General features: G+C 33.1%; 41 protein-coding genes and 6 pseudogenes (1 of these 47 running past the window's edge). 29 read left to right on the top strand and 18 right to left on the bottom strand.

Annotated features, from left to right (window positions below):
* The 3 genes and pseudogenes from CTER_RS25420 to CTER_RS25410 all read left to right on the top strand — a co-directional run.
* Window positions 1-1,697, top strand: the 3' portion of a protein-coding gene (locus CTER_RS25420; protein WP_004630736.1) for an RHS repeat-associated core domain-containing protein. The gene continues 5,740 nt to the left of window position 1, outside the view; only the last 1,697 of its 7,437 coding nucleotides appear in the window; its start codon lies beyond the left edge, outside the window; it ends in the stop codon at window positions 1,695-1,697.
* 41 nt (window positions 1,698-1,738) lie between these two features.
* Window positions 1,739-2,164 carry a hypothetical protein gene (locus CTER_RS25415; RefSeq protein ID WP_004630718.1) on the top strand — a complete coding sequence of 142 codons (426 nt, stop codon included), beginning with the start codon at window positions 1,739-1,741 and terminating at the stop codon, window positions 2,162-2,164.
* A gap of 202 nt (window positions 2,165-2,366) precedes the next feature.
* Window positions 2,367-2,645 (top strand): annotated as a pseudogene (locus CTER_RS25410) (transposase domain-containing protein); the annotation flags it as partial.
* 406 nt (window positions 2,646-3,051) lie between these two features.
* Here CTER_RS25410 and CTER_RS25405 read toward each other — a convergent pair.
* The 9 genes and pseudogenes from CTER_RS25405 to CTER_RS28490 form a co-directional block, all read right to left on the bottom strand.
* Entirely contained in the window at window positions 3,052-3,351 is a 300-nt protein-coding gene (locus CTER_RS25405; protein WP_004630727.1) for a hypothetical protein, read from the bottom strand.
* A pseudogene (gene istB / locus CTER_RS25400) lies at window positions 3,348-4,142 on the bottom strand (IS21-like element helper ATPase IstB); the annotation flags it as partial. The gene CTER_RS25405 and the pseudogene istB, both read right to left, overlap by 4 nt.
* Window positions 4,143-4,170: 28 nt before the next feature.
* The gene (locus CTER_RS27290; RefSeq protein ID WP_051066703.1) at window positions 4,171-4,401 is read right to left on the bottom strand and encodes a hypothetical protein; all 231 of its coding nucleotides are present in this window, start codon (window positions 4,399-4,401) and stop codon (window positions 4,171-4,173) included.
* Window positions 4,402-4,442: 41 nt separating this feature from the next.
* Complete coding sequence (locus tag CTER_RS27285) at window positions 4,443-4,817, bottom strand: Mu transposase domain-containing protein (protein WP_051066701.1); 375 nt, start codon at window positions 4,815-4,817, stop codon at window positions 4,443-4,445.
* Window positions 4,793-5,230, bottom strand: a complete 438-nt coding sequence (locus CTER_RS27280; RefSeq protein WP_423219210.1) for a hypothetical protein — start codon at window positions 5,228-5,230, stop codon at window positions 4,793-4,795. The genes CTER_RS27285 and CTER_RS27280 overlap by 25 nt, the downstream gene beginning before the upstream one ends.
* Window positions 5,230-5,668 (bottom strand): annotated as a pseudogene (locus CTER_RS27855) (transposase); the annotation flags it as partial. The pseudogene CTER_RS27855 and the gene CTER_RS27280, both read right to left, overlap by 1 nt.
* Window positions 5,593-5,928 (bottom strand): IS66 family insertion sequence element accessory protein TnpB, encoded by a 336-nt coding sequence (tnpB, locus tag CTER_RS29335; protein ID WP_040762149.1) that lies wholly within the window; start codon window positions 5,926-5,928, stop codon window positions 5,593-5,595. The pseudogene CTER_RS27855 and the gene tnpB, both read right to left, overlap by 76 nt.
* A complete protein-coding gene (gene tnpA / locus CTER_RS25385) occupies window positions 5,921-6,277 on the bottom strand; it encodes an IS66 family insertion sequence element accessory protein TnpA (RefSeq protein ID WP_004630700.1) in 357 nt (118 codons plus the stop codon). The genes tnpB and tnpA overlap by 8 nt, the downstream gene beginning before the upstream one ends.
* A gap of 251 nt (window positions 6,278-6,528) precedes the next feature.
* A pseudogene (locus tag CTER_RS28490) lies at window positions 6,529-6,644 on the bottom strand (IS66 family transposase); the annotation flags it as partial.
* 260 nt (window positions 6,645-6,904) lie between these two features.
* Between CTER_RS28490 and CTER_RS25380 the strand changes: the two are divergent.
* The 7 genes from CTER_RS25380 to CTER_RS25350 all read left to right on the top strand — a co-directional run bounded on the left by CTER_RS25380 (window position 6,905) and on the right by CTER_RS25350 (window position 20,635).
* On the top strand, window positions 6,905-8,515 hold the full coding sequence (locus CTER_RS25380) for a response regulator transcription factor (protein WP_004630728.1): 1,611 nt from the start codon (window positions 6,905-6,907) through the stop codon (window positions 8,513-8,515).
* A gap of 25 nt (window positions 8,516-8,540) precedes the next feature.
* Entirely contained in the window at window positions 8,541-11,264 is a 2,724-nt protein-coding gene (locus CTER_RS25375; RefSeq protein WP_004630743.1) for a sensor histidine kinase, read from the top strand.
* 436 nt (window positions 11,265-11,700) lie between these two features.
* Entirely contained in the window at window positions 11,701-12,474 is a 774-nt protein-coding gene (locus CTER_RS25370) for an ABC transporter permease (RefSeq protein ID WP_200859498.1), read from the top strand.
* A gap of 20 nt (window positions 12,475-12,494) precedes the next feature.
* Window positions 12,495-13,361 (top strand): carbohydrate ABC transporter permease, encoded by an 867-nt coding sequence (locus CTER_RS25365; protein ID WP_004630701.1) that lies wholly within the window; start codon window positions 12,495-12,497, stop codon window positions 13,359-13,361.
* 62 nt (window positions 13,362-13,423) lie between these two features.
* Complete coding sequence (locus tag CTER_RS25360) at window positions 13,424-15,091, top strand: type 2 periplasmic-binding domain-containing protein (RefSeq protein ID WP_004630738.1); 1,668 nt, start codon at window positions 13,424-13,426, stop codon at window positions 15,089-15,091.
* 141 nt (window positions 15,092-15,232) lie between these two features.
* A complete protein-coding gene (locus CTER_RS25355; RefSeq protein ID WP_004630707.1) occupies window positions 15,233-18,400 on the top strand; it encodes a galactose-binding domain-containing protein in 3,168 nt (1,055 codons plus the stop codon).
* A 660-nt stretch (window positions 18,401-19,060) separates the two neighbouring features.
* The gene (locus tag CTER_RS25350; RefSeq protein WP_004630726.1) at window positions 19,061-20,635 is read left to right on the top strand and encodes a CotH kinase family protein; all 1,575 of its coding nucleotides are present in this window, start codon (window positions 19,061-19,063) and stop codon (window positions 20,633-20,635) included.
* Between the two features lie 218 nt (window positions 20,636-20,853).
* Here CTER_RS25350 and CTER_RS25345 read toward each other — a convergent pair whose 3' ends face one another.
* The 4 genes from CTER_RS25345 to CTER_RS25330 form a co-directional block, all read right to left on the bottom strand.
* On the bottom strand, window positions 20,854-21,540 hold the full coding sequence (locus CTER_RS25345; RefSeq protein ID WP_004630710.1) for a 4'-phosphopantetheinyl transferase family protein: 687 nt from the start codon (window positions 21,538-21,540) through the stop codon (window positions 20,854-20,856).
* 168 nt (window positions 21,541-21,708) lie between these two features.
* Window positions 21,709-22,197: a restriction endonuclease gene (locus CTER_RS25340; protein ID WP_004630702.1), complete on the bottom strand. Its 489-nt coding sequence runs from the start codon at window positions 22,195-22,197 to the stop codon at window positions 21,709-21,711.
* A gap of 164 nt (window positions 22,198-22,361) precedes the next feature.
* A complete protein-coding gene (locus tag CTER_RS25335; RefSeq protein ID WP_004630733.1) occupies window positions 22,362-23,531 on the bottom strand; it encodes a class I SAM-dependent rRNA methyltransferase in 1,170 nt (389 codons plus the stop codon).
* A gap of 2 nt (window positions 23,532-23,533) precedes the next feature.
* The gene (locus CTER_RS25330) at window positions 23,534-23,737 is read right to left on the bottom strand and encodes a DUF896 domain-containing protein (RefSeq protein ID WP_004630703.1); all 204 of its coding nucleotides are present in this window, start codon (window positions 23,735-23,737) and stop codon (window positions 23,534-23,536) included.
* 203 nt (window positions 23,738-23,940) lie between these two features.
* On the opposite strand from CTER_RS25330, the gene CTER_RS25325 reads away from it, so the two are divergent.
* Window positions 23,941-24,405 carry a chemotaxis protein CheW gene (locus CTER_RS25325; RefSeq protein WP_004630740.1) on the top strand — a complete coding sequence of 155 codons (465 nt, stop codon included), beginning with the start codon at window positions 23,941-23,943 and terminating at the stop codon, window positions 24,403-24,405.
* A 295-nt stretch (window positions 24,406-24,700) separates the two neighbouring features.
* Here the strand turns inward: CTER_RS25325 and ychF are convergent, their stop codons facing one another.
* Together ychF and CTER_RS27850 are read right to left on the bottom strand one after the other, a co-directional pair.
* The gene (gene ychF, locus CTER_RS25320) at window positions 24,701-25,795 is read right to left on the bottom strand and encodes a redox-regulated ATPase YchF (RefSeq protein WP_004630737.1); all 1,095 of its coding nucleotides are present in this window, start codon (window positions 25,793-25,795) and stop codon (window positions 24,701-24,703) included.
* 115 nt (window positions 25,796-25,910) lie between these two features.
* Complete coding sequence (locus tag CTER_RS27850) at window positions 25,911-26,057, bottom strand: aspartyl-phosphate phosphatase Spo0E family protein (RefSeq protein WP_004630722.1); 147 nt, start codon at window positions 26,055-26,057, stop codon at window positions 25,911-25,913.
* Between the two features lie 298 nt (window positions 26,058-26,355).
* Here CTER_RS27850 and CTER_RS27845 point away from each other — a divergent pair, with 298 nt between their 5' ends.
* Window positions 26,356-26,709, top strand: a complete 354-nt coding sequence (locus CTER_RS27845; protein ID WP_004630699.1) for a helix-turn-helix domain-containing protein — start codon at window positions 26,356-26,358, stop codon at window positions 26,707-26,709.
* 447 nt (window positions 26,710-27,156) lie between these two features.
* Here CTER_RS27845 and CTER_RS25310 read toward each other — a convergent pair whose 3' ends face one another.
* Window positions 27,157-27,780 carry an accessory gene regulator ArgB-like protein gene (locus tag CTER_RS25310; protein WP_004630715.1) on the bottom strand — a complete coding sequence of 208 codons (624 nt, stop codon included), beginning with the start codon at window positions 27,778-27,780 and terminating at the stop codon, window positions 27,157-27,159.
* 326 nt (window positions 27,781-28,106) lie between these two features.
* On the opposite strand from CTER_RS25310, the gene CTER_RS25305 reads away from it, so the two are divergent.
* The 3 genes from CTER_RS25305 to CTER_RS25295 all read left to right on the top strand — a co-directional run bounded on the left by CTER_RS25305 (window position 28,107) and on the right by CTER_RS25295 (window position 29,850).
* Window positions 28,107-28,505, top strand: a complete 399-nt coding sequence (locus CTER_RS25305; protein WP_004630730.1) for a TM2 domain-containing protein — start codon at window positions 28,107-28,109, stop codon at window positions 28,503-28,505.
* 377 nt (window positions 28,506-28,882) lie between these two features.
* The gene (locus tag CTER_RS25300) at window positions 28,883-29,089 is read left to right on the top strand and encodes a hypothetical protein (RefSeq protein WP_040762145.1); all 207 of its coding nucleotides are present in this window, start codon (window positions 28,883-28,885) and stop codon (window positions 29,087-29,089) included.
* A 317-nt stretch (window positions 29,090-29,406) separates the two neighbouring features.
* Window positions 29,407-29,850: a hypothetical protein gene (locus CTER_RS25295; RefSeq protein ID WP_004630705.1), complete on the top strand. Its 444-nt coding sequence runs from the start codon at window positions 29,407-29,409 to the stop codon at window positions 29,848-29,850.
* A 95-nt stretch (window positions 29,851-29,945) separates the two neighbouring features.
* On the opposite strand, the pseudogene CTER_RS25290 reads toward CTER_RS25295, so the two are convergent.
* Both CTER_RS25290 and CTER_RS29005 read right to left on the bottom strand, forming a co-directional pair.
* Window positions 29,946-30,794 (bottom strand): annotated as a pseudogene (locus CTER_RS25290) (IS3 family transposase); the annotation flags it as partial.
* A gap of 343 nt (window positions 30,795-31,137) precedes the next feature.
* Window positions 31,138-31,519: pseudogene (locus CTER_RS29005) on the bottom strand (transposase); the annotation flags it as partial.
* 489 nt (window positions 31,520-32,008) lie between these two features.
* On the opposite strand from CTER_RS29005, the gene loaP reads away from it, so the two are divergent.
* The 14 genes from loaP to CTER_RS27270 form a co-directional block, all read left to right on the top strand.
* Complete coding sequence (gene loaP / locus CTER_RS25285) at window positions 32,009-32,539, top strand: antiterminator LoaP (RefSeq protein WP_004630711.1); 531 nt, start codon at window positions 32,009-32,011, stop codon at window positions 32,537-32,539.
* A 518-nt stretch (window positions 32,540-33,057) separates the two neighbouring features.
* Window positions 33,058-37,569: a non-ribosomal peptide synthetase gene (locus CTER_RS25280; RefSeq protein WP_004630720.1), complete on the top strand. Its 4,512-nt coding sequence runs from the start codon at window positions 33,058-33,060 to the stop codon at window positions 37,567-37,569.
* A 22-nt stretch (window positions 37,570-37,591) separates the two neighbouring features.
* Window positions 37,592-40,684 (top strand): cyclic peptide export ABC transporter, encoded by a 3,093-nt coding sequence (locus CTER_RS25275; RefSeq protein WP_004630717.1) that lies wholly within the window; start codon window positions 37,592-37,594, stop codon window positions 40,682-40,684.
* Window positions 40,685-40,783: 99 nt separating this feature from the next.
* Window positions 40,784-41,467 carry a thioesterase gene (locus CTER_RS25270; RefSeq protein WP_165585983.1) on the top strand — a complete coding sequence of 228 codons (684 nt, stop codon included), beginning with the start codon at window positions 40,784-40,786 and terminating at the stop codon, window positions 41,465-41,467.
* Between the two features lie 39 nt (window positions 41,468-41,506).
* A complete protein-coding gene (locus tag CTER_RS25265; RefSeq protein ID WP_004630719.1) occupies window positions 41,507-42,490 on the top strand; it encodes an ABC transporter ATP-binding protein in 984 nt (327 codons plus the stop codon).
* 3 nt (window positions 42,491-42,493) lie between these two features.
* On the top strand, window positions 42,494-43,318 hold the full coding sequence (locus CTER_RS25260; protein WP_004630708.1) for an ABC transporter permease: 825 nt from the start codon (window positions 42,494-42,496) through the stop codon (window positions 43,316-43,318).
* A gap of 3 nt (window positions 43,319-43,321) precedes the next feature.
* Entirely contained in the window at window positions 43,322-44,134 is an 813-nt protein-coding gene (locus CTER_RS25255) for an ABC transporter permease (protein ID WP_004630741.1), read from the top strand.
* Window positions 44,135-44,181: 47 nt separating this feature from the next.
* On the top strand, window positions 44,182-45,138 hold the full coding sequence (locus CTER_RS25250) for a hypothetical protein (protein ID WP_004630735.1): 957 nt from the start codon (window positions 44,182-44,184) through the stop codon (window positions 45,136-45,138).
* Between the two features lie 36 nt (window positions 45,139-45,174).
* The gene (locus CTER_RS25245) at window positions 45,175-46,914 is read left to right on the top strand and encodes a B12-binding domain-containing radical SAM protein (protein WP_040762142.1); all 1,740 of its coding nucleotides are present in this window, start codon (window positions 45,175-45,177) and stop codon (window positions 46,912-46,914) included.
* Between the two features lie 168 nt (window positions 46,915-47,082).
* Window positions 47,083-47,328, top strand: a complete 246-nt coding sequence (locus tag CTER_RS25240; RefSeq protein WP_004630704.1) for an acyl-CoA dehydrogenase family protein — start codon at window positions 47,083-47,085, stop codon at window positions 47,326-47,328.
* Window positions 47,329-47,413: 85 nt separating this feature from the next.
* Window positions 47,414-48,745, top strand: a complete 1,332-nt coding sequence (gene fabD, locus CTER_RS25235; RefSeq protein ID WP_004630725.1) for an ACP S-malonyltransferase — start codon at window positions 47,414-47,416, stop codon at window positions 48,743-48,745.
* Between the two features lie 34 nt (window positions 48,746-48,779).
* A complete protein-coding gene (locus tag CTER_RS25230; RefSeq protein WP_004630723.1) occupies window positions 48,780-51,914 on the top strand; it encodes a non-ribosomal peptide synthetase in 3,135 nt (1,044 codons plus the stop codon).
* Window positions 51,911-52,561, top strand: a complete 651-nt coding sequence (locus CTER_RS25225; protein WP_004630729.1) for a hypothetical protein — start codon at window positions 51,911-51,913, stop codon at window positions 52,559-52,561. The genes CTER_RS25230 and CTER_RS25225 overlap by 4 nt, the downstream gene beginning before the upstream one ends.
* Window positions 52,562-52,581: 20 nt before the next feature.
* A partial coding sequence (locus CTER_RS27270; RefSeq protein WP_004630721.1) for a condensation domain-containing protein occupies window positions 52,582-57,671 on the top strand: 5,090 nt, incomplete at its 3' end.

Here is a 57,671-nt window from a genome sequence, read left to right as displayed (position 1 = left end):
ATTATAATGGAAATCAGATATACCAGTCGTCTGAATTTGAAAGTGCTGCCAATACAAGCTTGGCAGAAGACTTTGATGTGACAGTGTCTGGTGCTGCAACTGCTGAGTCAGCTGCAGATAACATTGAAACAGGAGCTTACAGCTACGATGGTTTTAATAGGCTTGTCAAAGTAGACACAATTAAAGGTAGTGCAAGAACAATTACCGAGTTTATATATGATGGAACCGACCTGAGAGTTAAAAAGACGGTGAAAAAATCCACTTCAGGATATAGGCCAGAGGTAACGAATTATCAGTACGATAGGCAGTATGTTATACTCGAAACTGATGATTCAAATAATGTAAAGGCTAGATATATAAGAGGCATTAATTACATAGCCCGAATTGATCCAGCTAACAAGCAGTCGTACTTCTTGTTTAATGGGCATGGGGATGTTGTTCATACTGTAAGTGAAGCAGGAGTGGTAGAGAACAATTACGAGTATGATATATTTGGTACCCCTACACTAACAATAGAGCAGTACCCATGTGCAATTAGATATGCAGGAGAATTCTACGACTCAGAGACAGGACTCTACTATCTGCGAGCACGTTACTATGACTGTTATATTGCCAGATTTATAAGTGAAGATACCTATAGAGGAAAAGCTAATGATCCACTATCACTTAACCTGTACACGTATTGTCATAATGAACCTGTGATGTATATAGACCCGACCGGTCATACAGATGCATATTTAACAGATTTGGCTAAAGCTTCTAAAGGAACTGTTGTATGGGATTCAAAAAACAAAGTAGCTGTTGTAACTGTTAATGGTGTAAAAAAGGAGTTAAAAGTAAGTGATTACAAAAATTTAAATGGTAAAATAGTCATTGATAATAATCAATTTGATGCAATGTTTACTAAAACTTACAAAGATACAAGTTATAAGTCAACGATTGATACCACTGTAAAAAATGGACAAATAACTGCTACTCAATATGTAAAAGATAGTAAAGTTACAGTACAGACGAAGACTCTTTCAAGTATTACCAGTACTTATATACCAACATATAATTTGAGCGGAAATGCAAATCAGGGGGCTGGGAATGCTAAAATAAGCAAACCGGATAATATAAAGCAATCCGGCGGTGCTATAGCACCCACTATGGCACCGCCAAAAGCAATACCTATCCCCAATCCCTTTTTACTAGCTGCCGAAATTATAGTAATTAATTTATTTACACCTACGGTTGTTAGCGGAGGAGATCTGACGCCTGAGCAAGTTCTTCAGGATAAGTTAATAGAAAAGGCTAGAGTAGATGCGCTTACTATAACTGAAGAAACAAATCCGGATAGAGGGACGACTATTTACAGATATACCAATAAATATGACAGACAGAGTTTAACGCCTGCACCTGCAGATGCTATAGTCGTAAGAAAAGGTATTCCGCAAGCTAAAGGTGTTGACGATTTTACGTTATCTTTTTCTACAAATCCTGGTGCAGGGTGGGTTACTACAGTAGAAGCTGTTAATTCTACTGGATACTTAATTGCAATCCAAGATACCACTAATCATGTTAGTATTATACCTAACCCAGAAGTAGAAAGTATATATGGTACTATGAAAGATTGGAGAGATTCATATAACAATGCAAATACAGAACCCCATTTTTATACAAAAATTTTAAATGCTATTTCGACTAGGATAAAATAGTATTATATAATAAAACATTGGATTGAAAGGAGAATTTGAAAATGCAGACACATAATTGGGATATAGTTCCTGGCAATGCGGTAGGTAAATTTAATTTAGGAGTAGATATACAAGAACTTAAAAGGTCCATTGATTTTAATTATACAGAACATGTAGACAAAGATGTTATAATTTTAAAGAATGAAATAATTGAGTTTACTACAAATCTAATACGTAATGAATATAAATTAGTTCAAATAGCGCTAATGAATAATTTCCCAAGCAAATTTCTTGGGAAAATAGGAATAGGTTCAAAATTGTCAGATTTTAAAGATATTCTGGAATATTACTTTGATGAGGAAATGCTAAATAATTATCACATGTACTATTTTGTTTCATCAAAATATCCAGGAATAAGTTTTATTACAGAAAAGCCTTGGGATGAAAATACACAGGTAGTCAGAATAACAATAGAGAATCCTAATTAATTAAGGAGGTGAAAGAAAAACTGTAGATCCTTCAGGATACTGGGCGCAAAAAAATATACTTGTGCCTGGCATTTACTCCTGACAAGGAAAAGCGCATCTATTGGATATTTTCGGATAAAAAAATGTCAGTGTATATTTCACCGGCTATACGCCTGACATGTTCAAAAGTAATGTAAATAGTGAAATGATAAGGAAGATTTTTTTGGATAACAATGCTTGCGAATCCGCAATTCGCGGATTTTGTATTGGAAAGAACAATTGGCACCTGATCGATACAATTGAAGGAGCAAAAGCCAGCGCCATAATTTACAGTCTGGCTGAAACAGCTAAGGCTAATAATCTGAAACCATACAAGTACTTTGACCTTCTTTTGACAGAGATTCCAAGGCACATGGATGATACCAACCTTGAGTTCTTAGATAATCTTCTTCCTTGGTCTGAAGTACTTCCAGAGGACTGTCGGAAGTTAAAAACACAATAATTTAGCCGCCTAAATTGGCGGCTTTGTTTATACATGTACGCATGGTTTACCATTTACGCAATACTTATGAAGTAACCGTCAAATAAAAAGGTGTATAGAAAAAGCCGGAAAGTTGATATATAATAATCACTTTTCGGCTTTAGTACAAAACGCTTGTACATCCGGACTCCATGGTAGAAGCTCTTCAAGAAATTCAGGCTCTTCATTGAATTGTAATCCAGGCATAAAATTTAAAATATATCTTAAATACTCTGTTGTTGTCAATAAAAATGTGCAAAAAAGGCGGAGAAAATTAAGCAGCTTAAAAATTCACGTAAATATTCAAATAATTTTTCGGCGGAAAAAAGTGAGCAGTTTTGGACGGTATCTGCTCACTTTTAATCAACCCGAATCTATGTGTCACTTTTTACTGGCAATCCAGAAATTTTTCATATTTTTGATATGCTTTAAAATCTGAAAAATCTAGCTGAAAGTCGCTGTAAAGATCAATAAACGGAAGATTCTCATCATCCCCAGTAACTCCACTTAATACTTTGATTGTTAATGGCTTTCCAAAGCTTGATAATATTGTCAGCCAAATCAGATACCCATTCAACAGCACCTGAAGGAGTTCAATAATTTCATTTTCTTCAATTTCTCTATCTTGTTCAGCTTCAAGAAAGTTGTAATAGAAATCTAGCAACTCATCATATGTAGGGAGGTTCATTCTCCAACACCTCCTTCGGGTTCGATATACTGATCCCCTTGTTCCTCTGTTAGGGATAGTTTTCTTGGCCGTCCTCTCTTTTCTGAGTTTAAGAGAATTCCTTCACGTTCACGCATTCTGTAACTATCACCGTTGATAACAATAAAATTACAGTGGTGGACGAACCTATCCAAAATTGCAGTAGCTAAAACCGGATCAAAAAGAATTTTACCCCATTCTTCAAAAGTTTTGTTGGAAGTAATAACTGTTGATCGCTGTTCATAACGTTTTGCAATGACTTCATAAAAGTCATCAACACTGTTCTGGTTTAACTTTTTAAGTCCAAGTTCATCAATAATCAATAAATTGCACTGTGTATACTTTTTTAGTTTTTGAGAAAAGGAATTGTCTGCTCTGGACATATATAGATCTTCCAGCATATCAGTTAGAGTGAGAAAAAGTACAGAATACCCTTGAATAACAGCTTTTATGCCAATGGATATTGCAAGGTGGGTTTTTCCAGTGCCTGGTGGCCCAATAAATGCGATGTTTTCCTTTTTTCGGACGAAATCACAAGACCCCAGCTGATAAATAGTCTGTCGGTTTATGCTTGGTTGATAGTTGAAATTGAACTCTTCAATAGTCTTTTGCTGTGGAAATTTCGCTTGCTGAAGACGTTTATGGTTCCCGTTGTTTGTTCGGTTCATAAGTTCATCATTTATGAGTATTTCAAGGAACTCTTGATAAGACAGTTTTTCCTTGATTGACTGCTCTATTCTCATGTCAGCAGTTTTAGTAATCCCTGATAAGTGAAGTTTTTTAAGCTATCCTTGCAATGAATCATTCATTTTCAATCACTCCCAAAGCTGTCATCTGATCATAGGAGGATAAATTTCTTGTGATTTCAGTTTCTTCAATGACTTCATTACTGCTTGAACTGTCATCATCGACAGGAAGCAGGATTAGTCCGCGTTCATAGATTTTTTTAACAGTTCCATAGTTAATCGAATTGTAGTACAGTGCTCTGCGACATGCTTGGTCAATCGTTGTATTATCGTAATTCTTTCTCAATGCAAGAACCCTGGATATATTATGATATAGATATTTGCCGACTAAACCTTTACGGCAAAAGCATAAAAGAAATTCAAAGCATATGATCCGATTTCTTTCATATCGACCTTCTGCCTTGACAATATCTCTTGGACTGTAATATTCTTGGAATCAGGGTAATGTTCAGTATTTGTGATGTGGTCGCCTTTGGAATCTTTGCACAAATTATGGAGGGCGATCTCTTCATTTTTGTAGAAAAATTTTAACAAATTGTTGATTTCAATGATGTCGACTTCACAACCGATATACGCATACGGTGCTGAATAGAAATTACCACCATATGCAACATGGCAGTTTGGAAGCACAGTTCCATGTGCTGTTTTTGAAAAGATAAAGTCTTCTTGCGGGAGTTTCAGAAGTTTAGGCTTTTCCACCATTTCAAACAGCTCTTCCGGAACTTTTTAATAGTTCCATGCATACGTTTGTTTGCAGTTTCAGAGAGCCAGAAAAAGAGAAATTTACGTGCTTCTTCAATATCTGAAAACTCTCTGCCTTTAAAACAATTGTCTTTCACATATTTCACATTTGATTCAACCTTACCTTTGTCTGTTGGGGTATAAACCCTGCAGGGCTGAGCAAAAAAAACATAATGTGCTGCAAATGCTGCATATGTCCTTTGTAAAACTGGCTCATAGGAATCAGCCTTAACTACAGCGGCCTTAAGATTATCAATTTTTACCGTTTCCGGAACTCCGCCAAAGAACTGAAATGCATCAACATGCGATTGGATAAACGATTTTACAGATTGGTCAAATACAATGCTTACATATATGTACCTTGAATAGCTCAATGCCATAATGAAAACCCATGCTTTTCTAGGCTTTCCTTTGGATGGCTGCTGTTTCTGGTTCGCTGGTAGTCATAAAGAATAATTGGAGGAGCATCATACATCTTTCCTGTGCGGTATACCCACATGTAACTTTTTGATCCTGTTGGTCTGCCATCTTTGGTTACCAATCACAGGGGTTTCATCCGTTTGTGATACCTTGCATTTATATAGTTCCTGGTGCAGACGGTCATATAAAAGTGATAAATACCTCTCTCCACAAAGGATAGTCCAGTTTGCCATTACCTGTCTTGAAATCATTACATCGTTTCTGGCAAATTCCTGTTCAATTCTGTTTAATGGAAGTGCATTAATGTACTTCGAGTTTAGGATGGCGGCCTCCAAAGAAGGGGTGACGATACTGTTACGAAGCAGATCATTTGGCCGATTTGCCTTAACAATCGCGCTTCCTTTTCACTACGCGGCCATTGAAACCGACCTCTTTCCAGACGTTTATACAAAAGAACAAAACCGTCTCCTTCCCACAAAATGGCTTTGATGCGATTCGTTTTTCTTCCGCAGATAAGAAAAATCGTGTTTTGAAACGGATTAAGCTTAAATTCATTTTGTACAATAGCTGCAAGACCATCAATTCCGCAACGCAGGTCGGTATATCCGCAGGAGATATATATTTGATCAAAGACACCAGCCCCATTAAACATGTCCTAGTACCTTTAATATACTGGCAAGCAACTCAGGTGATGTCTGATTTGAAAGCTCAAGGCGGGAGTTACCAATACTGAGAACCATAACAGGACTAAAATATTTATCAGTTCTGTTGTCTGACACTTTAAGTGGAACGAAAGCTGTATTCTGCATTGCTACTGGTAATTCAGAAGACAATGAACTTATTTCTTCACGAACCCTACGTTGCCAGTAAAAGAATTGTTTTTCATTAATGCTGTTTTCCTGACACCATGCTTTTACAGTCATACCACTATTGCGACATGCATGGATAATGGGAGCCCACTGAGAAAGGCGGTACTCATGCGTTAATTTTTGTGCATCCATAATGAATTCTCCTTGAAATTAACAAGTTTACTCAAAAACTCATAAGAGTTTTTAAAGTTGAAGCTAAAACTATTCAGGAGTAATTATCACATGGCTGATGCCGTCAGTCGAGGTACTCATGGTTTACCACTTACCTTAATCCCGACATTATTTTGCTCGCACCATAAGGAGAAATTTAATTATGTTGGAGGTAGCTATGTAAACAAAACGGCCGGAGTCGGACTTTGACCGGAAGTGTAGACCCACATTCATGATTCTGTAGTTGCTTTCCGACCAGGTTCTTTTAATACCTGAAGGACGGTTTCGTCTGCATAAATCAACGGTTCGGTCACCAGATTCTCTTTATGGCATCATACATTGGTTCGAGTCATTCATGATCTAACAGAAAGTTTATTGCTTTTATCTTAAATTTGTCGTAATAACTTGATATAATAATTATAACAAAATTAAAAATTTTTTTTATTAAGACTCAGTTGGATGGACTTCTAACATCTTTAAGAAACAGGACTAGGGAAAACTAACACTGTTTATTTTATTTGCTCAGATCCATAAAATTACCAGTTATTTGTACAACTATCAGAGGTAATGGTATTCAAGAAAACAAGAGTATATTAAGGGAGGCCTGGTATGTATAAACTTCTTATAGCAGAGGATGAAGAAATATTCAGAAAAGTACTACCATCAATTATTGATTGGAATTCAATAGGATTTGAGATAATTGGGGTAGTAGAAGATGGATTTGAAGCTCTAAAACTTTTGGAACAAGTAGAAGTTGACGTTATCTTGACGGATATACGTATGCCGCATATAAATGGGTTGGAACTGGCAATGGAAGTGAAAAGCAGATTTCCAAGGATAAAAACCATTCTCCTCAGTGCATTCAATGAGTTCGAGTATGCCAGAAAAGGGATTGACTGCGGTGTATATGGATATCTTTTAAAATCTGATGATGAGGAAAGCATTGAAAAGTACTTTGTTAAACTTTCAAAAGTGTTATCACAAGAAAACCTGATAGGAAAAAACGATGAAAGCCTGTGGGGTTATAGAGAAGCGTTTTTGAAAGATATAATCAGTAATAAAGATTTTGATATAAATACTATTTTGGAGCGGGGAAAATTGGTTTATATAGACATACCTGCTGATAAAATTCTCATATCAGTTATAAGGCTGGATGAATACAATAGTATAGTTCAAACATATAGTGCTGGAAAGGTAAAAAGTATTATTAAAACAATAAGGACATTTTTGGTTAAAAATGTTGAATTGAAAAAAATGGGTTATATCATTGAACTTGATGATATGATATGTATAATATGGAATCAACCTGAGGCGGTTTTCAAACAAAATGTAGAAGCATTATTTGAAGAACTTACAATTGAGATGTCCATTTCGGAAGTTATTCACGGTAAAGAACTAACAGTGACTTTTGTATGCAGTGGATCTATAAATGAATTTCTTAGCATTGGACAAGTTTATAATAATATACTTAAGGCGTTTAAACATAGAACATATCTTGGCGGAAATAAAATCTTATTCATTACCGATTTTAAAGACAGAAATGAACCTGTAATGACTTTCGGTGAAGAGAATAATATTATAAGGAAAACTCAAGGATTAATACAAGATGAAAACTCAAACAGTGTTATACAATATTTCGACGAGCTGGAGGAAGAATTGGTAAAAAAATGTTTTACAGATATTAACCAAATTATTACCTTGAGTATTAAGATTATATTAACAGTTTCCAGTGATGTGGGGAGAATGAGAGGAAACAGCAGCCATGAGTTTTTTACAAAGTTTAGTTACCAGATAAGAGAAATTGGCTATTGTGAAACTATAGCATCTGTTTTTGGGCAGATTAAGGCATTCCTTGCCGAAGTAATTGTTCTGCTGAACAGGGAAAACTCTCCGATTAATAAAAAAATTATAGAAGAGGCTGTTAGATTTATTCAAGAGAACTATGCCAAATCCATTAACCTGGAAAGTGTTGCAAAACATGTAAATGTCCATCCTGTCCATCTTTCCAGACTGTTCAGCCAGGATATGGGAAAGACCTTTAAAAGTGTGCTTACAGATATTAGGATTGATGAAGCGAAAAAAATGTTGATGGATATTAATAATAAGGTTTATGAAGTTGCGTTTGCGGTAGGTTATGAAAACCCGAGGTATTTTAGTGAACTATTTAAAAATACTACTAATCTGACACCTGTTGAATACAGAGAAAAATTCAAATGCTGATTTCCAAGGAAGGTTGCGTCCAATTATGAAAATAAGCTTTAAGCATACTCTTCGGGGCAAAACTGTAATTTATGGAACTATTCTGTCAATGCTGGCTGTACTTCTTACAATTGCATCAGGTTATTTTGTAAGCCATAAGCTTACTAAAAATCAATTTGATTATGTTAATAAAATTACAACAAGCGCTGCAGTAGAAAGAACAAATATGTATATGGGTGAAATTGCCATGACTTTCAATTCGGCAATGAATAGCGACGCATTCGATATTCTTGTAAGCAGCAAATATACCAGCGATTATAATTTATTTAAGGCACAGAATGACTATGAAACATATTTAAAAAGGTTAATTTCGTTAAATGATAAAATTGATGCGTTAGTGCTGGTAAACAATAATAACGATATATTTATAAACATTGGAAATGTGGTAGGTAAAGATTTCAGCGAATACAAAGCTCCTGAATTTATCAAAAAAGTTCAGGACTATGTAAAAGTAAGCGGCAATACAAATCAAGTTTATCTTAATAGGTATTCCAGAAACATTTATGATAGAATTTCTGTTATTAACCCTGTTATTAATCCCGAAAATATGCAAGTTGAAGCAATAGTTATAGCTGTATTAAGTAAGAAACTTACAGAAGACCTGCAGTTTGCCGGAGGAACAATCAATCTTGCCGATGGAGCAGGAAATTATGCCACGGTTATAAATCAGGATAACTCGGAAATATTAGAGGACAATCAGTATACCTTTAAGAATAAGTTGAATTTTAATGGTTGGACCATTTATAATTCTTATAAATTTGACAAGATACAAAATTTATTAAATCTTTATTTTTTATCTATTATAAAATATGGATTATTGTATATTTTTCTATCCTTAATATTATTATTGTGGATAAGCAAACTTTTGGTTAAGCCAATCAGCAAGATGGAAAGAGAAATAGGGAACTTAAATGAGCATGTTATTGAAAATAAACCGATTAATTTAAAAAAGAGAAAATTTGGTTTCAAATCGACTATTTTAATATTATACACGGTTATTGTTACTATTCCTGTTGTATGGTTTACAACAGGGGCTTATATAAATTCCAATAACATTATTGAGAACAGATTAGGTTCAGTCTTTGAATATGGAGCCAAAATTTTATATCAGCATATTGATTTTATCTTCAGTAATTATTATAAAAAGGGAGCGGAAATTGCAGTGTATAATAATAAGGTACAGACATACATGGATGAAATGAACAACTCTGAAACAAAGAGCAGCCTTCAGTATGTACTGAATGATTTCCTATTGTCTAACAATTTTGCAGGAAATAAAATATCAAATGTTTCTATATTAGACAAATCTTTTAATATTATGTGTTCGTCAATATATAACAAGTCTCTTACATTAAATACTATTGAGAAAAAGGATTTTGAATATCTGAATAACAATTATGGAAGATCTTTATGGAAGTACTATACAGATACAAGTTTGAATAATAGTTTTGTAAGGATTGGAATGAGTATTAGAGGAAATGGCCAGGATGTGGAAGCGGGAAAACTTTTGGGCTATATGTTTATGGATTTTGAATCCTCCGAAATAAAGCAAATGCTGGATAACTTCTCTCAATACAGTAATGTATGGGTATACCTGACTGATGAAAATGGGCAGAATACAATTGGAAAGGATGACATTATTCCCCGAACAGAGGATATTATACAGTTAGGTATTGGATTATCTCAGGACAAAGGTAAAGAAAGGGTATCCTTTAAATCTGATGGAAACAGCTACATCATGATTGTAAAAGATTTTAATTTGAACAGTTTTAAGCTTATATATATACTTAAAAATTTTGATGAAGGAAGATCAATACTGTATACCAGCATTACAATACTTGCAATACTGATTTTCTTAAGCCTTATATTCTCTTATGGCTTTTCAGTTATGTTATCAAGAAATTTTACAAAATTGCTGAAAACTATATTAAAAATCAAGGCAGGGGATTTAAATGCCCGATTTAAAAGCAGTACTGTAGATGAGATTGGAGTTCTGGGGGATAGCTTTAATGAGATGTTGGATCAATTAAATAGAATGATAGATGAAAAGTATATTTCAGAGGTTAGGCTTAAGGACGCAGAGATAAAGGCCAGGGAGTATGAGTTAAATCTTCTTCAAGCGCAGATTAACCCGCACTTCTTGTATAATACGCTAAAAACCGCACAGTACATGGTATATGATGGTGATCCAAGAGCTGAAAAAATGATCAAGTTACTTATTGCACTTTTTAAGACAGGTATTACCAGAGAAGAAAAACTTGTTTGCGTAAAAGATGAAATTGATCATGTAAAGACTTATATTGATATCCAGCAAATGAGATTTTCTAATAAGTTTGATGTTATATATAATATAAGCGATGATCTGATGAAATTTAAAATACTTAAGCTTATCCTGCAGCCGTTAGTTGAAAATGCCATATACCACGGTTTGGAATTAAAAGCTGGTAAAGGTGAAATTAGAGTTGATGCGATTAAATATGATAATATGATTGTGTTCAAAATCAAGGATAATGGATTGGGTATTAATACCAATAAGCTCAATGATATAAAAGAACAGCTAAATGGAAAGAGCCAAAGTAAAAGCATAGGGTTAATTAATGTAAACGAAAGAATAAAGCTCCATTTTGGAAATGAATATGGCCTGGATATTGAAAGTCAAGAAGGTGAGGGTACAGAAGTAACTGCCACCATTCCTGTTTTGACCGATTGATAAATAAATCATTCCAATCAGTTAAATTTACAATATGTTTTTTGAGGCAAAAATAGAAATTAATTGCCCTCGACCCTAATAAAAGGTTTGGGGGTTTTGTTTTGCCCTTTTTTGAATAATTCGGATATTAATCCTGTTAAGAAATCTGAATAAATGCTAAATTTCATTCGTGTTTTTATTATGTATACTTAGCTATAATATACACATACAATCGTAAGATACAATATAAACATAAGGGGAGAACAAGATGAGCTCGCAGCAGACCGGCACCGAATGCTATAAATCAATTGGCCGACGTTTCACGTTAGAGAAGAAACTAAAATTGATTTTATATCATAAATATTTATATCTAATGCTAATTCCAGTATTAATCTGGTATATAATTTTTTGTTATGTCCCGATGTATGGAATAGTCATTTCATTCCAGGATTATAGCATGAGTAAGGGCGTATTTGGAAGTACGTTTGTCGGGTTAACACATTTTAAGGAATTATGGCAGGATGAAGATTTTTGGAGGGCATTTTGGAACACCGCAATAATTGCTGTTTACAGAATAGTAATTGAATTTCCTATTTCTATTGTAGTGGCTTTATTATTAAATGAAATACGGCATATAAAGGTTAGAAAAACAATTCAAACCATAGTATACTTACCTCATTTTCTATCATGGGTAATAGTAGCATCCATATTCATGACCTTATTAAGTCCCGAGAGCGGCATTATTAATGCTATATGTACAGGTATGGGTATAAATACACCGGATATCATCTCAAATCCAAATATGTTCCGTGGAGTTCTTATATGGTCTGATGTCTGGAAAGAGGCAGGATTTTCTTCAATAATTTACGTTGCAGCTATGGCGAGTATAGACGCTGAGCTTTACGAGGCAACAGATATAGACGGAGCAAGCCGGTGGCAGCAGATATGGTATGTCACATTACCCGGAATAAGGAATATCATTGTCATTATGTTTATTCTTATGCTGGGTCAGGTTCTGACATGGGGTTTTGATCAGGTTTACAATTTTTATAATCCAATGGTATATGACAAGGGCGATATTATAGATACTTATATTTTCAGGACAGCCTTGAGCGATAATAAGTTCAGTTTTGCAGCTGCCGCAAGTATGTTTAAGTCATTAATTTGTATGACATTGCTGGTTGTATCGAACTCTGTTGTTAAAAAATTAGGCGAAGAAAGTATCTATTAAGGATTATAAGGAGGACACTTATGAAATCAAGATTTAAATTTGGAATAGCTGATATATTAATCTATCTGGTATTAATTATTTTTTCGTTGGCCATTCTGTTACCTATGTGGCACATATTTGTCATTTCAACGTCTTCACCAGAGGTATATTTGAGGGATACATACCATTTGGTGCCTAAAAGTTTTAGCTTAGACGAGTATAAGAGGGCATTCTCCAGTCTGGGTGGTATCATAAATTCATTATTTGTCTCAATAAAGGTAACTGGCTTAGGCACGGCTTTAAGTATGCTGCTTACTTCTATGGGAGCATATGTTTTAAGTAAAAAGGGACTTCCCGGCCGTAATTTTTTGTTTAAGATATTGGTTTTTACAATGTTTTTCAGCGGAGGTTTAGTACCATTCTATGTACTTGTCAAAAATCTGCATCTGGACGATACAATTTTTGCCTTAACAATACCTCTGGCGATTTCAACCTATAACCTGATAATCATGAAAAACTACTTTGCAAGTCTCCCTGAAAGTCTGGAGGAAGCCGCCAAAATTGATGGTTATAATGATGTCCAGATTCTTTTTAAAATAATAATACCTGTTTCAAAGCCGGTATTTGCCGCTGTAAGCCTTTTCTATGGAGTAGCATACTGGAATGACTATTTCATGGCAACACTGTTTATTAGTTCAAATAATATGTATCCTCTACAAGTTGTTCTAAGACAGATGATTATACAAAATCTTGTTATGGCACAGGTAGGTGTAGCAACAGTGGCTTCCAATCCCGAACAGTTCAAAATGGCCTGTATAATTATCGGAATAATACCAGTTTTAATTATATATCCATTTGTTCAAAATTCTTTCAGTAAAGGTATTATGATGGGTGCCGTTAAAGGTTAATACAGCTACTTACATAGAAAAATCCACCGTAAAACGGTTGATTAATATAAAAGGAGGATAAAATGATGTACAAGAACATTTCAAAGTCATTGGCAATATTTTTATCAGTTGTAATCCTAACTGCTGTATTAAGCGGTTGCGGGAGCAATAAAGCAGCTGATGAAACAGCTGCAGTAAGCAGTAGTTCTGCAAGTACTAGTTCGAAAGAGGTAGAAAAGGCGGCTACTGAGCCTGTTACTATCCGATGGGTCAGAGCCGCAAATGAACAGGATCCTACCAAGGACAGAATTTTGATTGAATTACAGAAGAAAACAAATACTAAGCTGGATATCGTTACTTTTCCCTGGGATCAGTTTCCAAATAAACAGAATATAATGATGGCATCAGGAGAGCAGATAGATATATTGAACTGTGATGCGGGTAAAACCCTGAATGAGTGGGTAAAGAATGGTCTGGTTTTGGCATACGATGATTACTTGAAAGATGGTAAATATCCTTACGTGAGCTCAGTTATTAATGCGGATGTATATAAGCTGCTGAAAGTTAACGGAAAAGCATATTATAAACCGATAGGCTTATGTCCGCAGCAATGGGCATACATAATCCGTCAGGATTGGCTGGATAATCTTGGGATGAAGATCCCAACAAATATTGATGAGTTGTATCAGGTAATCAAAGCCTTTAAGGAAAACGATCCGGACAAGAACGGTAAAAATGACACTTACGGTTGGTTTGCAATGGAAAATGGGAAGGTTGATCCTGCAGATGTATTCCAATTTATAAACAGGGCATATGCTGTTAATGCCGGTTCGGGAAAGTGGGTTGAAAAGGCTGATGGAACTGTAACCAGATGGGAAGTATCTGATGGAGCTAAGGAAGCAACCAGATTTGTTAATAAAATTGTAAATGAAGGACTTATAAATAAAGATTGGTTAAGTTTGAAATTTGATTCTGCACAGGGACCGGAATCAGATGCATTTGCTCAAGGTAAATATGGTATAGCATTGACATCTATCCCAAATGTATTTGTTGATAAACTCAAAAAAATTAATCCTAATGCAAAAGTTTCAGCCTTTGCACCAATAAACGGAGTTAATGGAGTCCCGGCAAATGGAGGACATACAGGCGGATACTGGTGGGGTAATGTTATTCCAAGTACAAGCAAAAATCCTGAAAAGGCAATAGAACTTATGGATTATACTCTGTCACAAGAAGGCAGAGAGCTCACTGAGTTTGGTATAAAAGGTGTGCACTTTACAGAATTCAAAGAAGAGAACGGCGGAAGAGTATATTATATAAATAAGGCAGAGTGCGATAAGGATTGGGATACAAAAAAGAATGGTTACCTTTATCCTTTGACTTGGGGGGCTATGAATTATCATGAATATGCGTATATTCCGATAAAAGAACACAATTTCAACTATGATGAAGCTTTTAAGGACGTTAGGTCATGGTTGCCTGAAGATATGGCAACGGGACAGTTTGCAGACTGGCAGGCAAATAATGCAAAATATGCTATTGCAAGTCCTTTGACAAATGTAGTTGACGATTCAGTACTCGGTGATGCCAATAAACTGTTATCAATATTCGCGGAAGGGTATCTCAAGGCAGTAGTTGGAAATAGTAATGATTTTGATAAAGCATGGGGTGAAATGGTAGATAAATGGTTGAAAGCAGGCGGAGATCAGGTTATAAAGAATGGCAACGATTTTTATAAGGCCAACAAATAATGCAACAGATGCAGAGACTGCTGTAATATGTATTAATAAAGAGTAGCCTAAGAATAACTGAATGGGGTGTTATTGCTCCATTCAGTTATTCTTAGGAGATACTTTTGAGTATATCGTTATTTTAGTGAGGAGGTATTAATTGTGAGTAATAATTATGAAAAAAATACATATTTAATTGACCTGGCAGGACAATGGGATTTTCAACTTGATCCGGAGGATACAGGTTTCAAAAGCAAATGGTATATGGGTGAACTGGCCAATAAAGGTTTTTGCCTGCCTGGGACAACAAATGAAAATAAGCAGGGTGAACCGCTGAAAATGGATCCTGTCCTGGCAAAAGAAACAGTTAAATGTCTAAGACAGAAATACAGATATGTTGGGGCTGTGTGGTATCAAAGATCAATCAAAATCCCACTTGAGTGGAATGAAAAAAGGATAGTAATGTTTCTTGAAAGAGTGATGTATCAATCTATATTATGGATTGATGGAAATGAAGTTGGCCAGCAGGATAGCCTGTCGACCCCACATGTTTATGATATTTCTGATTATGTAATTCCGGGGCGAGAGCATAATCTGACTATAATGATTGATAATAGAGATATCCATAAAATAGGACCGCATCCAAGCGGATATACAGATGAAACACAGACTATATGGAATGGTATCGTTGGAAGAATGAGCATATATGCTACTGATAAGGTTTTTTTAAGTGATGTTCAGATTTACCCTGATATTATCAATAGAAAGGTTTTTTTAAAAACTAAAATAGAAAATTATACAAACTTAGATTTAGAATATACTCTTACAGTCAGCGTAAAAAGTATTTGTGATAATAATACTCATAGGATTGAACCAGCAATATTTAAAATAAATAATAAAGATGATGGTATTTTGCAATTTGAATACCAAATGGGAGAACATTTGCTTTTATGGGATGAATTTTCACCCAATCTTTATGAAATGGAATTATTGCTTTCAGGTGCAGGAGGACAACAGATTATTTCCGACAGAAAAAATGTAGTTTTCGGAATGAAGGAGTTCAAAGCTTCAGGTACACAGTTTACTGTAAATGGCAGAAAAACATTTCTCAGAGGAACATTGGATTGCTGTATTTACCCGTTAACAGGCTATCCGCCTATGGAGGCAGAGGATTGGCACAAAATATTTAAGACAGTTAAGGAATATGGACTTAACCATATAAGATTTCACTCGTGGTGTCCGCCTGAAGCTGCATTCAAAGCAGCAGATGAAATTGGAATATACTTGCAGATAGAAGGACCGGTATGGATGGATACATGGACCAATTATACCATAGGATGCTACCCGGAGCATTATTCATATCTGCCAGCTGAAGCGAGAAGGATTATCAGCACTTACGGTAATCATCCTTCCTTTTGTATGTTCAGCAATGGTAATGAACTAAATGGAGATTTTAATCTTCTGCATGACATTATTTCCATGCTTAAAAAAGAAGATGGCAGATTTGTTTATACCCTCACATCAAATTGGGACAGAGCAGCGGATGAAGCAGATGATTTTTTTGTAGCACAATCTGTAGATACGGTTGGAATAAGGGGACAGTATTATCTTGATAAAATGGCGGAAACTACTGAACTGGACTATGAAAATGGGGCTGCATTAAGAAATATACCAATTGTATCCCATGAAGTGGGACAATATTGTGTTTACCCTAACATGAATGAGATATCCAAATATAAGGGAGTGCTTAGACCGATTAACCTGGAGGCAATTTACAATGATCTGAAAAATATGAATATGCTTAAATATTCTGAAAACTTCATGAGAGGTTCAGGAAAGCTGGCACTACAGCTTTACAAGGATGAAATTGAAGCTGCCCTTCGGACTAATGGATTCGCGGGATTTCAACTTTTAGATATTCATGATTTTCCAGGACAAAGTACTGCCACTGTGGGTATACTGGACAGTTTCTGGGAGTCAAAGGGATTAGTTGAGCCTGAGAAATTTAGGCAGTTTTGCAGCCCAACAGTTCCACTCCTTCGAATGCATAAACGTATATACCTGAACGATGAAACCTTCGAGGCAGATTTGGAGTTTGCGCATTTTGGCAGTAGTGATATTAAGTCTTCGACAATATATTGGTGTATCAAAGATGAACAGGGTAAAGAACTGTTTTCGGAGAAAATAGACGGAATTTCAATACCCGTTGGAAATGGGAGCAAAGTATATTCTATCCGCGGCATAAGTCTTAACAGTGTGAAAAAAGCTTCCAAGCTTACAATATTTGCAGGTATGCAAGATGCCAACGTAACAAATTCATGGGATATATGGGTATACCCTATACAGGAATATATAGATGCAGATAAAATAAAAGAGAGTGATATATTATTTGCCAATAGCATTACTGCGGATGTTAAAGACCATCTGAAACATGGCGGAAATGTATTTTTGTCTCCTGAAACATCACTTCTTAGTACAGTTTATCCAGGTAAATTTTTTCCTGTATTTTGGAGCCCGGTACATTTTACAAGCAAAGATCCATGTGGTATATATTGTGACAATTCTCATGCTGTTTTTAAAGATTTTCCTACCGATTTCTATTCCAGTTATCAATGGAAGGATTTATTAGAAAACTCTGTATCTGTTTGCCTCGATAGCATGCCTGAAGGATATGAACCAATAGTACAGGTTATACCGAATTTCTTTAATAACCACAAGCTATCAAACCTCTTTGAAGCAAAGGCAGGCAATGGGAAACTGCTGGTTTGTTCGATGGATATTGAAAGTGAACTTGAAAAGCGTCCTGCTGCCAGGCAGCTAAGGCAAAGTATACTGAAATATATGGAGAGTTCATGTTTTGAACCTTCACAGGAACTTACTATTGAGCAAATAAGCTCTCTGTTTAATACAGACGAAAAAGTTAGTACAGATCTGCGAGATAATCTGGCGCTGAAGAAACCTGCTGTTTCAGACAGTGAAAAATCAACAAGTTATTCTGCTTTAAAAGGAAACGACGGTAATATATACAGTAGATGGTGTGCCAATGATGCACATGTAGGTCACTGGTGGCAGGTTGATCTTGGTGAAGTATATGCAATAACTGGCAGCAGGGTGGTGTTTGAAGAGGAAGGCAATTACCTATATGTTATTCAGGTCTCAGATGACGGACAAAACTGGAGACTGGCAGTGAATCAAACAGGCCAAACCAGCAGTGCACGTATAAGGGAGGATAGCTTCAGTGAAAAGGCCAGATATGTGAAGATAGTTTACAATGGATTGCCTGACGGAGGTTGGGCCGGCCATTGTGAGTTTGATGTTTATGGAGAATAGTAATATAGTTTATGGTAGAAAATTATAATAACATTGTCATAGCGGATAGGGCTTATCTAAAAAAATTAGTAGAAAGTTTATATGAGATAGACTAAGGATAAGGACATGTAAATATTATATCTGCTGACAAAGTTGTGAATAGGTGTAACGAAGGAAATTTCTTTTATAACCGGATGTCAGAATTTTATGACATCCGGTTATTTTGTCTCCAGCAATAACATTGTCAATAGAGGGTATTATTTTCAAATAAAGCACTAAATAATTACAAATATTGAATTATATGTAAAATAATGGTATGATATAATCAAACTAACGGTATAAATATACAATTTAGTGCAATACATATCTTTTATTTACAAAGTAGTGCAGAAAATATATACGGATACGGAAAAATATATTTGGAGGTGGTCTGAAAAGTAACAGTTAGTATTTTTTATATCGAAGTCAAAAAATGATAGGTGGAGGTGGTAAAAATCAGAATTGTGCCTGGTCAGTTAATCAAGTAATAGATTTTATATGTAATAAAATTATTGTCATCGTATTTGCAATACATTTTATGATGAGTTTTTGTTAGTCAATCCTGAGAATGATATTTAAGTATATATCTTAAAGATGATTTTTTATTGCGTATATATCCTAAAAACGAAAGGAATGAAAATTATGTGTAAATTATCTAAAATGATAAGAGTATCTATTATTATTCTAGCAGTGGCTTTAGTTGTTTCATCGGGACAGGTCAGTCTGTTTGCAGCTGAAGTTCAACATCCGGACGGGTGGACTAAAGAGACTCATGGTGATGTAGACGGAAACTATACTGTGGTATTCCCTGATAATAAGGTTCAGCGTATGGATATAACTATCAGTCCGGAAAATTACAGGACAATGGAAACAGATCTGAACAATTTAAACATGACAAGTACTCAAAACCCCGTTTATGTACCTGCTACTATAAAATTTAACAATATTACATGGTGGAATGTTGGTATAAGGTACAAAGGGCAAAGTACACTGTTCACACCTAAAATGAGCGGAAAGCATAAGTTCCCGTTCCGTTTGAATTTCGATAAATTTGAAGATCAATATCCTGAAATAAAAAATCAAAAATTTTACGGATTTAAAGAACTGGCATTTAGCAATAACTGGTTTGATCCTTCATTTGTCAGGGATAAAGTATTTAGTGACATGCTGCGGGACGGAGGTATACCAGCGGCTAGATCCACTTTTTGTAGAGTATATATAGATACGGGCAGTGGTCCGGTATATTGGGGATTATATACAATGACAGAGGACCCGGCGGATGAAATGCTAAAGACACAATTCCCTAATTCCAAAGGTAATTTATATAAGGGGGAGACGGGAGCAGGTGCAGATTTGGCCACATTTAACCAACAGGGCTTTGAAAAGAAAACCAATGAAAAAGCAAATGATTGGAGCGATCTTCAAGCACTGGTTAATAAGCTCAATGCGCCAAGAACAAATGCAGCAAGCTGGAGAGCCGGACTTGAATCAGTCTTTGATGTAAACAAGTTCCTTCGGTGGCTGGCCATAAATACAGCTGCAGTAAACGTTGATACATATGGATGGGTAACTAAAAACTATTATTTATATCAGGACTTATCCAATGGCGGGAAGATGATTTACCTGCCCTGTGACTTTAACATGTCTCTCAATAATAATCCGTTTGGCATGCCCATGCCAGGAATACCTGCAAGTCTCTCACTCAAGGAAATTGGCAGTAATTGGCCTCTTATCCGCTTTTTAATGGATGATCCGGTTTATAATAATATATACCATAACGAAATGCAGAACGCAATGAGCGGCTGTTTCAATCAAACGGCAATAACATCCAGAATAAGGCAGCTGCATGAACTTGTAAGACCCTATGTGGTGGGATCTGAAAGGGAAAGCAGCAATTACAGCTTCCTGTCATATGGCGAGACCCAGTTCAACCAGGCTGTGAATGATCTGGTTAATCATGTAAGTTCCCGACATACTACAGTAAGGGATTATCTTGCAACTGTACCTATCACACCGATATTTAAAAAGGGAGATATTAATAATGACGGGCAGGCTGATGCCTTGGACTATGCGCTCCTTAAAAAACATCTGCTAAATGAAGCCATTTTGTCGGGTGATGCATTAAAAGCGGCGGATGTGGATTCAAGCGGGTCTGTTGATACTCTTGATATGGTCATGTTTAAAAAGTATTTAATGGGACAGATACCTGGTTTTTAAATTCAATTGATGATTTATGGTCATATGATATTATAAATTGATTAAATTTATTGCTGAGAGCGTGAAATAATATACAGTTAACAAATAAAAGTAAATATTTAAAATTTAAAAGTAGATGAAAAATATTGGTTAATATTTTTCATCTACTGCTGTTAGTAAAGATTTATTTTTTGTATTTGTACAAATTATAGATGTAGTCCATTTTTATCTGAATATTATTAAGCTAAGGCTTGTAATAAATCAAAATAAGTCACTTCCTTTAGAGTGGTATTGAAACTGCTGTCTAAAGAGCAAACTGAAGAAATGTGGAAATCATCAATTTCACACATTTCAAATAAACATGATTTTAACTCATTATCAGTAATGACTGAGATTGAATCATTATTTATCTCAATAGAAAAAGAGTCAAGAGGTAAGGATAGACCTCTTCCATCTGCTTTTATATAGCTTTCTTTTAATGTCCATAGTTTATAAAAATATCTTATTCGATCTTTTGGATCCTGTTTCAACAGACTGTCATATTCATAATTTGTAAAGAATCTTTCGGCGATTTTGAGGTCTATATTTTTAACATATTCAACGTCTATGCCCACAAGCTTGTCTGCCACAGCACAAACGGCCCAATTGCCGGAATGGGATACATTGAAATGTAAATGCACAGGGGTTGCTAATAATGGCTTATTATATTCATTTACCCTGTATTTAAGTTCACTGTTTTTTAACCCTGTTCTTCTGCAAAGGGCATAACGGGAAAGCAGATCTCCCAACAGGCACCTGAGAGCATCTTCTCTATGTACAAACCTTTTTATTCTTTCTTTTTTTTCGTTGGTAACCAATTGCATTAACGAATCTGTAGATTTGCTGTCTAAAAAAGAATTGGTCCGAATTCTATAAGTATCTACCATAATTAATACCAGTCTTTAATTATTATAAAGTTCCAGTGCCATGTTTATGCAAAGCAAAATATAAACTTTATTGGATATTTTAATTATATACAGGAATATTTGTAAAATCAACATCGATCATGAGTAAATAAAAATTTTTTTGAGGAAGAGACTTCCTGGGGAGAGCTCCTATTTTGCAGGTTCCAAAACAATTTTGGCATTTTGAACTGATTTGCACATGTCCAAAAGCTGATCACCGTTAATGCATTCAATTACATTTTTGTGGCAGTATACTTTTGTACATGATTTAAAATCACCCAAAGTTATAAGCATACCTCTGTAGATAGAGTTATCACTCATGCATTTGAACAGATTCATGGCTAATTCAACGTCTATAACCTGCTGAAGACCATGTTTCCACACCTCGGTAAATTGAATATTGTTCAACAGAAGGCCGCTTCCGTCTATTCCGCAAGCGGCAGTGGGTTTAACCCTATATCCCAGACGTTTTAGAACTTCCATGATGACAGACATATAATCCTTGAAGTTTAGATATAGCAAATCCTCTTTAGTATTTATAACTTTTAAGATTTGATTTATTTTTCTTTTATAAAATACCCTATAAGTTAATTCAGCTAATTTGATTAACACAAGTAATGTTATAAATAATAGCAGCATAATAATCACCCGCTATTATTCTTTTCATTAAATCATTTTATATACCGGATATGCCGATTTTAGCAAAAAATAAAATGCCTGGGCTCTGGCCCCTCGGATTCAGTGCACAGTGTGCAGGCCCAAAGAGATCAAGTTTAAAAAACTTAATTTACCGCAAGACTACTTTAAACTACTTGTAAAATCGCACACTTCAGATATTCGGTCTCAGGTGATGCCAGTAAAACAGGATGATCCTTGGCCTGTGACCTGTACTCTGCAACCCTGACCTTGCGCCTGGAGTCGGCGGCGGCGTCATACAAAATGTCCATAAACAGCTCAGAGTCAACATGCTGTGAACAGGAGCACGTAATGAGATAGCCTCCTCGTTTAATTATCTTCATTGCGCGAAGATTTATTTCCTTGTAACCTCTGATAGCACCCTGAACCGCATTTTTGGTTTTGGTGAAGGCAGGAGGGTCAAGCACAATAGTATCAAAGGTTTCACCCTTATCGTAAAATTCGCGCAATATATCAAAGGTGTTTGCTGCCTGAAATTTCACGACGGTGTCCAGACCGTTTATTTCGGCGTTTTTGGCGGCACACTTCACCGCATGTTCCGAAATATCAATACCCAAAACACTGTCTGCACCAAAAAGGCCGGCATGTAACGCGAAGGAACCTGTATGTGTGAAACAGTCCAGAACTTTGACACCTTTAACGAATGGAGCAATGGCAGCACGGTTTTCCTTCTGATCCAGAAAGAAGCCTGTCTTTTGACCGTTCTCAACATCTACAAGAAACTTAACGCCGTTTTCGGTCATTTCCACAAGTGTATCAAAAGGGCCTTTAAGAAAACCTTTCTGCATTTCGAGACCTTCCAGCTGTCTGACCGGAACGTCGTTTCTCTCATATATGCCGCGGGGTTTTATTATATCGTCCAGTATATCGACGATTTCCTTTTTAAATCTGTCCATACCAAGTGCAAGAGTCTGAACAACCAGAATATCCGAGAATTTGTCAACGACCAGTGCCGGCAGAAAGTCCGATTCGGCAAAAACCGCGCGGCAGCTGTTGACATCGGCCACCTGCTTTCTATAATTCCAGGCATCATTTATTCTCTGGTACAGGAAATCATAGTTGATTTCTTCATGCTCATAAGTAAGCATTCTGATTGTTATCTGGGATTGAGGATTATAAAAGCCTCTGCCCAGAAATTTATTTTTACTGCTGTATACGTCAATAATATCACCCGGAGTAATATCGCCTTCGGTGCGTGAAATATCACTTCTGAAGATCCAGGGATGTCCGTACTCGACCCTGCTTTCCTTGCCCTTTACAATGTAGGCTTTTGCCATGTCTAGTTATCCTTTCTCAGACTCCTTCTGTTACCGTCTTTGTCAACGATTACCGTATTGTCAAGCGTTGCCTTCAGATTTGCCTTGAAGGCGGCAATATATTCTTTTCTAAGTTCATCTCTTTCAGCAAGTTCAGCTTCTGAGAGGGATGAAATTTTGGCTTTTTTAGCAAGCTCATTCAATCTTTCAATCCTGCTTTTTTCCATAAAAACCGTCCTATCTATATTATTTAAAACATTTTTATTTACAGCATTTTTTACATATAATATGGAGGATATAAATTATTACTATTATATTTATTATTCAAAATGGCACAGAATTTATTATATCAAAAATAATGTCCTTTAAAAAGCGTGTATTGTGTGATATTATTAAAAATATGATACACAAAATTTGGGAGGTGTCGGGAATGGCTGACATACAAGTTGTTATATTTACATTGAACAATGAATTATGCAGTATAGAGGCATCAATGGTATTCAAAATAGAAAAATACAGCGAAGTATCACTTATTCCACAAATGCCCGATTACATAAAAGGACTTTATGATCTCAGAGGCAGAGTAGTTCCCGTAGTTGATTTAAATAAAAAGTTTAATTTGGGCGATTCGGAAATTACTAAAAAGACAAAGATTATAATTACCGAAAAAGACGGACAGTTGTTTGGCTTTATGGTAAACAATGTTCTTGAGATAATTAATCTGAATGAAAACTCAATTGACAAGTCAGAGGCAATAATCAAAGTCAACAATAAGAAATATATTAAGGGCGTTGGTAAAAAGGATGAAAAGTTGTTCTCAATCATTGATCTTAACGAAGTTCTCCTTGACAATGAAGTTGAGCAGGTTACAGAAGTAATTGCAAGCAAAGTGTAGTAGTAACGGTTAATACTGCAGCCTATATGATAAATTCATATAGGCTGTTTTTTTGGTATAATGCTATGACAAGCAAGGTGGCAAGTTTATAATGACAGATGGAAGAGGCAAGCTGACACGTATAGATATATGGTTTTCGACAGCCTGAAAACAGTGATGGATCCTGATAATTAAGAAGATTGCAGGTCTTAGTTTAAACCCATTTTAAACAAAACCCCCGCCATATCTCCATTTAAAGATATGACGGGGGTTAAAACGTTATATTATCATCATCAAATGTATCACTTTTAAGTTCTTACACATTAAACCTAAACAGCGTCACATCGCCGTCCTGCATAACATATTCCTTGCCTTCTGATCTGACCAGGCCCTTTTCCTTTGCGGTGTTATAGGTGCCGCAGGCCATAAGATCGTTATATGCCACAATCTCAGCTCTGATAAAGCCTCTTTCAAAATCGCTGTGTATTTTGCCTGCTGCCTGGGGAGCCTTTGTGCCTTTAATTATGGTCCAGGCTCTGACTTCCTGCGGGCCTGCAGTAAGGTAGCTGATAAGGCCGAGAATTTTGTAGCTGGCTTTTATCAGTTTGTCCAGTCCGGATTCGTCAAGTCCCATTGCTTCGAGGAAATCGGCCTTTTCTTCATCAGCCAGCTGAGCGATTTCTTCCTCAACCTTGGCACAGATGACCATTACCTCTGAGCCTTCATCGGCGGCAATTTCCTTCAGCTCAGCTAAAAACTTGTTGGCTTCCAGGGAAGAGAGGTCGTTTTCCGACACATTCCCCGCGTACAAAACAGGTTTCAGCGTGATAAGGAACAGCTGGTCGACTATTTGCTGCTGCTCACTGTCAAAGGTCATTGACCTGGCAGGTTTTCCGCTTTCCAGGTGAGCTTTGACTGACTCGTACAGTTCCATTTCTATCTGGAACTTTTTATCACCGGATTTGAGATTCTTCCTGGTTCTGTCGATTCTTCTCTCCAGCATTTCCAGATCTGCAAAAATCAGCTCAAGATTAATGGTTTCCACGTCTCTCTTAGGTCCGATGGAACCGTCTACATGGACAATATTTCCGTCTTCAAAACATCTTACAACGTGAACAATTGCATCTACTTCTCTAATATGGGAAAGAAACTTATTTCCAAGACCTTCACCTTTGCTGGCACCTTTAACCAGACCGGCAATATCAACAAATTCAATAACCGTAGGGGTTATCTTTTCAGGATTATACATTTCGGCCAGCTTGTCAAGTCTTTCATCAGGAACTGCTACAATGCCTACATTGGGTTCAATAGTACAAAAAGGGTAGTTTGCGCTTTCTGCACCGGCTTTTGTTATGGCATTAAACAGTGTGCTTTTACCTACATTCGGAAGTCCTACAATACCTAGTTTCATTAATATATCTATCCTCTCATTATTACTGTCATCGAAAATACCATAAAAATTATATACTATATAGTACTTCAATGCAATAATAGTTGAAATTCAAGGGATATATCAATTGGATATTTCATACCATAAGTACATCTTTATAGTACTCAACAATCAATTTATCCAGATCCTGACTTAAAGCCAAAAGTGACTCGTTGTCCAGACTGCAGTTTTCAACCTGTTCATTAAGAACCTCTCTTAAGTTATTTATTTCATCAACCAGCATATTAAAACCCCCTATCCAACATTTTTTCTCATAAAACGTCAAAAAGCTCATTTTTTGTCTAATGTGTTCGTGCGATGGTTCGTAATGCAAACTTCCAATATAGTTGAATTATGTAATAAATTGGTATTAAATTTATTATAAAATGCAAAACGCAATTTGTCAAATAAAAATTTTAAAAAAATAGTTGAAAAAAGTCATTATGAAGTTTGAGAAAAAAGTAATTAATTGACATATAAACAAATTTATAGTTATAATATTATAAGAAATATGTCAGAATAAATGTGAGGGAAATAAACCTATGGAGATAACGATTGGTGAAAGGTTAAAACAATTGGTCAGAGAAAGAGGTTTGGAGCAGCAGGAAGTTGCCATCCAGCTTAATTTAAAAATACCCACCTTCAACGGTTATGTAAGCAATAAAAGGGAACCGTCAATATCAAAGCTGAAGCAGCTTGCGGAATATTTCAACGTATCTGTGGATTACCTGATAGGTTACAGTGACATAAGAGAACCGTATCTTAAGCATTTGCCCGAAGAGATAAGGGACTTCATACATGACCCCTCAAATGAACCGTATCTGGGGTTGGCAATGGATATCAAGGAACGGACTGCGGCAGTGGGCAGTACTAATTATAAAGAAATGAAACGATAAATAATACAATAAATAAAACGGAAACAAATATCATAATTCCCAAAGTATATAAAGTTTTTTCTACAGGTTCGTATTTATTGCAAGGAAATTTTACCGTCCAGAAAATGAACCATATTAAAGTTGGCAATGGACATCAAGGACCGGTTGCTACAGTGGGCAGCAATAATTATAAAGAAATGAAACGGTAAATAAAACAGGGGATTCAACTCATCTTTCACCTAACTTCAAGTACCATACTTTCAAATACTTATTTAAGCTAATAGAAGATAAAAGCTTTTAATATCCACTTTATTGCACTTGCATCTCCGAAAATATCATTTCTAAATATTATAAGAACCATTAAGTAACGTATCAATCACGAATAAAACCTCTTATCAGTTAAATATTTAGCCAATAAATATAAATCTATCAAATGATGGGCTTAAATTTATAATTAGAAAGATAAAGTTATACGTTATTTAATCCGGATTTAATGAAATTAAAAAAACCATGCCCAGCAGGGGTTATTGAAAATATCTCAAGCAGCACTCCGAAACATATTGCGATAACATACATTTTCAGGCTAAAAAATAACAGAATGCAGCAAAGTACCAGTAATATGCCAAGGTATACGATGGAAAGCCTCTTAAATTTCATAATAGAGGCAGGATCGGTTATAGGTTTGGTTGGTGTATCTTTTGGAGCATATTTTATCAGCATATGAAGGCTAAATGCAAATGCAATAAACAAAAATATGGCAACTGCTGCCATACTCCAGTAGATATGAGTATATTGAGATATCAAAGCAGTCATTATGGTGAGTGCCATTGAAACTAAAAGACATTTGCCGTATGTATCGAAGTGATACCCTCCTGCAAATAGTCTTAAGGAGGCCAAGACTATTACAGTCACCAAGGCTGGAATAAAAATTCCGAGAAGTAGAGATACAGAAATCAATATAATACCTTTTACCAGTGTACCAAATAAAACATAAAAGCCATAATAGTAAACTGATCTCTTATTATGATTTTCATTCAAAACATACGCTAAATGTTTTGCACAAGCATATGACCACTTTTGGACAAACCTCATTTAATCTACTCCTTACATAAATATTCAATATATTCCAATCTTATCATAGCGCCACACAAAAATCACCATATTTTTGAAATTTTGGCGATGAACACCTGTAAACTACCTAATACATCATTTTTAGTAGACTTTTTTAAAAAATTAATATATATTAATCAGGTATAAATAAAAGGAATCATCTGTAAAATTCTACTAATTTTAATATGAGATAATTTATTTCAGACATACTTTGTACTTAAGCGTATACTTAGGTGTAATACATTTTCGAAAGTTGTATGAAAAGACGAATGACTTAACGATAAATATCAAAACAGGAGGTAAATATTATGTATTGTAGAAATTGTGGTAACGTTATGAACGATCAGGCAGCGATATGTGTTGCATGCGGAGTACCTGTTGGAAAGGGAAATAATTATTGTCCGTTGTGCGGTGATATAACAGATTCAATGGCTCAGGTCTGTATGAAATGCGGGGTTAATTTTAACGCATATGGCCAGCAGAAATCCAAACTTGCAGCAGGTTTGTTCGGAATTTTCCTCGGAATGTTCGGAGTTCACAGATTCTATTTGGGATATATCGGACTTGGCTTGGCACAGCTGCTCCTAACGTTACTATCATGCTTCATATTCTCACCGTTTATATATATATGGGGTTTGATCGAAGGTATACTGATACTGGCAGGTACCATAAACAAGGATGCAAAGGGTTTCCCTTTAAAAGACTGATAAACGAATAAAGTTGAATATAAATAAATTGAGAAGGGGTTGTCGCATTAGCTAAGAATAGTTGCGCAGCCCTGTTTTTGTGCCTTATTTAACTTCAATAATTTTTTGTGAGATAAAAAATCACATCAATTAAAAGTACAGATATGTTTTAATAAAGCAAATTAAAAAAAACTTATCTAAGAAATCTGATTTTCTCTGAAAAATAATTAATAAACTCAGGTGTTTAACAACTTCGAAATTTACTATTCAATATAGAGAATAAAATTAGGAGTTGAAAGTATGTACACCAGAGCCCCGGATAAATCGGCAGCTGCATATAACAAAAAACTCCAGAACTCATCATCAAGGCAAAAATCCCTGGTCAGGCAGCCAACTACATGGAAAAAATCTTGCGTCTCAGAAGGCTGTCCAATTCATTATCCCAGGAGGATATAAATATCCTTCAGAAAACTATTGGAAACCAGGCAGTTATTAAGCTGCTTACCGATATAACAAAGATACCTCCAAAAACAACCAACTCGGTCAAGATAAAGAAACTATTCCCGGCACGCAGGTCCGGTAATGGCAGAAAAGTCCAACACTGAAACTGCTTTTATTAATTCAGATACGGTTAGTAGCACCGGCACTTGTTTCAAGTAAATCCGATGCAGGCAGCAACACTGGTAAGCAAGTAAGATTAAAAGGAGAGTGAACCAACAAAGGAAACCCTTTTCTGTCAAGGTAAAATTTTATGTGTTAGCCACAGTACTGATATATATATGGGAATATTTATAAAATAATGATATTATTTTATGCACGTGTGTGTCTTTATTGTATAATAATTATAAATAGTTGTAGTTAATAAAAATGAGATTTAATTGCTTGTAGGGCATTAAAATATATGGAATATGAGGAATAAACAATGGACGGAATTAAATTAGATATTGACAAGTCAGTTTGCAATAAAATAGATTTTAAAAAGTTAGGTTACAAGTTCAAATCAAAGCCATTACTAATTGGGGGAATGGCCATGGAATACTATGGGTTGAGAAAATCCGGAGATGATATTGATTTTGTTGTTACAAATGAAGATTATAGAGAATTATCAACTATATACCCAAATAACTTAAAAGATTTGTGGGGGGATTTAGGAGTTTGTATTTATCAATTTGAAATTTGGAAAACTATTTGTTTATTTAACTATGATTATCTTTCGCATGGCTCGGTTGAAGAAAATGATTTTCTTGTAATATCAATGGAAAAACTCCTTTTTATGAAGGCTTTGGCAATGGATGTTGAGAAGTGCCATAAAGATTTACAGTTAATAGTTAATAGAATAAGATTTCTTCAACACGAGAATATTTAAGAATATTTAAAAGGAAGGAATTATTATCAATTTTTTACAGATATTAATCTATATTTTGCAATCAATGAGGGGGGGCGGACGTTTTCTTGGACTATTTAGATAGCTAATCCAAGACTTCGTCTGTACTCCAATGGACTTATATTTCGTAGTGATATTTTTATGCGTTTTTCATTATACCATTTCAAATATGTATTAAGAATCTTTATAAATTCATTAACCGATATTCCAGTCCAATCTTGATTATAAAACATTTCATTTTTAATTCGACCGAAAAATCCTTCACAGGCTGAGTTATCTAGAGAGCAGCCTTTCTTGGACATAGACCGTGGCAGACCTGCATCAGCCATTCGAGATATCCATCCTGGCCAACGATAATGACATCCCCGATCAGTATGAATTAAAGGATGTTCATTTTCCTTTAGATGTTCAATTGCATCATCTAACATATCATTTACAAGCTTAGAGTCTGGAGTTGTACTTATTTTCCAAGTCGGAAGCATCCCATCAAAACAATCTACGATTGGAGAAAGATAAATCTTTCGAGCAGGAATCACGAATTCAGTAATATCTGTCAGCCACTTTTTATTTGGTGCATCTGCATGAAAATCTCGTTCAATTATATTTGGAACAGCAGGAGTAATTTCTCCTTTATAGGAATTATATATTCTCCGTTTTCTTGTCATCACTTTCAAATCTGATTCTTTCATGATACGTCGCACGATTTTTTCTGATACAATGTAGCTTTCTTTAGCCAATAATGCATGGATGCGACGATATCCATATCGTTTATTGCTTTCAACAAATAGCTCTTTAATCCGAACTCGTAAATCTGCATATTTATCAGGTAAGGTTGCTGACTTCTGCTGATAATAATAACAGCTTTTAGGTAACTCTAACTTTTGAAGTAATAATGGCAGTGAATATTTACCCTTTAAGGCAACGATGCAATGCTTTCAACTTAACCTCAAGTGGAGGATGACGCGGATGTTCAGGAGTATTTACTCCTCGCGTAGAAATTTTAATTTTAGGTTTTTTAGCCCTCTCGTCTATTCATGTATATAGAGTCCTCCTGGTGGGATAACCTATCCTTTGCACAACTTTCGTTATAGATTTTACTTGATCATATATTTCAAGCGCCTGGGAGATTTGCTCTTTAGAATACACTTTTATTTACTCCTTTCAGAGTACCATTAGTGTTCGACTTTTTGTCCGCACCCCCAGGTGTGAAGTTTTTTCTGTAAATAGTCTTTCTTTTAAAAATAAATGTTATATTTAAAATTATTGCCAGGCCTCTGGGATTTTTTCAATTATTTTGCTATCCATTTCAGATGAAACAACAATGCCATAAAGTTCATTTGGAGCATGGTATATGGTTTTAAATATGTAGCAAATTCTTTCTTGTCCTTATCTGTAACATATTTTAGAGTATTTCTAACTTGTTAGACGATACAAGGGCTGAGATTCTGTGTCTGGGAATGCAACTGAAATAGATTCTTTTATCCCAGAGAATCCATCAGCACAAATAATAAGTATATCCTTAACACCCGTTTTTAAGCTCATTTAAGATGCTCAGCCAATACTTACTGCTTTCATTTTGCTCGATATTTATACTTATAATATCTTTTTGACCATCCTCATTTATCCCAAGAATTATATATGCGGCTAGTTTTTTATTAACATTATTTTCTGCTCAATACTGGAGATGTCCTTTTGACGCTTCTTTACGGTTTGGGACTCGAAGCTACTTTCTTGGTCTTTGAGGGACTTTGATTTGAGTTTCACCGTAAGAACTTCGGATTTTCTTTGGCTTCATACCATTTCTTGAGTTCTCGTTGTCAGTCCTCTCATAACAGCCTCCAATCAAACTTCTTTTTAGATATAGATATTTGTTGAAAAAAATACAATTATTTATAAAAATGGTGTTGCATTTCCTTTTTGCTAGTGCTAATATATACAATAGTTGCTATAATTACAATAAATTACATTATATAAAAATATTTTAAAAATTTAAGGAAATATTGTAAAGCACTTATTGTTAATAATCGTAGCCATGTCTCGTTAACTAACGATAAGGAATATATCTTAGCTATTTAGGGGTTTATAGATTTTTATAAATGAATGGGCGGAGCTACGTCACTAAAAGGATAAAATAGTGGATATGGGTAACTGGTTTATATTTTACGTTAAAACAGGAAGAGAACAAGAAGCTTGTGATTTTCTAAATAAAGTATTTGATAAAAAAGAGTCTGTAGCATTTATTCCACAAATTGAAACTATTTTAAGAAATTCAAAAGGTATTATAAAGTGTCTTAAGCCTATGTTTCCAGGATATGTATTCCTTGATTCTACTCTAGATGAAGCAATGATTGTAAATATTACATATAAATATACAAGGTTATCAAAGTGCATATACAGAATTTTAGGAAAAGAAAATTTTACTTATATGAAGATAGATAACTCTGAAAAGAAGTTTCTTTTACAATTTTTAAATGATGAATATGTTACAGAAGAATCTAAAGGACTAATTATAGGAGATAAGATTTATGTTACTTTAGGACCATTAAAGGGTAGGGAGAGCATTATTAAAAAGATTGATAGGCATAAAAGACGTGCTGAAATTGAAATTGCATGCTTTGGTGAGTTAAGGCGGATAAATGTATCCTTAGAGGTTGTTTCCAAGATAAAGTAAAATGTGTATTAGGTTATTAAGTATTTACATATTTAACATACACGGAGAAATCGTTATATATTCAATTTTTTAATTCCGGTACTTTATTGTAATGACTGTAAAATCATATTTCTCAACCTTAAAATATTATTAAGAAAAAAACTTATAGTATTCTTCCGTATAGTCCAAAGTCATATTGTCTTCAAAAAAACAGTATTTATAATCGTTAAGATATATAACTTTTTTCAAAACCCATGATATCAATCAATAAAAGCGCCATTTTTATAACACTATTGCCCAATATTCGTTATATGGATTAATACTTTTATGTATTTCACAAACATCACCCCTAAATTCCGGTTTAATGACTTAATTAATTATGAATATGAATGGCAGTAATGTACTGTTTTATGTATTTGATGATGATAGAAATTCATACTTTGGAATCAAGAAAGTTTCTGGACAAAAGCTTGTTGAAGCGGCACAATCGCCATACAACATTTTGTTGGCTTTATTAATAGTTTAAGAGGTTGATATCTATGAATACTGATAACGGAAATTATATGGTTTTTTATCCATTAACTCATCCTCAAAAAAGGATCTGGTTCTTAGAGAAGATATACCCAGGAACATCTTTATACAATATTGGTGGAACAGTAAGAATAAAGAGTAATATTGATTTTGGTTTACTTGAAAAGTCTATAAATATTTTCATAAAAAGAAATGAAGGAGTAAGGTTAAGCTTTGTCGAGAACTCAGGAGAAGTAAGTCAATATATAGTAAATTATGGAAAAGTAAAGCTGGATTTTTTTGATTTCTCTAAATATGATAACGCAGAAGAAGAATTTATAAAATGGGTTGAAATAGAAGCTAAAAGGCCATTTGTTTTAGAAAATGAAAGGCTTTTTTATTTTGCTTTATTTAAATTGTCAGATAATGATAACGGATATTTGGTTAAGTTGCATCATATAATTTCTGATGGATGGTCAACTAACATAATGACAGATCAGATATGTGATACATATATAAGGTTATTAAATGAAGAACAGATTAATGATAGTTTAGAGTGTTCTTATATTGAATATATATTAAACGAAAAAAGATATCTTTTATCAGATAGGTTTATAAAAAATAAATTCTTCTGGAATGAGAAATTTAAAGTTTTGCCGGATATGTCTTTAAATAAAAGCTCAGATGAGATCGAAGGAAAGAGAAAAACCTATGAACTTGATATAGATAACTCTAATAAATTAAAAAACTTTGCAGAGAATTACAAATTTTCAGTCAATACATTTTTTGTTGCATTGTTTATTATTTATTTATATAAAACTACCCATCAGGAAGATATTGTAATAGGTACTCCTGTGTTCAATAGATCCGGGAAAAAGGAGAAGAGTACTATTGGGATGTTTACAAGTACAATGCCATTTAGATTTGTTATAGATGATGATTTAAGCATAGAGTATACTATGGCAAAAATAAATGAACAGTTGAAAGATTGCTATTATAATCAAAAATATCCGTACGACCTACTTGTAAATGATCTGGAACTTAAGAAAAAGGGGTATGACAATCTTTTTAATACCTGTGTTAACTATTATAATACTAGACATAATTTAGAACTAAATAGCTATCAAATAGAGAACATAGAATTTTACAATGGAAATCAAATATATTCTTTGCAACTGGTTATAAAAGACTGGTCCGCAGCAGGAAACTTAACATTAGAATTTGACTATAAGACTAATGATTACTCTGAAGAGCAAATTGATGTTATGTATACTCGTTTGTTAAATTTAACGAATCAAATAATAGTTAACCCATATGAAAAAGTAAAAAAATTAAGTATTCTGACATATGATGAAAGAAATAAAATATTATATGGGTTTAATGACACTAAAAAAGAATACCCAAAAAATAAAATGATATATCAATTGTTTGAAGAACAAGCAAAAAAGTCACCAAATAAGGAGGCTATTAGATTTAATGATAATAAGTTAACTTATCAGGAATTAAATCAAAAAATAAATCAGCTTGCCAGGTACCTTAGAAATAAAGGTATAAAAAATGAAACAATTGTTGGACTTATGACTACCCACTCAATTGAAACCGTTATTGGAGTTTTTGGTATTTTAAAAGCTGGAGGGGCTTATTTGCCTATTGACCCTGATTATCCAAATGACAGGATATGCTATATGTTGGATGATTCGGGCGCTAGTATGATTCTTACTAATGTAGATTTAGATAATACTATGAATTTTAATGGCAAAATAATTAAACTTAATAATCAAAATATATTTTTTGGTGATGCATCAAATCTTGATGTTATTAATAAGCCTGATGATTTGGCATATATTATTTATACGTCTGGTTCAACGGGGAAACCAAAGGGTAGTATGATTGAGCATCAAAGTTTAGTTAATTATGTCTGGTGGGCAAAAAAAATGTATATGAGAAATGAGGATGAAGTGATTCCACTTTATTCTTCTCTGGCATTTGACTTAACTGTTACAACCATTTTTACTCCATTAATCAGTGGAAGTAAAATTATTGTATATAGTAATAATTTTGATGATGAAGAATATGTTCTTTATAAAATAATTAAAGAGAACAATATAACGCTTATTAAGCTTACTCCTTCACATCTAACTTTATTAAGAGACTTAGATAATAGCAATTCTTCGGTTAGACGATTTATTGTTGGTGGAGAAGATTTAAAAGTAAATATTGCTAGAGATATTTATAAAAGCTTTGATGGAAAAATAGAAATATTTAATGAATATGGACCTACTGAAACGGTAGTAGGTTGTATGATACATAAGTATAATTGTGAAAATGATACAAGAATTTCAGTTCCGATAGGGGTTCCTGCCGAAAATGTACAAATTTATATTTTAGATAAGAACCTTGATCCAGTGCCAAGTAATACAATTGGAGAGATATATATATCTGGTGATGGAGTCGCAAGAGGATATTTAAATAGGTCTGAGTTGACGCAGGAAAAGTTTATTGATAATCCTTTTATATGTGGACGAAGGATGTATAAAACTGGTGATTTAGCTAGATTCTTAAATGATGGCAAAATAGAGTACGTCGGAAGGTTGGACCAGCAGGTTAAGATTCGAGGATATCGTATTGAATTGTGTGAAATTGAGAAGCACTTATTGAGCCATAAATCAATAAAAGACGTTGTTGTGGTAGATTATCAGGATAAGAACAATAATAAATACCTATGTGCATATATTGTAATAAAGTCTAATGTTTTAATATCTGAGTTAAAAGATTTTCTGCGTTGTTATTTACCAGATTATATGATTCCATCTTATTTTATTGAATTGGATGAAATACCATTAACTATAAATGGTAAGATCAATAGAGCTTTATTACCAGAACCTCGGATTGAGGAAGTTGAAGATACAGAGTTTATTGCATATAGAAATGAAAATGAAGAAAACCTTATACGCGTAATTTGTGAAGTTTTGAACATTGATAGGGTGAGTATGAGGCATAATTTTTATCATATCGGTGGAGATTCAATAAAAGCAATTCAAATTGCTTCAAAACTAAATGATAGAGGTTTAAAAATAAAGGTTAGAGATATTTTATCCAATCCTATTATTGAAGAAATGGCGCAATACGTAGGGCAAAGCAAAGGGTTGGTTATACCGCAGGGATTTTCTGATGGAACCTTTAATTATACTCCAATGGTATGTTGGTTTTTTTCACATCAATTCAATAATTTTAATCACTATAACCAGAGTATACTGTTGGAGCTAAATCAGAAAATTGGATACGAAATGTTGGACATAGTTTTTAATGAATTAATAAAACACCATGATACATTAAGAATAAATTGCAATTTGCAAACCAGAGAGCTGTTTTATAATAATGAGCATTTGAACAAATACCATCATATTCAAGAATATGATCTAAGAAATCAAATTTATTCGGTGCAAGCTGAAAGCATGAAACGTATAGCAGATGACCTTAAATCAAATTTTAACATAGAGAATGGTATTTTAATTAAGGGATGTATATTTGATTTAGGACAAAGTACGAAAAGATTACTAATTACTGCCCATCATTTAGTAGTCGATGGAGTTTCATGGAGAATTATACTAGAAGATATTGATTTGATGTTAAATCAACTAAATAATGGAATTAAAATTATTCTTCCATCCAAAACAAATTCATATCAGGAGTGGGCGAACAGATTAGTAAATTCTATTAAAAAGGAATCGCAATATGAAATAAGCTATTGGCAGAATACTTTAAGTCAAAATTTTTGTTTTCCTAAAGATTATGATTTGGGTGAAGATATCATAGATAGCTGCTATACTATAGAATTTAAAATGAGTGAAGAGTTTACACTTAATCTTATGACAAAAGCCAACATGGCATATAACACTGAACCGAAGGATTTATTAATAACTTCGTTATTGAGAACAATAAAAAACTTTACTGGAAATGAAGAAATAGTCATTGAACTTGAAGGTCATGGTAGGAATGATATATTAGGAAGTATAGATATTTCAAGGACAGTTGGATGGTTTACAAGTTTATTTCCATTTTTTATTAAGCTGAAAAAGGAAGATATATCATCTCAGATTAAAGAGGTTAAAGAGGAAATAAGAAAGATACCCAACAAAGGGATTGATTTTGGTATACTGAAATATTTGACAACTACTTTCTATGAAAGCAAAAATAAGCACATCAGATTTAATTTTTTAGGTGATTTTACTCCAGGATATAGTGACGCTTTTTTCACTCTTTTAAATGACCAACTAGGAAGTGATTATTGTAGTTTAAACTCATTAACATATTCAATTGAAATAAATTGTTTTGTATTAAATGATAAGTTAAATGTACATTTGACATATAGCAAAAATAAGTATTCTGAAAACACTATGGAGAAATTTACATCTGATTATATGAATAACTTAGAAAATATCATTAAGCATTGCTGTAATAAGAAAGTTTCGGAATATACACCTTCTGATTTTGATACAGTAAACCTAAATTTAGAAGAGCTGGAAAGGATTTTTAGTTGATAAAATCATAGGAGGGGTATAATTGAAAAGAAGGATTATAAAATTTGCATTTATTCTTATTGTCATATTAATATGTTCAAATTCAGTTTTTGCTGAAATTAATGTTAATCATAGCCAACAAAGTATTTTTACAGAGGAAAAACGTATAAGAATAGAGTCATGGATAAACAGTTGTATGAAAGAAGGGAAAATACCTGGTTTATCAGTTGTAATTGTTGATGGCGATAAAACCATTTATAAAAAAGGATTTGGTTATTCAAATTGTAAAACCAAGAATCCAGTTACAGCTGAGACTTTATTTGAACTTGGGTCAACAAGTAAGGCATTTACAGCACTTGGAATTTTAAAACTTGAAAAAGATGGTAAAATTAATCTAAATGATCCGGTAAACAAGTACATTCCATGGTTTAGTATGAGGTACACAGGCAATCATAAAGGAGAAAAAATTAATGGGTATGTCAACATTACTTTAAAACAGTTACTGTATCATTCAAGTGGGGTTCCGTTTTCATCAATAGGAGATATTCCCATTGATGAAAGTGATGATGCATTAGAAAAAACTATTAGAACTCAAGTAGATAAAGAGCTTGATTTTTATCCAGGTGATAAATTTCTTTATGCAACAATAAATTATGATATTCTCGGACTTGTAATTCAAAATGTATCACATATGCCATACGAAGAGTATATACAAAAAAATATACTAGATGTATTAGGTCTTAAAAACACTTATTTATTTAGAAACACTGAGGACAAGCATAACTTGGCAAATGGATATAAAGTAGGATTCCTCAGACCAGTGGAATATAATGCACCTGTATACAGAGGAAATACTCCTGCAGGATACATCATAACTAATGCCGAGGATTTAGCTGAGTGGATTAGAATACAACTTGGAACAGAAGATTCAATTAAGTTCGACAAGAGTGTAATCCAATTCTCTCATATGCCAGATCGTACTGTATCGCCTGGCGTTGACGGATCATCTTATGCTTGTGGATGGTTTGTATTCCAAGACGGTGGAGGTATCATTTCCCATGGAGGAAGTAACCCAAATTTCTCATCGTTCATCTTATTCAGGCCTCAAGAAAAGTTTGGAATAGGTATTTTGGCGAACTTAGATTCTTCGTATACAAAAGGAATTGCAGATGGTATATATAATATAATTCAAGGAGAAAACCCTAAGAATAATATACATGATAAATATATTACTATAGATAATACTTCCTCTATTGTAGCACTAATATCTTTATTGGTGGCACTAGTAACCGTCTATTTATTATTAGTTTTATTGCTTCAGATTATAAAAAAGGAAAGAAAGTGTATTGAAAATCTAAAAGGGATTATTACTAAACTATTATTTCTTTTGTTTTTCCTAACAGGTTTTGGGTATTGTATTTACAGAATTAGCGATATCATATATTGGGAACTTCCATGGTCATTTATTAAAGTATGGGCTCCAAGCAGTTTATTGACATCAATAATTATATTATTTGTAACAGTCATGTTATTCTGTACTTATTTTATGCTCACAACAATTTTTACAAGAAAAAATGATAAAACTTTGTTTGTTATTGTTGCGTTAAGCGTAAGCAGTGGATTTGGAAATGCAATAATAATTTTTGTTGTTAACGAAGCATTAAATAGAACAGACAGTTTTCAATTTGGTCTTTTATTATATTTTATTATGGGGATGGTCCTTTACGTTTATGGACAACGTATTGTAAGGAAAAGACTTCTTTTTTTAACAAGTAATGTTGTTTATGACATGAGAATTGATATGATAAAAGAGATTCTCAAATCTTCATATGAAAAGATTGAACAGATGGAAAACGGAAAGATACATTCAGGCTTAAATAACGATACCGAGGCAATCAGTAACTTCGCAAATGTTATTGTCTCAGCAGTATCAAGCTTAGTAACTCTCATTTGCTGTTTTATATATTTAGGAGTAATCAATATATATGGTCTATTTGTATCAATATTAGTTATTTTCAGTGCAGCAGGTTTATATTTTGCTATGGGCAGATATGCAAACAAATTATGGGAAGAGACAAGAGACCTTCAAAATATATTTTTTAAATTTATTAACAGTTTAACTAATGGTTTAAAGGAACTCAAAATTAACAATAAAAAGCAAGCTGGATTTGTAAATGATATGCAAGAAAGCTGTAAGGAATACCGTGACAAAAGAATTAAGGGTGACTTGGGATTTGCCAATGTTTTTGTTGTTGGAGAATTACTGTTCACTATAGTAATTGGAGTTGTTGCATTTGTTTTTCCAATTGTTTTTAAAGATATTCAAACCAGTTCATTAAAAGATTACGTGTTTATATTTTTATATATGACTGGACCCGTACATGGGGTTTTAAATTCAATACCTCAATTAATCAACGCCAGAATAAGTTATAGGAGGCTTAATGGTCTTATGAAAGAACTAGAATCTTTTGAAACAGTAAATACTGTGAGAGAAGATGTTTTTTTGACTGACCGTTTTTCTCTAGAATTAAATGATATTGAATATACTTATAAAAATAATAATAGCGATTTCTTCAAAGTAGGACCTATAAACTGGACTTTTCAGTCTGGCGAAATTACATTTATTACTGGCGGTAATGGGAGTGGAAAATCTACATTAGCAAAACTTTTAACAGGATTATATATGCCTGATAAAGGAGGTATAACACTTAATAAAGATAATATTCAGCCAGAAGAGTTACGCCAATGCTATTCTACAATTTTCAGTGATTATTTTTTATTTGATAAGTTATATGGAATTGGACAAACAGATGAAAATAAAATAGATGAGTTGCTTAAGGTTTTACATATAAATGATAAATTAAGTATTGATAACGATATATTTAGTACAACTAAGCTGTCAAGCGGGCAAAGAAAGAGATTAGCGCTTCTAGTCAGTTACTTGGAAGATAAGAAAATATATTTGTTTGATGAATGGGCTTCAGATCAGGACCCCGAATTCAGAAGATTGTTCTATGAAGTTCTATTACCGGAATTAAGGGATAAAAACAAATGCATTATTGCAATATCACATGATGATAGATATTTTTCTTGTGCTGATAAAGTTATTAAACTGGAAATGGGACAAATAATTTAAGATATCTTTAGTTATATAAATTAGTGTGTAGTAAATTGAAATATATAGCAAAAATTAGTTTTTGTATTAAGGGGGAATAAGTGTATCAATAAGATTAACTTGTTTTGTTTGCCTCATGCAGGAGGTAACAGTACTCTGTATTTTCCTTGGAGGAAGTTGCTGCATCCCAATATTAGACTAATTTCAATTGAACTTGCAGGTAGAGGTAAACGGGCTGAAATTCAATTTTATAGTAGTATAGAAGCTGCTGTAAATGATGTATATAGTCAAATTGAAGAGTATTTATTTGAAGCACCGTTTGCTATATTTGGTCACAGTATGGGAGGCTTAATTGCTTTTGAACTGGCGCATAAGTTAATGGACGTAGGAGTAAATGAACTTGTTCATTTATTTATTTCAGGTAAATATCCACCTCATATTGAAAAATATTCAACTCCTATTCATAGTTTGCCGGATGCTGAGTTTATTACAGAAGTTTCGAAATTAGGAGGTATTCCGCAGGGAATTCATAAATACAAACCGATACTGAATCTTTACCTCCCAATATTAAAGTCAGATTATAAGATTGTTGAAACTTATAAATATGAGCATAAGTCTAGAAAATTGGATTGCTGTATAACTGCATTAAATGGCAGGAAGGATAAACTGACTTCAGAAATTCAAGGATGGGAAGCTTATACTAATAATAAATTTCAGATGATAGAATTCGAGGGAGGACATTTTTATATTAATAATCAATTAGAGTCGATTCTTAATGTTATTAATAATACGTTGGTAATATAATTTAAAAATATTTAAGGATGGAAAGGTATAACATAAACTATGAGTGATATTACAGCAATTGAGGTAAAAGACTTAATTAAAAGTTTTAGTTATTATAAAAAGGAATTGGGTTTAAAAAATTCTATAAAGAACTTATTTAAGAGAGAACAATTGATTAAAGAAGCAGTAAAAGGTATTTCTTTTAACATTTCTGAAGGAGAAATTGTGGGCTTTCTGGGACCTAATGGTGCAGGTAAGACAACTACCCTTAAAATGTTGTCAGGTATCCTATTCCCTACTGATGGGTATGCAACTGTTTTAGGGCAAGTTCCTTGGGAGAGAAAAAAGGATTTTAAAATGAATATTTCAATAGTTATGGGGCAAAAAAGTCAGCTTTGGTGGGATTTACCTGCAAATGAATCCTTATATCTAAATAAATATATTTATGAGATTAATGATAACGAATATAAATTTTCACTTGAAGAACTGACAGAGCTACTTGATGTAAAAGAACTACTTAAAGTACAAGTCAGGAGACTTTCTTTAGGTGAGAGAATGAAGATGGAGATTATTGCAGCTTTGATACATAAGCCTAAGGTTATCTTACTTGATGAACCAACTATTGGTCTTGATATTATCTCTCAAAAAAAGATACGTGAATTCTTAAAGTTTTATAATCAGGAAAATAAAACTACAATCATTTTAACAAGTCACTATATGAAGGATATAGAAGAGATGTGTAAAAGGACTTTAATAATTAATGAGGGCATAATTGCTTATGATGGTGAATTAAGTAAAATAAATGATGTTTTTGGACATAAGAAGATTATAAAGTTGAGTTTTGAAGAGCAGATTGATAAAAAGGATTTGGAGAAGTTCGGCAATTTAAGAACATTTGATGGCTTCAATGCAACTTTAGAAGTTGATAAGAGTACTATCAGAAGCTGCTCATATGACATACTAAACAGATTTCCGGCAGCAGATTTTAATATCGAGGATATACCAGTAGAAGAAGGAATATCATTACTATATAAAAGAGGTTAAAAAATGAGTATTCAAAGTGTTAATTGGGTAAAGAAGTATACTAGAGTATTTATATTAGGCGTACAATCATCAATGGAGTATCGTGCTGATTTTTTGTTGACAATATTTAGTGCGTTTGTTCCTATAGTTATTCAATATTTCCTTTGGAGTGCAATTTTCAATAATTCAAGTGAAGCTAAAGTTTACGGGTATACTTTTACTCAAATGATTACATATTCTATCTTATCAGGCATTTTTTCAAAACTGTTGGCTACGGGATTTGAGTGGGAAGTAGCAAGTGATATAAAATCGGGGGGATTAAATAAATTTATTGTTCAACCAATAGGGTATTTTTTATATAGAATAAGCAATTTCCTTGGAGGAAAGTTTATAAATTCAATAGTAATGATGTTTATTACCCTAAGTACGTTAGTTGTTTTAAAATACTACCTAAGAAATCAAATAGAGATTGAAAGAATATTTTTTTTATTAGTTATATTATTTCTGGCTTTACTATTGAACTTTTTAATTTTTTTCTGTGTAAGTACATTAGCTTTTTGGATGATAGAGATATGGCAAGTATTCACAATATTGGGAATAGTGATTAATGTAGCGAGTGGGGGTATCTTCCCTCTTGATATTTTTGGAAAAAAATTTCTTAGAGTAATCGAATTCTTACCTTTTAAGTACACAATATATTTCCCTATTAATGTAATAAGTGGAAAGCTTAACTATAACGACTTGAGTAAAGGCATATTGATTCAATTATTCTGGGTAGTTTTCTTGTTTATTCTATCCAATTACCTTTGGAAAAAGGGTATGAAAAAATACGTGGCTGTTGGAGGCTAAGGTATGAATGAGATTTTAAAGGAAATAAGAAAACACTGTTTTATTTATCTTTTAATTGCAAAGAATTGCTTAATTGGTCAAATGGAGTACAGATTTAATTTTGTAATGGGTTTCTTTATCGAATTTATGTGGCTTTTCGTTCGTATACTATATGTTATTGTTGCTTATCAGACAAATATAGTTATAAATGGCTTAACTCCTGATGCGGTTCTACTTTATACAGGTACATATTCTATTATTATCGGAGTATATACAGGCCTTTTTGGGCATAACTTTTATGAATTGCCGGAACATATTAGAAATGGAACACTTGACACGCTAATAACAAAACCAATATCACTTCAATTTATAATTACATTAAGAAATATTAATTTCAGTTGGCCATTATCTGATGTAATTGGTGGTATAACTATGGTCGTACTGGCATGGAACAGGCTCGGAATTAATGTGAATATAATTAATATAGTTGGTTTTTCAGGTCTTATTTTAAGTGGAATTCTTATTTCATATTCTGTTTTTTTGCTTCCAAGGATATTTTCATTTTGGCTGGTTAAAACAAATGCTATTACTTCTATTTCAGAAGAGTTACACGGGTTTAACAGAATGCCATACTTGATTTACAATAAATGGATACAAAGAATAGGGATTTTTGTACTTCCAATTTTTCTAGTAGCAAATTTTCCTCCTTTGTTTGTTCTTCATAGATTAAGTTATATATATATATTATGGGGAATAGTAGCGCCAATACTATTTGGCTTTATAGTAAGAATGGTTTGGAATGCAGGGATTAGGAACTATACAAGTGCAAGCAGTTAAAAATAAAAATACTTTGGTGCATTAAAATATTTAGAGTGGAGGATATCATGAATGTTAAGTTAGACTTTAAACCTTTTGAATTATTTTGGATGAACTGTCAATTTAATATGCTGTTTTCAATGTTAACTTCAGTAGATAATAGTTATAAATCAGCCGCTTTACTAAATGACTATTCGTATATAGTCAATGAAATGGAGACACCGAATAGTACGAAGTATAATGAGTTGACAGTAAGGCCTGCAATCAATAAGTATATAAATATGCTGCTTACTGAACGAAACCCGTTAAATTTTGAAAATAAAGAGCAATGCTTAAAGCTATTAAAAGAGTTAATAAAGAAAAAAGAAATTATTTTACTTGGAGTAGATTTATTTTATTGGATTCCCAATAGTGTTTGTTGGAATAAGCACCATTGGGAACATTATTCTTTTATTAATGGTTTTGATGAAGAAAAAAGAGCATTTTATGTTTTTGATGAAAACTTTAATGGATATAATGAGTTTGAAATTCCTGAGGATAGATTAATAAAAGCTGTAATGAATTTTCCTCTTGAACCTCACGCATTTATATGTAAATTATCTAAAAACATAGAGAAATTTGAACCTTCAATTAGTGAAATAAAAAATAATGCTGGAAGAATAGTTAATGAGATTAACGAAATAATACCGATAGCTTTTTGGGAATTATGTGAAAAGGATTTTATTGAAGGTCATATGTGTGATCTTATTTCTACTCAAATTTTTCAGATAATAAACAGGCATATTGCAAACCAAATTTTGATGCAAGAATTAGAAAGTGAAATTTGCGATGGGCTAATAAGTAAATCTCTTGTAAAGTACTGTATTGAGCTACAAGAAGGATGGAATCTAGTTAAAAATAAACTTCTAAAAATCTATTACTCCAATGATAAAAAATCTCTTAGAAATGATATCAATAAAAAATGCAAATCCTTACTACTTAAAGAAATTGATATGTGGAATATGTTCCTTAAATATACTGACTGAGTACATTTAATTGCAATTATTTCTTTAAGTGGTAATGTGAAGTTTGTAAATGGAAAGTACTTAATTAAATTAGTATCTAAAAATTTGATAACAAAATGGATGGATAATAAGGATATGAGAGAAAGCAATAAGATTAAAGTTCTATTTTTGGTAGTCTACAGCGAAGGTATGGAAATAAAAGATGAAGAGTATGGTGTTTGTTCAATTGTTTCATTTTTGCGTAAGAACGGATATACAGTAATGTTGTTGGGAGATTATGAAGAACAAATTGGCTATAGGAAAATTGACGAGTTCAAGCCGGATATTATTGGTTTACCTGTATACCTTATGTCAAAAGATGCTGTCTATAGAGTCTGTAGTTTATTAAAAAAGTTATACAATGTTCCTATTTGTGTAGGAGGGTATTTTCCAACTTATTATGAAAAAGAAATGATGGAAGAGACATCTTCAATTGATATTAGCATAAGGGGTGAAGGGGAATTAACTTGGCTACGTATATTGAAAAAGATTGAGCAAAACGAAAGCCTGAAGGATGTAAGTGGGATAACTTATCGAACAGAAAATGGGATTATGGTAAATAAAGAACAAGAGGAGCTTGTTGATATAAATGAGTTACCATTTATCGCTAGAGATTTGCTTAGAGATAATGAAATGATAGTTGCAACTATTGCATCTTCTCGCGGCTGTACACGAAAATGTAGTTTTTGTTGTGCAGATAGCTTTTGGCCAAAGTGGCGCGGTAAATCAGCGGAAGCTTTTGTTGATGAAATTGAGTATATTGTAAATGAATATAATGTTGATTTATTTAACATTATAGATACTAGTTTTGAAGATCCGGGTTCAAATTATAAACGTGTCATGTCTATAGCTCAGGAAATTGTGAATAGAGATCTAAAAATAGGCTATCATATTGACCTTCGCACTACATTTCATAAAAAGATTGACAAAGAATTAATTAGTATCTTGAAAAAATCTGGTTTAATTGGTGTCATGTTTGGAATAGAGGCTGCCAATGAAGCTGATCTGAAAATATATAATAAAGCAGCGACTGTAGAAGATAATGAAAAAGCAGTTGAACTTTTTAAAGAAAATGGATTTCATGTAACACCTGGTTTTATTAATTTTAATCCTTATTCAACATTCGATGGATTAAGAAAAAATATAGAGTTTCTTGAGAAGTACGGGTTTAATAGTGCTTTTTGCCGTTTACGTAGCAGTGTGCGCTTAAATAGAGGTACTAAATTATTTGAAAAAATTGAAGCTGATAGGTTGTTAAAAGATGGAGCGTATGATGATCCATACAGGTATAATTTTGTAGATAGTAGAATTTCAGTTCTAATAGAGTTTATAAGAAATTTTTACGATGAACATAACGTTAAAAATAACTATTCTTTCGGAAGAATAGATGCCTATACGAATGAACACTTAATGTTTATAGAATACTATAAGCATAGATTTTCAAGCGAATGTGATAATGGAGCTTTCAAAGTTATACAAATGCATGAACAGCAGATTAGAGAAATTTTATCAGAAATTAACACAAGAAACTCAAAATGGTTTAAGTTACTATTAAATCAGGCAGAAGAATTATGGAGTGAAGAAGCAGCAATAAGTATTATGAATACTTTTTTTGACACTAAACATATGGTAAGTATGGCAAATTTATTGGATAAAATCAAAATTAAACTATATTATGACTTATCAAAGATTGATTCAAAATATGAAAGATATTTTAAGGTACATAAAACGAGAAGAGTTATTGACAAATTACTATAAGCAAAACATCAAATTAATATTTAATTAGGAGGCAGATAGGCATAGTACAAGGATTTAAAATATAGATGTTGTCCGCTTTTGAGAAAAATGGTAGACGCAGGATTTCTTTTTACTATGATTTTTTCGTAAATTAGTGATAGATATGATTACTAGAAATGAGGTTAAGATATGATTATTAAACTAAATAATGAACAAAAAGAATTAAAAGAGATGTTTAGGGAGTTTATAGAAACACAGGTGATACCTAGCGCAAATCGTTTTGATGCTGAAGAGCATTTATCAAAAGATACAATAAGTAAAATGTCTAAAAAAGGATATCTAGAGAGTATTATACCACGTAGTTATGGCGGCAGTGAGATGGATAATATTACAGTAGGAATTTTAAACGAGGAATTAGGTCGGGGATGTTCATAAGTCAGAAGTGTTATTACAGTACATAGCATAATTGATTAATAAGCTAGGTATTTATTATAGATATTGAAAATAAGAGGATATTTAAATGGCCAAATTCGTATTTTTATTCCCTGGTCAAGGATCTCAATTTGTTGGTATGGGAAAAGAACTTTATGATGAGTTTTTGGTAGTAAAACGTACTTTTGAAGAAGCATCAGATATTTTAGGTATAGATTTAAAGAAGATATGCTTTGATGGTACTTTTATAGAACTAAATAAAACAGTTAATATGTTTACTTCTATATTAACTGTTAGTATTGCTTGCTATAGAGCATTTAGCGAAATAGCGAGTATTATACCTTTTTGCGGAATTGGACATAGCCTTGGTGAGTATAGTGCTTTAACTTGCAGTGGAGCTTTAAACTTCGATGATGCTTTAAGAATCTTAACCAAGAGAGCTGAATTAGCGGATAATATTACAAGTTCAGGAATAGGGGCTATGACAGTTGTCAATAGAATTAATTCTAAAATAGTAGAAAATGAGTGTAAGATTATTAACGATAGTGGACGTACTGTATCTATAGCCTGCTACAATTCTAATAATCAGGTTACTATTTCAGGTGATTCAGAGGCGGTTTTTGTTCTAGAGGATAAACTTATAGAATTGGGAGCTCAAGTAACTCCGTTGATTATGAGCGCACCATTTCATTGTTCGTTAATGCGACCAGCAGCTGAAGAACTAAGAATAGAACTTAAAAAGTATAAATTTAATAAGTTTAAATGGCCTGTTATATCAAATGTATATGCTCTACCCTATATGACACCAGATGATATTATTAAAAACCTTGTTTCGCAAATGGCTAATCCTGTTCAATGGCAAGCTTCAATAGATTTTGCAAATAAAAATGATAAAAGTTGTTTTATAGAGCTTGGACCTCAGTCTATACTTACGAGTTTGATAAAAGATAATACCGTAGATGCAAATGCATATTCTTTTGGAGCATATGCGGATAGATATTCACTCTTAGATATGCTGAAGTCTAATTTCCAAGAAGATATCTCAGATACATATTATAATATACAGAAATGTGGTAAAGAAAATATCGAACTAATAAAAATGTGTTTAGTTGAAGCTATAAGTACGCGTAATAGAAATTTTAACTTAAATGAATATCAAAATGGTGTTATAGAAGCATATGAGAAGATTGAGGAAATACAAAATTTTATTGAAAAAAATGAAGGTGAAGCTACTAGAGAACAGCTTAATGAAGCAATTAGATTGCTCGTTATAATTTTTGAAACAAAGAAAGTTCCGATTAGTGAACAAACTGAGCGACTTAATGACATAATTAATAAATCTGGTATGCAGCAGTTGTTCAATATAGATATGTTTATCAGGGAAAAGCCATATCATAGTTTAATATTATTAAGAAATTAAAGGTAATAAGCATTTTTTGGGAGGCAAATTTGATATGAGCGATCAAAGAAAATTAGATATGCAAAATGTTGAGGATATATTAGCGTTAACATCTATGCAGGAAGGTATCTTATTCCACTATCTTTCAAACCCAACAAGTAAACAATATTCTGAGCAACTATGTTTAAACCTATATGGCGAAGTGGATATTGAACTAATAAAAAAATCATGGAATTTTGTTGCTGAAACTAATGAGGTTTTAAGAGCTGTTTTTCGATGGGAAGGTTTAAGAACGCCTGTTCAGATAATTCTGAAAAACTTTGAAGTTCCGTTAACATTTTATGATTTTTCTCAGACACCTGCTAACGAGCAAAATGTGTTGATTAAAAATATAGCTGAAAATGATATTGATAAAGGATTTGACTTATTGACAGAACCATTCCGGGTAATTCTTTGTATGCTTGAAGAAAATATATACGAAATGATAATAAGTTATCATCATATATTATTTGATGGCTGGAGTAATGGTATTATTATTAACGAATTTATTCAGGTATATAGCAAATTTAGCAAGTTTATAAGCTATCCTAAATTGATTAAGCCAAAGTTTAAAGAATATTTAAGATGGTATAACAATCGGAATAAAGAATCCCAGAGTATATATTGGAATAGATACTTAAAGGAATTTGAGGAAAAAACTCAGCTGCCAGTGGATGAGAAGTGTGTTAAACCTGACGAGATTTGTAATTATAATTATATACTATCTACTGAAATGGTAGAAAAGATAAACAATTTTATAAACAAAAATGAAATAACGCTTGCTTCGTTGATATATACGGTCTGGGGGATACTTCTCCAAAAATATAATAATGTAGAGGATGTGATTTTTGGCACGACAATTTCCGGTAGAACACAAGAAGTAACAGGAATAGATAAAATGGTAGGGTTATTTATTAATACTATTCCTTTGAGGTTGAAAACAAATAAACAAGATACGGTAATTGAAACTCTTAAATCTGTAAATGAGGTTTTAATTGAACGGCAAGAGTATCAACACACTCCCCTGGTTGAAATAAAATTTTATAGCGGAATTAATAAAAACGAATCTCTTTTCGATTCAATTGTTGTAATAGAAAATTATCCCATAGAGAGGATTTTAGATTCAAAGGATAAAGGTATTGATATTAGATTTAAGTCAATATTTGGATTTACTAATTTTTATGTAACGCTTAGGGTAATGGTATTTGATGGCATAAAGCTGGAGTTTGTGTATAATAGCAGCTTATTTAAAAGTGATACTATTGAAAGACTTGTAAATCATTATTTGAAAATATTAATGGAGGTAATAAAAAAACCTGATATTTGTATTTATTGTTTATCTATGTTGCTTGAAAGTGAAGAAAAAATGATATTGAATGATTTCAACGATACTCAGGTGGACTTTGGTGGCTTAAAAACAATAAAAGAAATGTTTGAAGAACAAGTAAAGTTGGTGCCAGATTGCACCGCAGTAGTATATCAGGGTGAAAGAATAACGTATAGAATGTTGGATTCGTTGTCTAAACAGTTAGCTCAGAAATTACACAATGTAGGCATCATACCTGGTGATACTGTTGGCATACTTTTAGATAATTCAATTAATATGATTGTTGGTATTTTAGGAGTAATAGTAGCGGGTATGACATACCTACCAATAGATATATTAAGCCCGAAAGAGAGGGTTACATTTATACTGAAAGATAGTGGAGCAAAAGCGTTAATTACCAACAGATATACTGACAATAGTATCTTTGATAATGCCATAATTATTTCTATGGATGGTTTAAACCCTAAATTGCCACCGCCATACCTAGATTTAATTCCAGAACCTGAGAACATAGTATACATTATATATACATCTGGAACTACAGGTAAGCCTAAGGGAATTGCAATTAAAGATGAGAGTCTTGTGAATTATACCAAATGGTTCTCAAAATCAAATAAGTTGACGGAAAAAGATAAAACAATATTGCTCTCATCATTTTGCTTTGATTTAGGATATACCAGTATATATCCTGCTTTGCTAAGTGGTGGGGAGTTGCATATAGTTCCTAGAGAGCTATATTTGGACTCAAATTATATTTCAAACTATATTAAAGAGAATAATATAACATATGTAAAACTTACACCCTCATTGTTTAGTACATTAATTAGTGAGATGGGATTCGAGACTAGGGAATATTTTAATAATACAAGGCTAATCGTTCTTGGTGGAGAGAAAATTGATGTTTCTGATGTTGAGAAACTTAATCGTATATACCCGCATGTAATGGTAATGAATCACTATGGACCGACAGAAACAACGATTGGTTGTATTGCTAAGCTGATAGATTTTTCGAATTTTGAAGTTTTTAAAAGACAACCTGTAATAGGTAAACCTATAAGCAATACTCAGATTTTCATTGTTGATAATGGTCTTAACTTAGTACCCATAGGTGTTCCTGGTGAAATATGCATATCAGGTATAAATTTGGCTAAAGGCTACATTAGTGATGAGAGTTTGACTAATGAAAAATTTATGCGTAATCCTTTTATATGTGATGACAGGCTTTATAGAACAGGTGATATTGGTAGATTTCTAGCTAGTGGTGATATTGAATTTTTAGGTAGATCAGACCATCAGGTTAAAATACGAGGCTTTCGAGTTGAGCTAAAAGAAATTGAAGCAAAGCTTAAAGAATATAAATGTATAAAGGATGCACATGTTATTGTACGAGAAAATAAAGTTAAAAGTAAAATAGTATGTGCATATATTGTCTCAGATTTACAGATTAGTAAAGCAGATCTCAAGAAATACTTATCTGAGTTACTTCCAGACTATATGATTCCTTCAGCTTTTATATTTATTGATAAAATTCCGCTGACCCCAAATGGGAAAGTTGATATAAAATCATTACCAGATCCAAATAACAATATACAGAATAGTGAAAAATATTCGGTACCAGTCGGAGAGATAGAAAAAAGAATTGAGTCAATTTGGTCTGAAATACTTGGGATTGATAATATAGATGTAAATGGTAACTTTTTTGATTTAGGTGGCAATTCTATACTTTTAATAAATATGCATAATAAAATTGAGCAATACTATCCTGGTAGAATATCAGTAACTGATATTTTTCTAAACCGACCATATTTGAATTATCAAAATTGATAGAAAACAAACAATTTACAAAGTTAAATAAAAAAACAGTAAATGGAATTGTAATGCCACATGGATTTGTTAGCGGATTGCTCAGCGAAAATATAGCAGATAAGACTAATATTTATTCCATTTTAAGTCATAGCTTGAGTAGAGACTATTCAAAAAAGCTATCCGAATTAGCAAAGGTTGATAATCTAGAGCCAGGCTTCATTATTCTTTCAGTTTATATTTTTTTGCTGGGAGAGATTTCAAAACAAAAGAAGATAGAAGTTCAGGTTATTGACGATAATGGAATTATAATTCCAATGGAAATTGACTTATCTCAAATTGAAGATTTCGTTTGTCTATTTAAAATTGTATCAGCGGAAATAAATAAATATAAAAAAGATGCAAATAAAGAAATTAAAGAATTAGTTTTGACAGCTAATGAGAAACAAAAGTATATAATAATTCCGGCATTTGGAATTGCAGAAATGGTAAATAATACTGAATACGGTAATCTATTTGATATTCTTATGGAAGTTTATGTAAAAGAAGATTATGTCGAAATTATTCTTAAATATAATAAATATAAAATTGTTAAAAATGAGATCGAATCATTCTTTGAACAAGTTCTATCTTTAATCCAAATATTAATCGATGAATTTAATGATTAAAACTATTGGAGGTATATATAATGTCTAAAGATTTGGCATTTTGCACCATAAGAACAAAAATTAATAAGGATAAGTATAATATTGATACTAATAAAACAAATGAAAAAGATATAGCTATTATTGGTATGTCAGGTAAATTTGCTGAGTGTTCGGATATCAATACTTTTTGGGATAAAATTAAGTCGGGAAGTGATTGTGTTCGGCCTATTATTGAACAGAGAAGAAAGGATTCAGATTTGCTTTTAAAACTTATGGGCAAAAGTGCAGAAAAGGCAGAATATTTTGATTGCGGTTATATGGATGATATTGATAAATTTGATAACAGCTTCTTTGGCATTTCACCTAAGGAAGCAAGCCTTATGGATCCAAATCAAAGGTTATTCTTGGAAGCTGCATGGTCTGCTATAGAAGATGCTGGATACTTAAAAAGTATAGTAGGTTCCAAAACAAGTATTTATGTGGGTTTTTCAGTTGATCAGTTAAATAACTACAAAAACTTTATCAACTCGATTGAACCCGAGAATATGTCTATTGCATATGCGGGTAATGTTACGTCTGTGATAGCAAGCAGGTTGTCATATCTTCTTGACTTAAAGGGGGCTGGCATTGTAGTAGACACATCTTGTTCCTCATCTCTTGTAGCAGTACATCTGGCATGTCAGGAATTACGGAGAAGTGAATGTGATATGGCGATTGTTGGGGGAGTTAAAGTTAGAATGCTGCCTCTTGTAGATCAACAAGTAGTCGGGGTAGAGTCATCCGATGCCAGATGTAAAACTTTTGATGATTCTGCAAATGGAATTGGTGGAGGAGAAGGTGTTGCTGCTGTTCTCTTAAAACCATTAGCAAAGGCGATTGCAGATAGTGATAATATTCATGCTGTCATTAAAGGAAGTGCTATGAATCAAGATGGGAGATCAATTGGAATAACTTCACCTAACCCGGATGCGCAATGTGATGTAATAACAGAAGCGTGGGAAGATGCTCAAATTGAACCGGATACTATTTCATATATAGAAGCTCATGGAACTGGAACAAAGTTAGGAGATCCTATTGAACTAGATGGCATTAAAAAAGCATTTGCTAAATACACAGATAAAAAGCAGTTTTGTGCAATAAGCTCAGTTAAAACAAATATCGGGCATTTAGATAATGCAGCAGGAATGGCTGGTCTGATTAAAGCTGTAATGGCCTTAAAGCATAGGGAACTTCCGCCTTCTATCCATTTAAACAGACCAAACCGAAATATTAAGTTTCAAGATTCACCAGTATATGTAAACAACAGACTTTTGAAATGGGAAGTAAGCGATACCCCTTATAGATGTGGGGTAAGTGCTTTTGGGTTAAGTGGTATTAATTGTCATATCATTCTGGAAGAAGCCCCAGAGTTGATAGAGGATGATATAAGTGAGAATGATAATCTGAAAATTCTAGCAATATCAGCAAAATCAGAGGCTTCTTTAAAACGTTTATTGGTTGAGTATAAGAAATTACTTAAAAATAAAAGTAAGTTAGTGTTAAATAATATATGTTTTACAGCGAACACGGGCAGAATGCATTATAACCATAGGATAATCTTTGCTTTTACAGATGCTAACAATTTAGAAAGTAAAATAGATAAAGTATCATCAGATTTTCTTTCTAATAAGGATGAGGGAATATTTTGCGGTGATTATAAGATAGTATCTAGTAATAAAGAACAAAAGAATATTGGTGAACTTACGGAGGGGGAAAGAAGATTACTAAGTGAGCTGACAGATAAAAAAATAGAGAAATTAGTATCTTTAGACAGAGAAGATAGAGCGTTGTTATATGAAATTTGCAATTTATATGTACAAGGAGCGGAAGTAAATTGGGAAAGGCTGTATGTTAATAGAAGATGTAGACGAATTAGTTTGCCGACATATCCATTTGAGAGAACAAGATGTTGGATGGATATTGAAACTGATTCTTATCAGGAGTTATTACAGACTAATAAACATTATTCAGTGTATTGGAAGCATAAGGAGCTAATTGGCAACAAGAACACAGATTGTAATGGAGTCACTATAGTATTTAAAAATACCAATACTTTGTCAAATAAATTATTGGAAATGTTTAAACAACATGAAAAACCTGTTATAGAAGTTAGTATTGGTAACAAATATAACAAGGTAAACGATACAAAATATGAAATAGAGAATAGAGAAAATGATTATAAAAGGGTTATTGAGGAGGTTAAGAGAGAGGGAATATCACAGATTATTCACCTATTAACTTTAACAGATAATGAACCAATATATTCCGCTGAAATGTTAGAAGAAATTCTGAACAAAAGTACTCATAGTCTCCGATATATTGTAAAAGGTTTACACCAAAATAGTTTAAAAGGGGTAAACATCGCATTAATATCACAATATGTAGAAACAGTAGATAACAGCGAGAAGGTTATACGCTGTGAAAATGCAGCTTTATTCGGATTGGGTAAAGTTATAAATGTTGAGAATTATGATATAAAGTGCAAGTTCATAGATATTGATGATTCTACTGATGTAACAAATATCAAGCGGGAATTGAGTTTTGAAAATTGCGAGAGTAATATTGCGTATAGAAATAATAAAAGGTTTGTTAAGGCATTGGATGTTTTAGATATACAGAAGTTAGATAATGTTAACACTGAGGTAAGAGATGAAGGTGTTTATATTATAACAGGTGGGATTGGGAATGTTGGACTTGAAGCGGCTAAATTTATAGCATCTGGGCATGAGGTGAAAATAGCTTTGATTAATAGGTCAAAAATGCCTGAAAGAGGTCAATGGAGTAGTATCTTACATCAGGGAACTGATATCATTTTATGCGATAAAATTCGACTGATAAATGATATTGAATCCAATGGAAGTGTTGTAGAATTTTTCAGTGCAGATGTATCCAAAGAAGAAGAAATAATTCCACTTATAGATAGTTTCAGGTGTAAATTTTCTAAAATAAATGGTGTAATTCATTGTGCGGGTATTGGCGTTGGTATTAAAGGGTGTAGAGTGGAGGATGATTCTGATGAAATATTTAATAAAGTCCTAGCACCCAAAGTTCAAGGAACGTGGCTATTAGACAAAGCAACTGAAAACGATAAACTAGATTTCTTTATTGCATTTTCGTCACCAATAACACTTACAGGTGCATTAGGATCAGGTAGCTATACAAGTGCAAACGCATATCTTGATTCATTTGTCATGTATAGGAATAGATTGGGTAAAAGGACAATCAATATAGGGATTAATAAGTTTAAGGTTAAATCAAATATTATTGATGATGATAAAAGGTTATTTAGACCTATAAATGAAGATGATATAGCCAATGCCTTTATGCTGGTATTTAGCAAAAACATACAGAGTGTAATAGTTGGTTTATTAAACTATGATAATGAGATTTTATATTTAGAGGGTTATCTTCCGTTTATTATAGATAATAACCTAAAACAAAATATGAAATTACATAGAGAGAAACAGGTTGTCCAGTTAAAAACAACAGTTACTAATGCTAAATCAACTCATTATAGGTTAAAAGGTAATAATGAGCAAGGCTATACTGAGACAGAAAATCTATTGGGATCAGTGTTTTGTAGCGTATTAGGGCTTGATGAAATAGATATATATGATAATTTTTATGAATTGGGTGGAGACTCAATAATTGCAGCTAAAATAGTAAATATAATTAATAAGGAAAAGCAATTAGATATAAAAATAACTGATTTACTTAGAAACCCTAGTATTAAATTATTCGCTAAAACACTTGATATTAACTATTTTAAATGGAAAGCATTAGATAGCAAATGCCCAGTTGAGTTAGTACCTATAGAGAAAAAAGAATATTATCCGACATCCGCAGCACAGAAGAGGGTATATATTGTTAATCAACTTGAAGGAAGTGGTACTAGTTACAATGAGCCTAAAGGAATGCTGATAGAGGGGACTTTAAATAAAGAAGGACTTGAATTTGCATTTGCTGAATTAGTCAGAAGACACGAAGCACTAAGAACCTCATTTGAAATAATAGGTGGAGAACCGGTACAGATAGTGCACAGGTATGTTAATTTTAAAGTTAACTATATAGAAGCTAAAGAGCAGGATATAAAAGAAACCGTAGAAGCATTTATTTTACCTTTTGATTTAAGTGTAGCGCCGCTTTTGAGGGTAACCCTTGTAAATTTGGGAAATAATAAGTATCTCTTGCTATACGATATGCATCATATAATAACAGATGGGATATCGATAGGTATACTTATAAAGGAGTTCAACCTCTTATATAGAGGAGAAGTATTGCAGGATTTGAAAATTCAGTATAAAGATTTTACTGAATGGCAAAATAAAGTTTCAAAAACTGATTTATTTAAAAAAGAAGAACAATACTGGTTGAATGTGTACTCAAAGGATATTCCTACTTTGAACTTGCCTACTGATTTTCAAAGACCTGTAACAAAAAGTTTTGCCGGTGGAAAAATAAATGGAGAAATAGACAGAAAATTAACCGCTAAAATAAAAAGACTAATGTTAGCGACAGATTCTACATTATATATGATACTAATGTGTGTGTATAATATTTTACTGTATAAGTATACAGATCAGGAAGATATCATAGTAGGTCTGCCTGTTGCCGGAAGATATGTTCAGGAGTTGGATAATGTTATAGGGATATTTGTAAATACAATGTCATTGAGGAATTATCCGGCAGGCAATAAAACTTTTATTGATTTTTTGTCCGAGGTTAAAGAGAATACATACGAGATGTATGAGAATCAAAACTACCACTTTAATGAACTTGTGACAAAGTTAAATATTCACCCTGACAGGAGTAGAAACCCTTTATTTGATACAATGTTGATTCTCCACAATGTTGGTGCTCAGGTAATAAATATCGATAACATAAAGGTTTCGCCTTTTTTAATTGAAAATAAAGTTGCTAAATTTGATATTACATTAGAAGCATTTGAGAATGATGGGAAGATTGCCCTGAGTTTGGAATATTGCTCGGCATTATTTAAGAGAAGTACTGCAGATAATATGTTGGAACAGTTTGTTAAAATTATGGGACAAATAACGTGCAATCCTAACATTTTATTATCTCAAATTAAAAT

This window comes from Ruminiclostridium cellobioparum subsp. termitidis CT1112 (assembly GCF_000350485.1).
GTDB classification, from domain to species: domain Bacteria; phylum Bacillota; class Clostridia; order Acetivibrionales; family DSM-1351; genus Ruminiclostridium; species Ruminiclostridium termitidis.
This window is presented reverse-complemented; position numbering and strand designations above follow the sequence as displayed.

Bases quoted from the DNA above. Each gene is read 5' to 3' on its own strand.
- CTER_RS25415 (WP_004630718.1), top strand. From the start codon at position 1,739: ATGCAGACACATAATTGGGATATAGTTCCTGGCAATGCGGTAGGTAAA.
- CTER_RS25405 (WP_004630727.1), bottom strand. From the start codon at position 3,351: ATGAACCTCCCTACATATGATGAGTTGCTAGATTTCTATTACAACTTT.
- CTER_RS27285 (WP_051066701.1), bottom strand. From the start codon at position 4,817: ATGGTGGAAAAGCCTAAACTTCTGAAACTCCCGCAAGAAGACTTTATC.
- tnpB (WP_040762149.1), bottom strand. From the start codon at position 5,928: ATGTTTAATGGGGCTGGTGTCTTTGATCAAATATATATCTCCTGCGGA.
- tnpA (WP_004630700.1), bottom strand. From the start codon at position 6,277: ATGGATGCACAAAAATTAACGCATGAGTACCGCCTTTCTCAGTGGGCT.
- CTER_RS25380 (WP_004630728.1), top strand. From the start codon at position 6,905: ATGTATAAACTTCTTATAGCAGAGGATGAAGAAATATTCAGAAAAGTA.
- CTER_RS25375 (WP_004630743.1), top strand. From the start codon at position 8,541: ATGAAAATAAGCTTTAAGCATACTCTTCGGGGCAAAACTGTAATTTAT.
- CTER_RS25370 (WP_200859498.1), top strand. From the start codon at position 11,701: ATGAGTAAGGGCGTATTTGGAAGTACGTTTGTCGGGTTAACACATTTT.
- CTER_RS25365 (WP_004630701.1), top strand. From the start codon at position 12,495: ATGAAATCAAGATTTAAATTTGGAATAGCTGATATATTAATCTATCTG.
- CTER_RS25360 (WP_004630738.1), top strand. From the start codon at position 13,424: ATGATGTACAAGAACATTTCAAAGTCATTGGCAATATTTTTATCAGTT.
- CTER_RS25350 (WP_004630726.1), top strand. From the start codon at position 19,061: ATGTGTAAATTATCTAAAATGATAAGAGTATCTATTATTATTCTAGCA.
- CTER_RS25345 (WP_004630710.1), bottom strand. From the start codon at position 21,540: ATGGTAGATACTTATAGAATTCGGACCAATTCTTTTTTAGACAGCAAA.
- CTER_RS25340 (WP_004630702.1), bottom strand. From the start codon at position 22,197: ATGCTGCTATTATTTATAACATTACTTGTGTTAATCAAATTAGCTGAA.
- CTER_RS25335 (WP_004630733.1), bottom strand. From the start codon at position 23,531: ATGGCAAAAGCCTACATTGTAAAGGGCAAGGAAAGCAGGGTCGAGTAC.
- CTER_RS25330 (WP_004630703.1), bottom strand. From the start codon at position 23,737: ATGGAAAAAAGCAGGATTGAAAGATTGAATGAGCTTGCTAAAAAAGCC.
- CTER_RS25325 (WP_004630740.1), top strand. From the start codon at position 23,941: ATGGCTGACATACAAGTTGTTATATTTACATTGAACAATGAATTATGC.
- ychF (WP_004630737.1), bottom strand. From the start codon at position 25,795: ATGAAACTAGGTATTGTAGGACTTCCGAATGTAGGTAAAAGCACACTG.
- CTER_RS27850 (WP_004630722.1), bottom strand. From the start codon at position 26,057: ATGCTGGTTGATGAAATAAATAACTTAAGAGAGGTTCTTAATGAACAG.
- CTER_RS27845 (WP_004630699.1), top strand. From the start codon at position 26,356: ATGGAGATAACGATTGGTGAAAGGTTAAAACAATTGGTCAGAGAAAGA.
- CTER_RS25310 (WP_004630715.1), bottom strand. From the start codon at position 27,780: ATGAGGTTTGTCCAAAAGTGGTCATATGCTTGTGCAAAACATTTAGCG.
- CTER_RS25305 (WP_004630730.1), top strand. From the start codon at position 28,107: ATGTATTGTAGAAATTGTGGTAACGTTATGAACGATCAGGCAGCGATA.
- CTER_RS25300 (WP_040762145.1), top strand. From the start codon at position 28,883: ATGGAAAAAATCTTGCGTCTCAGAAGGCTGTCCAATTCATTATCCCAG.
- CTER_RS25295 (WP_004630705.1), top strand. From the start codon at position 29,407: ATGGACGGAATTAAATTAGATATTGACAAGTCAGTTTGCAATAAAATA.
- loaP (WP_004630711.1), top strand. From the start codon at position 32,009: ATGGGTAACTGGTTTATATTTTACGTTAAAACAGGAAGAGAACAAGAA.
- CTER_RS25280 (WP_004630720.1), top strand. From the start codon at position 33,058: ATGAATACTGATAACGGAAATTATATGGTTTTTTATCCATTAACTCAT.
- CTER_RS25265 (WP_004630719.1), top strand. From the start codon at position 41,507: ATGAGTGATATTACAGCAATTGAGGTAAAAGACTTAATTAAAAGTTTT.
- CTER_RS25260 (WP_004630708.1), top strand. From the start codon at position 42,494: ATGAGTATTCAAAGTGTTAATTGGGTAAAGAAGTATACTAGAGTATTT.
- CTER_RS25255 (WP_004630741.1), top strand. From the start codon at position 43,322: ATGAATGAGATTTTAAAGGAAATAAGAAAACACTGTTTTATTTATCTT.
- CTER_RS25250 (WP_004630735.1), top strand. From the start codon at position 44,182: ATGAATGTTAAGTTAGACTTTAAACCTTTTGAATTATTTTGGATGAAC.
- CTER_RS25240 (WP_004630704.1), top strand. From the start codon at position 47,083: ATGATTATTAAACTAAATAATGAACAAAAAGAATTAAAAGAGATGTTT.
- fabD (WP_004630725.1), top strand. From the start codon at position 47,414: ATGGCCAAATTCGTATTTTTATTCCCTGGTCAAGGATCTCAATTTGTT.
- CTER_RS25230 (WP_004630723.1), top strand. From the start codon at position 48,780: ATGAGCGATCAAAGAAAATTAGATATGCAAAATGTTGAGGATATATTA.